Below are 57,671 nucleotides of genomic sequence, written 5' to 3'. Positions count from 1 at the left end.
CGTGGATGCTCAAGCTCTCGCTCGGCCTGCGGATCACCAACTCCCGCCGGGAGAACCTGCGCAAGGAACTGCACCGGGGCCTGGAGATGCACCGGCTGCTGGAGAGCGGACTGGCCGCCGAGTGGCGGGCCGCCCACCCCGGCTTCGACATCGTCCGCGACCCGGCCTGGATCGGCGTCGACCACCCCGACCTCGGCGACCCCGGCGGCCTGGACACCGTGCTGCGAGCCCAGCCCTTCGCCCCCGCCGAGCGCGCGCTGTGCGTCGCCGGACTGGTCGCCGAACAGCCGCTGGGCACCGGCGACACCGTGCCCTCCCGGCTCGGCGACCTGCTGCGGGCGCTGGCCGGACGCTGCGGCCGACCGGTGCGGACCGTCGCGGCCGAATGGTTCCTGCGCTACCTGGACGCGGTCGTGCTGCCCATCCTCTGGCTGGACGGCCGGGGCGGCATCGCCCTGGAGGCGCACCAGCAGAACAGCATCGTCCACCTGGACGCCGAGGGCTGGCCGTGCGGCGGCCGCTACCGCGACAACCAGGGCTACTACTACCGGGAGAGCGCCGCCGAGCGGCTCACCGCCCGGCTGCCCGGACTCGGCGCGGACAGCGACACCTTCCTTCCCGACGAGGTGATCGACCACCACTTCGCCTACTACCTCGGCATCAACCACGTGCTCGGCCTGATCGGCGCCTTCGGCTCCCAGCGGCTCGCCGACGAGACCGTGCTGCTGGCCGCGCTGCGCCGCTTCCTGGCCGGCCCGCGGGCCGCCGCCACCCGCTCGGCGCTGCCCGCGCTGCTGCTCGACGCGCCCGCACTGCCCTGCAAGGCCAACCTGCTGACCCGGATCAACGGGATGGACGAGCTGGTCGGCCCGGTCGCCAGCCAGTCCGTGTACGTGGACATCCCCAATCCGGTGGCGGGTGCCTGATGCCGCACGACCTGCCCGGGTGGGGCGCCGTCCCCACCCCGGCCGGCGAGTTCCGGCTCGGCCCGGTCCGGCTGCCCGCCGACCTGGAGCTGATCACCGGGTGGATGAACGACCCCGAGGTCGACGCCTTCTGGGAGCTCGCCGGCCCGCCGGAGGTCACCGAACGGCACGTCCGGACCCAACTGGACGGCGACGGCCGCAGCACCCCGTGCCTCGGCCTGCTCGACGGCGAGCCGATGAGCTACTGGGAGGTCTACCGCGCCGACCTCGACCCGCTCGCCGCGCACTACCCGGCCCGGCCGTACGACACCGGCGTGCACCTGCTGCTCGGCCCCGCCACCAGCCGCGGCCGGGGCCTCGGCGCCCTGCTCCTGGCCGCGCTCGCAGAATTGATTCTCCGCCACGTTCCGCGCTGCGAAAGGGTGGTGGCCGAGCCCGACGTCCGCAACCGGCGGTCCGTCCGGGCCTTCGAACGGGCCGGGTTCCGGGCCGCCACCGAACTCGACCTGCCCGGCAAGCGCGCCGCCCTCATGGTCCGCGACCGAGCCCCGGGGCCCGTCGTGCGACAGGCCCAACTCCCCGCCTAGGACACCCCTGTGGACACCTCGACAACCACCGCGTACGACCTGCTCGGCGTCGGCATCGGCCCGTTCAACCTCTCGCTCGCCGCCCTCGCCGAGCCGGTGCCCGGCCTGCGCACGCTCTTCTGCGACCAGCGCCCGGAGTTCCGCTGGCACCCCGGCATGCTGGTGGAGGGCGCCCGGATGCAGGTGCCCTTCCTCGCCGACCTGGTCTCCCTCGTCGACCCGACCAACCCGTGGTCCTTCCTCAACTACCTGCGCGAGCAGGACCGGCTGTTCCCCTTCTACTTCGCGGAGCGCTTCCAGCTGCCGCGCCGCGAGTACGACCACTACTGCCGCTGGGCCGCCGAACGGCTGGCCAACTGCCGCTTCGGCACCGAGGTCACCTCCCTGCACTGGGACGCGCCCTGGTACCGGGTCGAGCTGACCGACACCGCGACCGGACGGCGCTCCTCCGTACGGGCCCGCAACCTCGCCCTCGGCGTCGGAACCAGGCCGGTGCTGCCCGAGGCCTTCGCCGCGCTGGCCGGCCACCCGCGGGCCTTCCACTCCGCCGAGTACCTGGACCGCCGCGCCGACCTGGCCGGCGCCCGGGACATCACCGTGGTCGGCAGCGGGCAGTCCGGCGCCGAGGTCTTCCTCGACCTGCTGCGACGCCACGAGGACGACCGGGTCCGGCTGCGCTGGCTCACCCGGACCAGGGCGCTCGCCCCCATGGAGTACTCCAAGCTCGGCCTGGAGCACTTCACCCCCGACTACACCCGCTACTTCCACGGCCTGCCCGCCCCCGTCCGGGACACGCTGGTCGCCGCCCAGTGGCAGCTGCACAAGGCCGCCAGCGCCGAGACCCTCGCCGAGATCCACGACCACCTCTACGAGCGCACCATCGGCCGCCCGATCGACACCGCCCCGGTCGAGATCAACCCCGGCACCACCGTCACCGACGCCCGGCCGGGCCCCCGCGGCGGCCTCGAACTGCACTGCCGGCACGACGACTCCGGCGCCGAGCACCTGCTGCGCACCGACGCCGTGGTGCTCGCCACCGGCTACCGGGCGGCCCGCCCGGCCGCGCTCGAACCGCTCGCCGGACTGATCGACTGGGACGAGTCCGGTCGCTACCGGGTCGACCTGGACCATCGGGTCGCCACCCGGCCCGAACTCGCCGGCGGGCTGTACGTCCAGAACGCCGAACTGCACACCCACGGCGTCGGCACCCCCGACCTCGGGCTCGGCGCCCACCGGGCCGCCGTGATCCTCAACGCCGTCACCGGGCGCACCGTCCACCGGCTGCCCGACCGCACCGCCTGGACCGGCTTCGCACCACCCGTCCCCGCGAGCCCGCCACAGACCCCCGCCGTCCCCCGCCCCCAGGAGTTGACCCGTGCCGCAACCGTCGGCCGCTGAACCGCCGCTCCACCTGCCCCCGCACCTCACCGCCGGGCACTGGCAGCGGGCCGGCCGCGCCCTGCTGGCCAAGATGCTCGGCGAGTTCGCCTACGAGGAACTGCTGCGGCCCGCCCCCGGCGACGAGCCCGGCGAGTACCGGCTGGAGCTGCCCGAGACGGAGTACCGTTTCACCGCCCGGCGCGGCGCCTACGACAGCTGGCAGGTCGACCCGGAGTCCGTCCGCTGCACCCGCCCGGACGGGCTGGACCCGCTGCGCTTCCTCCCGTACGCCCGGCAGACCCTCGGCATGAGCGGCGAGACCACCGGCCACCTGATCCGCGAGCTCTCCGCCACCCTGACCGCCGACGCCCGCCAGCTCGCCACCGCGCTCACCGCCGCCGAACTCGCCGAGCTCGACCACGCCGCGCTCGAAGGCCGGCAGACCGGCCACCCCTGGATCGTCCCCAACAAGGGCCGGATCGGCTTCTCCGGCATCGACGCCGCCCGCTGGGCCCCGGAGGCCCGCAGCCCGCGCCCGCTGCCCTGGATCGCGGTGCACCGCCGCCTCGCCGAGTACCACGGCGTGCCCGGCCTGGAGCGGCCCGAGCAGCTGTACGCCCACGAACTGGACGACGTGGACGCGATGCGCGCCGCGCTCGGCCCGGACGCCAAGGACTACCTGCTGCTGCCCGTCCACCCCTGGCAGTGGGAGCAGACCATCCTGCCGCTGTTCGCCCCCTGGATCGCCTCCGGGGAGATCGTCCCGCTGCCCTCGGACGGCGACCCACGGCTGCCCCAGCAGTCCATCCGCTCCTTCTTCAACACCGCCCACCCCGAGCGCTGCACCGTCAAGCTGCCGCTGTCCATCCTCAACACCCTGGTCTGGCGCGGCCTGCCGGTCGAGCGCACCCGGGCCGCGCCCGCCGTCACCGCCTGGCTGCTCGGGCTGCGCGACGCGGACCCGTACCTGCGCGACGAGTGCCGGGTGATCCTGCTCGGCGAGATCGCCTCCGTCACCGTCGACCACCCGCTCTACCGCGAGCTGCCCGAGGCGCCGTACCAGTACAAGGAACTGCTCGGCGCGATCTGGCGCCAGCCGCTCGGCCCCTTCCTGGACGGCGACGAGCGCGCCCGCACCCTGGCCGCGCTGCTGCAGACCGGCTCCGACGGGCGGGCGCTCGCCGCCGAGCTGATCGCCCGCTCCGGCCTCGCCCCCGCGGACTGGACCGCCCGGCTGTTCGCCGCCATGATGCCGCCGCTGCTGCACTTCCTCTACCGCTACGGGCTGGTCTTCTCCCCGCACGGGGAGAACGCGATCGTGGTCTTCGACGCCCGCGACGTGCCGGTCCGGCTCGCGGTCAAGGACTTCGTGGACGACGTCAACCTCAGCGCGCAGAGCCTGCCCGAACTGGACGGCCTGCCCGGGGACGTGGCCGAGGTGCTGCTGCGGGAGGGCCCGCAGGGCCTCTGCCAGTTCATCCACTCCGGGCTGTTCATCGGCGTCTTCCGCTACCTCGCCCCGCTGCTGGAGGAGCAGACCGCACTGCCCGAGACCGAGTTCTGGGCCCTGCTGCGCGCCGAGGTGCTCCGCTACCAGGACCGCTTCCCCGAGCTGGGCGAGCGCTTCGCGCTGTTCGACCTGTTCCGCCCCCGGATCGACCGGCTCTGCCTCAACCGCAACCGGCTCCTGCTGGACGGCTACCAGGACCGCCCGCACCGCCCGCACGCCGCCCGGTACGGGACGGTGCCGAACGCGCTGGTCGCCGTGGACGTGCGAATGCCCGCGCAGCGGGACCGGATTGTCACCCCCGCCCCGTAGGCTGGGAGGGTCATGACGAACGACTCCGAATCCCAGCCCGCGGCGGACCTCGGCGACGAGGCCGAGGAAGCCGTCGCCGTCCCGCGCTCGCGGATCCCCGAACTGCTGCACGCCGCGGTCGCGGCCGTCGGCGGCGCGGAACGCCCCGGTCAGGTCCGGATGGCCGAGGCCGTCGCCGACGCCGTCGACCACGGCGAGCACCTGCTCGTCCAGGCCGGCACCGGCACCGGGAAGTCCCTGGCCTACCTGGTGCCCGCGCTCGCCCACGGGGACCGCGTGGTGATCGCCACCGCCACCCTGGCACTCCAGCGCCAGCTGGTGGAACGGGACTTGCCGCGCACCGTCGACGCGCTGCACCCGGTGCTGCGCCGCCGCCCGCTGTTCGCGATGCTCAAGGGCCGCTCCAACTACCTGTGCCTGCACCGCGCCAACGAGGGCACCCCGAGCGAGGAGGGGGAGGGCCTGTTCGACCCGGTGGACGCGCTCGGCGGGCCCACCGGGAAGCTCGGCCAGGACGTGCTGCGGCTGCGCGACTGGGCCGACGAGACCGACACCGGGGACCGCGACGACCTCAGCCCGGGCGTCTCCGACAAGGCCTGGGCCCAGCTGTCGGTCACCTCCAAGGAGTGCCTGGGCGCCACCCGCTGCGCGTACGGGCAGGAGTGCTTCGCCGAGAAGGCCCGGGAGCGGGCCAAACTGGCGGACGTCGTGGTCACCAACCACGCGATGCTCGCGATCGACGCGATCGAGGGCGCGCCGGTGCTGCCCGAGCACGGGCTGCTGATCGTGGACGAGGCGCACGAGCTGGTCAACCGGGTCACCGGCGCGGCCACCGCCGAGCTGACCGTCGGCGCGGTCAACCGGGCGGTCAAGCGGGCCGCGCGGCTGGCCAACGAGAAGGCGGTGGACGCGCTCCAGGCCGCGGCCGAGAACTACCACGGCCTGATGGAGACCGCCCAGCCCGGCCGGGTCGAGGAGCTGCCCGAGTACCTGGCGTACGCGGTCACCGCGATCCGGGACGCCTCCCGCCAGGTGATCACCTCGCTCGGCGAGACCAGGGACAAGGGGCTCAGCGACGAGGACGCCGTCCGCAAGCAGGCGATGGCCTCGGCCGAGACGCTGCACGAGACCGCCGACCGGCTGCTGCAGGACTCCGAGTACGACGTGGTCTGGATCGAGCGCAGTGACCGCTACGGGCTGGGCACCGCCTCGCTGCGGGTCGCCCCGCTGAGCGTCTCCGGGCTGCTGCGCGAGGGGCTGTACAAGGAGCGCTCGGTCGTCCTCACCTCGGCCACGCTCAAGCTCGGCGGGGACTTCAACGGCGTCGCCGCCTCGGTCGGCCTGCCCTCCGAGACCAGGCTGCCGGACGTCCGGACCGCCGGGGACAACCCCGAGTCGGGCTTCGGCGAGGACGCCGTGCCGCACTGGCGCGGGATCGACGTCGGCTCGCCGTTCAAGTACCCCAAGCAGGGCATCCTGTACGTCGCCAAGCACCTGGCCGACCCCGGGCGCGATCCCGAACGGCCGGACATGCTGGACGAGTTGGCCGAGCTGATCGGCGCGGCCGGCGGGCGGACGCTGGGCCTGTTCTCCTCGATGCGCGGCGCCCAGACGGCCGCCGAGGCGATGCGCGAGCGGCTGGACAACCGGATCCTGCTCCAGGGCGAGGACACCCTGGGCGAGTTGATCCGGGAGTTCGCCTCGGACGCGACGACCTGCCTGTTCGGCACGCTCTCGCTCTGGCAGGGCGTGGACGTGCCCGGCTCGGCCTGCCAGCTGGTCGTGATGGACCGGATCCCGTTCCCCCGGCCGGACGACCCGCTGATGAGCGCCCGCCAGAAGGACGTCGAACAGCGCGGCGGGAACGGCTTCATGGCCGTCGCGGCGACGCACGCGGCGCTGCTGATGGCGCAGGGCGCGGGCCGGCTGGTGCGCGCGGCCGACGACCGGGGCGTGGTCGCGGTGCTGGACCCGCGGGTGGAGACCAAGCGGTACGGGAGCTTCTTCCGCTCCTCGATGCCGGAGTTCTGGTACACCACGGACCGCAACCAGGTGCGCCGCTCGCTGGCGGCGATCGACGCCTCGGCGGCGCCGGTGCGGCCGGTGGTCAAGCGGGGCTGAGGGTCCGGGCCGCTCGGGCGCCGGGCTCTCGGCTCAGGGCTTCTCGGCCCCGGGCTTCTCGGCTCCGGGCCCGGCCCGGAAGACGCCGGAGGGGCTCCCCGCGGTCGCGGTGGAGCCCCTCTCCGGTGTTGTCGGTCCGCCGAGTGCTCGGAGGCGGCATGAGGCCGTGACTGAGCGCTCAGCGGCGGCGCGAGGCCGTTTTCCGATCGGCCTCGGCGCGGGGACCCGCCTCGATCAGAGGCGGCGCAGGACCGCGACGACCTTGCCCAGGATGGTCGCGTTGTCGCCGTTGATCGGCTCGTACGCCGGGTTGTGCGGCATCAGCCAGATCCGCCCGTCCTCGCGCTTGAGCCGCTTCACGGTGGCCTCGCCGTCGATCATCGCGGCGACGATGTCACCGTTCTCGGCGACCGGCTGGCGGCGCACGGTGACCCAGTCGCCGTCGCAGATGGCCGCCTCGATCATCGAGTCGCCGCGCACCGTCAGTGCGAACAGCTCTCCCTCGCCGACCAGCTGGCGGGGCAGCGGGAAGACGTCCTCCACCGTCTGCTCGGCCAGGATCGGCCCGCCCGCGGCGATCCGGCCGACCAGCGGGACGTACGAGGTGGACGGCCGCCCCGCCGTCTCGGCGGTGTTCGGACGGGCCACCTCGACGCCACGGACCTCGTAGGCGCGCGGGCGGTGCGGATCCCGGCGCAGGAAGCCCTTGCGCTCCAGGGCCATCAGCTGGTGGGCGACCGAGGAGGTGCTGGACAGGCCGACGGCCTGGCCGATCTCGCGCATGGACGGCGGGTAGCCGCGGCGCTGGACGGAATCCCGGATGACCTCGATCACCCGGCGCTGGCGCTCGGTGAGACCGGCCTCGTCGGTGCGGATGCCGGGGGGGCGGCCGGGCATCGCGCGGGCCGGCGAGGGGTGGGTGTCGTCCATCGCGGGGGAGTGCTCGATCGGCTGGTCGGGAACCCGGGCCGCGCCGGAAAGGGCCGCGCCGGAGAGACGGTGGTCTTCGCTACGGTCCATGCTGATGTCCACACCCTGCTGATTCGTGGTGCGCTGCCCCACCTTGAACTGGGAGTGTTCCTGCACCGGGATGGTGTTGCTTTCGATCGTGTTCACGGCGGCCCCTCTCGACGGCTGTCCTCTCCCTTTTCCAGCCCAACGCGCCGCCTATCGAAAGGTTGCGCCAAACACACGTTCGAGTGAATTATTCGGGAGTTGACCGACTCGATCAAGGCTTTGTTGTACATCGAGTAAATGTTCGAGTGGAACCTGCTCCGGGCAGTCTAATCGGCGTCGACACGCCAGGGTGTTCACCTCCCTCAGGGGCCTAGATGTAGTGGCTACAGTCCTCTCCGTGCCCAGTACTAGTGGTTGCGCCCCATGATCGGCTTGCCCAGGGCGGGGGCGCATCGCATAGACTCGACAGGTCCGAACGTTCTGCCAGGGAGGGATCCCGAGGTGCACTGCCCCTTCTGCCGGCACTCCGACAGCCGTGTTGTCGACAGCCGGACCACCGAGGACGGCAGCTGCATCCGCCGTCGCCGGCAGTGCCCGGACTGCGGCCGCCGCTTCACCACGGTGGAGACGGCCGCGCTGATGGTCATCAAGCGCAGCGGCGTCACCGAGCCGTTCTCCCGGCAGAAGGTCATCACCGGCGTCCGCAAGGCCTGCCAGGGCCGCCCGGTCACCGAGGACGCGCTGGCCCAGCTCGGCCAGCGGGTCGAGGAGTGCGTGCGTGCCAGCGGCAACGCCGAGCTGACCACCCACGACGTGGGGCTGGCCATACTCGGCCCGCTCAAGGAGCTCGACGTGGTCGCGTACCTGCGCTTCGCCAGCGTGTACCAGGCCTACGACGGGCTGGAAGACTTCGAGGCCGCCATCGCGGAGCTCCGCGCCGAGCGGCCCCACACCCCGGAGACGGACGACACCTGCGTGTCCGTCTCCGCCGCCGCGCCCTAGGAGGCGCCGGGCCCCTGACGGGCCCTGTCCCGCACCACCACGGCCCCGCGGGGCCCACGCGTGCCCGAAAACGGGGCACAGAACACTACAAACCGTGCGTAACGGGCGAGGTCTTCGCCTGCCCGCACACCGGAAGAACGAACCAGCAGTGCCCGGATTTTTCAGGGCACTTCGGGCGTTTGCCCAGGAGGAGGAAAAGTGACAGACACCACGAGCGGTTCCGCACGCGGGTCGAAGTCCGAGAAGGCCGCGGCCAAGGGCGCCAAGGCCCCGAAGGGCGGTCTCGGGATGGAGCGCATCTACACCACTCCTGGCGTGCACCCGTACGACGAGGTCCGCTGGGAGCGGCGCGACGTCGTCATGACCAACTGGCGTGACGGCTCGATCAACTTCGAGCAGCGCGGCGTCGAGTTCCCCGACTCCTGGTCGGTCAACGCGGTCAACATCGTGACGTCCAAGTACTTCCGCGGCGCCGTCGGCACCCCGCAGCGCGAGTGGAGCCTCAAGCAGATCATCGACCGCGTGGTGCTCACCTACCGCGCCGCCGGCGAGAAGCACGGCTACTTCGCCACCAAGGACGACGCCGAGATCTTCGAGCACGAGCTGACCCACGCCCTCCTCCACCAGGTGTTCAGCTTCAACTCGCCGGTCTGGTTCAACGTCGGCACCAAGCAGCCCCAGCAGGTCAGCGCCTGCTTCATCCTGTCCGTCGACGACTCCATGGAGTCGATCCTCGACTGGTACAAGGAAGAGGGCATGATCTTCAAGGGCGGCTCCGGCGCCGGCCTCAACCTCTCCCGGATCCGCTCCTCCAAGGAACTGCTCTCCTCCGGCGGCAACGCCTCCGGCCCGGTCTCCTTCATGCGCGGCGCCGACGCCTCCGCCGGCACCATCAAGTCCGGTGGCGCCACCCGCCGCGCGGCCAAGATGGTCGTGCTCGACGTGGACCACCCGGACGTCGAGGCCTTCATCGAGACCAAGGTGAAGGAGGAGGAGAAGATCCGCGCCCTGCGCGACGCGGGCTTCGACATGGACCTCGGCGGGGACGACATCACCTCCGTCCAGTACCAGAACGCCAACAACTCGGTCCGCGTCAACGACGAATTCATGACCGCCGTCGAGAACGGCACCGAATTCGGCCTGCGCGCCCGGATGACCGGCGAGGTCATCGAGACCGTCGACGCCAAGAAGCTGTTCCGCAAGATGGCCGAGGCCGCCTGGGCCTGCGCCGACCCCGGAATCCAGTACGACACCACCATCAACCACTGGCACACCTGCCCGGAGTCCGGCCGCATCAACGCGTCCAACCCCTGCTCCGAGTACATGCACCTGGACAACTCCAGCTGCAACCTCGCCTCGCTGAACCTGATGAAGTTCCTGCGCGACGACGACTCGTTCGACGCCGGGACCTTCGCCAAGGTCGTCGAGCTGGTCATCACCGCGATGGACATCTCCATCTGCTTCGCCGACTTCCCGACCGAGAAGATCGGCGAGACCACCCGCGCGTACCGCCAGCTCGGCATCGGCTACGCCAACCTCGGCGCCCTGCTGATGGCCACCGGCCACGCCTACGACAGCGAGGGAGGCCGCGCCCTGGCCGGCGCCATCACCTCGCTGATGACCGGCACCGCCTACCGCCGCGGCGCCGAACTCGCCGGTGTGGTGGGCCCGTACGACGGCTACGCCCGCAACGCGACCGCGCACCGCCAGGTCATGAAGCAGCACGCGGACGCCTCGCTGGACGCCGTCTCGCTGGACGACCTGGACGCCCCGGTCTGGCTGGCCGCGAACAAGACCTGGCAGGACGTGCTGCGCATCGGCGCGCAGAACGGTTTCCGCAACGCCCAGGCCTCGGTGCTCGCCCCGACCGGCACCATCGGCCTGATGATGGACTGCGACACCACCGGCGTCGAGCCCGACCTGGCCCTGGTCAAGTTCAAGAAGCTCGTCGGCGGCGGCTCGATGCAGATCGTCAACGGCACCGTCCCGCGCGCCCTCAAGCGCCTGGGCTACCAGGACGAGCAGATCGAGGCGGTCGTCGCCCACATCGCCGAGCACGGCAACGTGGTGGACGCCCCGGGCCTGAAGTCCGAGCACTACGAGGTGTTCGACTGCGCGATGGGCGAGCGCGTCATCTCGGCCATGGGCCACGTGCGGATGATGGCCGCGATCCAGCCCTGGATCTCCGGTGCCATCTCCAAGACGGTGAACATGCCCGAGTCCGCCACGGTCGAGGAGATCGAGGAGATCTACTTCGAGGCGTGGAAGATGGGCGTCAAGGCGCTCGCCATCTACCGCGACAACTGCAAGGTCGGCCAGCCGCTGTCGGCCAAGAAGAAGGACACCGAGGAGAAGGCCGCGGAGGCCCCGGCCGCCGCGGTCGAGAAGGTGGTCGAGTACCGCCCGGTCCGCAAGCGCCTGCCCAAGGGCCGTCCGGGCATCACCACCTCCTTCACGGTCGGTGGCGCCGAGGGCTACATGACCGCCAACTCCTACCCGGACGACGGTCTGGGCGAGGTCTTCCTGAAGATGTCCAAGCAGGGCTCGACCCTCGCGGGCATGATGGACGCCTTCTCCATCGCCGTCTCGGTCGGCCTCCAGTACGGCGTGCCGCTGGAGACCTACGTCGCGAAGTTCACCAACATGCGCTTCGAGCCGGCCGGTCTGACCGACGACCCGGACGTGCGGATGGCGCAGTCGATCGTCGACTACATCTTCCGCCGCCTGGCGCTCGACTTCCTGCCGTTCGAGACCCGCTCGGCGCTCGGCATCCACTCCGTCGAGGAGCGCCAGCGCCACCTGGAGACGGGCTCGTACGAGCCGCTGGAGGCCGAGGAGCTCGACACCGAGTCGCTCGCCCAGTCCGCCCCGGTGGCCCCCGCCAGGCCGGCCGTGATCCCGGCCCCGGCCGCCGAGGCGCCCAAGGCGGCCCCGAAGCAGGCCCACAACTCCACGGAGCTGATGGAGATCCAGCTCGGCCTCAACGCCGACGCCCCGCTCTGCTTCTCCTGCGGCACCAAGATGCGCCGCGCCGGCAGCTGCTACCTCTGCGAGGGCTGCGGCTCCACCAGCGGCTGCAGCTGACCGCGCCCGACCCCGGTGGTCACCTCCTGAGGTGACCACCTGAAGCGGGGCGAGGACCTGATGGTCCTCGCCCCGCTTCTTCGCGTCCCGGGGGATGCCGATGTCACGTACGGGGGTGGTGTCCGGTCCCTGGGGGTGACGGTTCCTGATGAGAGGAGTGGTGCGGTGACGGGCACGGTGCTGGTGACCGGGGCGACGGGGACGCTGGGGCGGGAGGTGGTGCGGCTGCTGGTGGAGCGCGGGGCGGCGGTGCGGGGGTTGAGCCGGCGGGTGCGGGGCGGCGGCGACGGGGTCGAGTGGGTGGTCGGGGACCTGGAGAGCGGGGCCGGGATCGCCGAGGCGATGGCCGGGGTCGAGGTGGTGGTGGACTGCGCGACCACGCAGAAGAAGGCGGACGTGGCCGCGGTCCGGACGCTGGTGGCGGAGGCGCGCGAGGCCGGGGTGCGGCACCTGGTGTACGTGTCGATCGTCGGGATCGACCGGGTGCCGCTCGCCTACTACCGGACGAAGCTCGCCTGCGAGCAGCTGGTGCGGGAGTCGGGGCTGGGCTGGACGGTGCTGCGGGCGACGCAGTTCCACGACCTGGTGCTGAGGATCTTCGACGCCTCCGTGAAGCTGCCGGTGTTCCCGGTGCTGAGCGGGACGGCGTGCCAGCCGGTGGACGTGCGGGAGGTGGCCGAGGCGGTCGCGGACCTGGTGTGGGAGGGGCCCGCCGGCTTCGCGCCGGAGGTCGGCGGCCCGCGGGTGCGCTCGTACCGGGAGCTGGCCGAGGCCTACCTGCGGGCGGCGGGCGAGCGCCGGCCGCTGTTGCCGCTGCGCCTGCCGGGGGCGACCGCCCGGGGTTTCCGGGAGGGCGGGAACCTGGCGCCGGAGCGGGCGGTGGGCCGGGGGACCTTCGAGGAGGCGTTGGCGCGGCGGTTCGGCGGGCGCTGAGGTCCGAGGCCTGCGGCACGAGTACACCGGGACGGAGCACCTCCTGCTCGCGGCCCGGGCGAAGAAGGTGCTGGAGCTGTCGCTGCGCGAGTCGCTGCGGCTGAAGTCGGGGGAGATCGCGGTGGGCCACCTGCTGCTCGGGGTGCTGCGCGAGGGGGAGGGGCTCGGGGCGTGGGTGATCGCCGACCACGGGCTGGACCCGGACGCTGTGCGGCGCGCGGTCGAGGAGGAGCTGGGGCGGACGCCCGGGGTGTGAACCGTGGCGTTCGCGGGTGCGACGGGCGGGTCGCCGAGTCGTGTGGGTGACGTGGAAGAAGGGGAGCGCCCGTCAACTGTCCGCTTGAGAGCAATGTCTGAATCGATATGATCGACCGATAGCGTGAACCGATGAACCGCCCGGAACGTTTCACGACGTCGCCGGGCGGTCTCGTATGCGCCCGACCGGCTGTCGGCGCCGACCGTCGTCGGCCGGCAGCCGCGCCGCCGCCCGCCGACGTTGCCGAGGACCGCCCCGATGAGAGAAGCCACCAGCCCCGACGGCCGATCGCGTCGACGGCCCGCGCCGCGCACCGTCGCCCTGACCGCGGCCGCCGTCCTGCTGGCCCTGGTCGCCGCTCCAGTCGGCATCGTCCGGGCACTCGGTGCGCACCAACCGCTCACCGCCCTCGCGGTCGGTGCCGTCACCGCGCTCTGGCTGATCGCCGTCGGCCTCGCGGCGAGCGGAGTCGAGCGCACCCGCCGCCTCACCGAGGAGCTGGCCGCGCAGCACGAGGAGACCCGGGCCGCACTGGTCGCCGCGGGTACCGCCCGGCAGGCCGAGACGGCCGCCGCCGACCGTGCCACCGCCGCGCTCGCCGACCGGGACTTCGCCCGCGCCGAGCAGGCCCGGGCCGAGACGGACGTCGCCGCCGCGCACGCCGAACTGTCCCGGCTGCGGGGCGAACTCGACGCCGAGCGGGCCGGTGCGCGGGAGGAGCGGGCCCGGGTCGCGGCGGAACGCGCCGAGCTGGACCGGATCACCGAGGGCCTGCTGCCCGAGGTGGTGAAGAAGCTGCGGGCCGGCGCGGCCGTGGACAGCGCGCTGGCCGCCCACCGCAAGCACCCCCAGTACGCGCTGCTGCGCGCCGTCGGCGAGGAGATCGGCCGCGGCGAGCGGCTGCGGGCCGCCGCGCTCGCGGTCTGCGCGACCGCCGCCGGGCGGGTGCAGGCACTGGCCACGAGCATGCACGCCGAGCTGCGCGAGATGCAGCACCGGCACGACGAGGAGGTCCTCGGCGACCTGCTGAGCCTGGACCACTCGACCGCCCAGGCGGGCCGGATGGCCGACAGCATCGCGGTGCTCACCGGCGCCCGCTCGGGCCGCCGCTGGGCCAAGCCGATCGCGGTGGAATCGGTGCTGCGCGGCGCGCTCGGCCGGATCGGCGCCTACCAGCGGGTGCGGCTGCACAACGCCAGCACCGCCGCGGTCGCCGGGTACGCCGCCGAGGGCGTGATGCACGCGCTGGCCGAACTGCTGGACAACGCCACCAACTTCTCCGCCCCGCCGGCCGAGGTGCACGTCTACGTCGAGGAGGTGCCCGCCGGGCTGGCGGTCACCGTCGAGGACAGCGGGCTGGGCCTGAGCGACAGCTGGCTGCGCCGGGCCGAGCGGGCCGTCTCCGCCGAACCGCTGGACCTCACCACGCTCTCCGCCGGCACCCGGCTGGGGCTCGCGGTGGTCGGCGTGCTGGCGCGCAAGCACGGTCTGCAGATCTCCTTCCGGCCGTCGGCGCGCGGTGGTACCGGGGTGGTGATGCTGATCCCGCAGCAGCTGGTCACGCATCCGGTTCCGGCCACGGCTCCGACCACCGGCCAGGCGCCCGGTCAGGCGCCCGGTCACGCGCCCGTCCCGGCGCAGGCGCCGCGTACGGAGGCCGCGCGCCCCGCGCTCACCCCGGCGGGTCCTGTCCCCGCGCTGCTGTCCCCGGCGCCCGCCGTACAGCGGGCGCCCTCCCGGACGCCGGGCGCTGCCGTACCCGCCCTGCCGGCCGCGCCCGCCCGGATGACCGACAGCGGCCTGCCGCAGCGGCGCCGGGGGCAGACCCTGGCGACCACCACCGCCCCCGCGACGGCCCAGGCCGAGAAGCCCGTACACGCCGACGCGGCGACCGCGGCCTCCCGGTTCGGCGCGTTCCGCCGGGCCGCCGCCCGTCCCGCGACGGCCGGGCAGCCCGCTGCCGGGCCGGCCCCGGCCGAGCTGCCCCCGGCGGAGCTGCCCCGGGTCGGGGTGCCGGCCGCGGACACCGACACCGACACCTTGCCCGACGCTTCCCCCGTCACCGAGAAGGACACCCCATGAGCAGTGCCACCGACCGTGACCTCGACTGGCTGTTGGAGAACCTGCTGGCGGCGACCCCCGGCACCCGGCACGCCCTGGTCCTCTCCGCCGACGGCCTCAAGCTCTGCCACACCGCCGGGCTGAGCACCGACCAGGCCGACCAACTGGCCGCCATCGCCTCCGGCCTGCAGAGCCTGGCGCACGGCGCCTCGATCGAGTTCGGCGACGGCAGCGGCGGCGTGCGGCAGTCGATGACCGAGTTCCACGGCGGCATCCTGTGCATCGTGGCGGCCGGCGAGGGCACCCACCTGGCGGTGGTGACGGACGACGAGGCGGACGTCGGCGTGGTCGGCCACAACATGCACGGCCTGATCGAGCAGATCGGGGTCCACCTCAGCGCGCCCGCCCGGGGTGCGGAAGGCGAGGCCGCTCAAGAGAGCGCGGGCATATGAACGCTGGGCCGGTGCTGCCGGGCCGTGACGACGACCCGGACCGCCTCTACACCATCACCCGGGGTCGCAGCCGGGCGCCGGAGAACGCCTTCGACCTGGTCACCCTGATCGTCGCCGAGCGGCAGCCGACGCCCGGGATGCAGTCGGAACACGCCCGGATCCTGCGGATGTGCGAGGCGCCGACCGCCGTGGTGGAGGTGGCGGCGGAGCTGTCGCTGCCCGTCTCGGTGGTGAAGATCCTGCTCGGCGACCTGCTGGAGTCCGGGGCGGTCACCGCCCGGCACCCCCGGTTCGCGCCGAACAAGGCCCGGCTGCCCGACCTCGACACGCTGAAGCAGGTGCTGCATGGCCTCCAACAGCTCTGACCTCCGGGCCGCCGGTGACGTCCGCGCCGGTGACGCCCGGCCCGTTGGCGACGCCCCGGTTGCCGCCGTCGCCCGGCCCGCCGGCGCGCGCACCCCGCTGCGGGCGACCGCCGACAACGCGCTGAAGATCGTCGTGGTCGGCGGCTTCGGGGTGGGCAAGACCACGCTGGTCGGCTCGGTCAGCGAGATCCGCCCGCTGAACACCGAAGAGGTGATGACCAAGGCGGGCGAGGGCATCGACCCGGCCGGCGCCTGGGGCAAGCGCTCCACCACGGTCGCCTTCGACTTCGGCCGGATCACCCTCTCCGAGCGCCAGGTGCTGTACCTGTTCGGCGCGCCCGGGCAGGAGCGCTTCTGGTTCCTGTGGGACCGGCTGTTCAGCGGCGCCCTGGGCGCGGTCGTCCTGGTGGACACCCGGCGGCTGGAGGACTCCTGGTACGCGATCGACCGGCTGGAGCACCACGGGACGCCGTTCATCGTGGCCCGCAACAACTTCGGCGAGCCGAGCCACACCCTGGAACAGGTCCGCGAGGCCCTGGACCTGCCGGCCGAGGTGCCGTTGGTGGACTGTGACGCGCGCGACCGCGAGTCCGGCAAGCGGGTGCTGATCGCCCTGGTCCACCATCTGGCCGCGCTGGCCGGTGCGAGCGGGGCCGACCTGGCCGGTGGGGGCGATCCGGCCGACGGGGTCGATCTGTCCGGCGAGGCCGTCCTGCCCGACGGGCCCGCTTCGGAAGGGTTCCGTACCGCGATCTACGAGGAGAGCACCCCGTGACCGAGCCCGCCGCCACCCCGCCCCCGGGCTGCCCGGCGCACGCCGGCGCCACGCCGCTGTACGGGCCGCGCTTCCAGACCGACCCGGCCCAGCTCTACCGCGAGCTGCGCGCCGCGCACGGCCCGGTCGCCCCGGTCGAGCTGGCCGGCGGTGTCCCGGCCTGGCTGGTCATCGGCTACCGCGAGCTCCAGCAGGTGACGAGGCAGTCGCAGCTGTTCGGCCGGGATTCCAGCCGCTGGCACGCCTGGGCGACGCTGCCCGCCGACTGGCCGCTCAAGCCGATGGTGGCGCCCGCCCCCTCGATCCTCTACGCCGAGGGCGAGGAGCACGTGCGGCGCTCGCGGGCGGTCACCGACGCGCTGGCCGGGATCGACCCGTACGAGCTGCGCAAGCACGCCGAGGAGATCGCCGACCGGCTGATCGACGGGTTCGCCGGGCGCGGCGAGGCCGACCTGGTCGTGGAGTACGCGTACCGGATGCCGCTGCTGGTGCTGTGCCGGGTGCTCGGCCTGGACGAGGAGCAGGCACCGCAGCTGATCGCCGCGCTGCTGGCCATGCTGGACGGCGGCCCGGACGCGCCGACCGGTGCCCAGCGGCTGCTGGAGCTGATGCTCGCGCTGGTCGAGGAGAAGGCCGAGCACCCGGGCGCCGACGTCGCCTCGCGGATGCTGGAGCACCCCGCCGGGCTGACCCATGACGAGGCGATGCGCGACCTGCGGGTGCTGCTGATCGCCGGGCACCAGCCGACCTCGTACTGGATCTCCAACGCGCTGCGGCTGATGCTCACCGACGAGCGGTTCGCGGCCTCGCTGGCCGGCGGCCGGCGCAGCATCAGCCAGGCGCTGAACGAGGCGCTCTGGGAGGACACCCCGACCCAGATCTTCGCGGGCCGCTGGGCGGTCCGCGACACCCGGCTCGGCGGCCAGCGGATCTCCGAGGGGGACATGCTCCTGCTCGGGTTCGCCGGGGCCAACGCCGATCCGTCGGTCCGGCAGGCCGACGGCCGTCCGGCCGAGGGGAACCGGGCGCACATGAGCTACTCGTACGGTGAGCACGGTTGCCCGTTCCCGGCCCAGGAGGCGGCCGAGGTGATCGCCACCACCGCGATCGAGGTGCTGCTGGACCGGTTGCCGGACCTGCGGTTGGCGGTGGCCGAGCACGCACTGGTGTGGCGGCCGTCGGCCTGGGTGCGGGGGCTGGTGGCGCTGCCGGTCTCGTTCACCCCGGGCCACCCGGCCTGATCCGCCGCACCGTCCGCCGCCACCCCCGCGCGACCATCCGCCACCCCCGGGACCGTCCGCCGCCCCGGGACCGTCCGCTGTGCTCCACCAAGATCCGCAGTACGAAGGAGAGTTGTCGATGACCGCTGCCCCGGCCCGTTTCGTCCTCGACCCGTTGGCCGCCGACAACGCGGCCGAGGGCGCGCTGCTGAGGGCCGCCGGCCCGGTGGTGCCGGTGGAGCTCCCCGGCGGGGTCGCCGCCTGGGCGGTGACCCGGCACACCGCCGCCCGCGACCTGCTGACGGACGCCCGGCTGGTGAAGGACGCCGCGCACTGGGCGGCCTACCAGCGCGGCGAGGTGCCGAAGACCTGGCCGCTGATCGGCCTGGCGGTGCCCGGCCCGAGCATGGTGACCACGGACGGCGCCGAGCACCGGCGGCTGCGCGCGCTGGTCGCGCAGGCCTTCACCCCGCGCCGGGTGGAGCTGATGCGTCCGCGCGTCGAGGAGGTCACCCACGCGCTGCTGGACTCCCTGGCGGCGGGCGAACCGGTGGTGGACCTCAAGACGGCCTTCGCCTTCCCGCTGCCGATGACGGTGATCTGCTCACTGCTGGGCGTGCCGGAGTCGGAGCACGACCTGCTGCGTGACCTGTACGAGCGGTTCTTCGGCACCAAGCCGGATCCGGAGGGCATCCAGGCGACCGTCGCCGGACTGAACGCCTTCGTCAACGGCCTGGTGGCGCAGCGCCGTTCGGCCCCCGGGGAGGATCTGGCGAGCGCGCTGCTGGCGGCCGACACCGAGGGCGGGGCGCTGACCGACGCGGAGGCGGCGGCCACCCTGCGGGTGATCATCGCGGCCGGCCACGAGACCACGGTGAACCTGATCGGCAACGCGGTGCGGGCGCTGCTGGCCCACCCCGACCAGCTGGAGCTGGTGCGCTCGGGGCAGGTGCCCTGGGACGCGGTGGTGGAGGAGTCGCTCCGCTGGACGCCGCCGACCAGCAACTTCCTGTTCCGCTTCGCCGCCGAGCCGATACCGGTCGGCGAGGTGGTGATCCCGGCCGGTGAGGCGGTGCTGGTCTCGTACAACGCGATCGGCCGGGACCCGCTCCGGCACGGGGTGACGGCCGAGGTCTTCGACATCACCCGGGACCCGGCCCGGCACCTGTCCTTCGGCCACGGCCCGCACGTCTGTCCGGGCTCTCCGCTGGCCCGACTGGAGGCGGGGATCGCGCTGCCCGCGCTGTTCGAGCGCTTCCCGGAGCTGTCGCTCGCGGTGCCGGACGCCGAGCTGCGGCCGAGTCCCTCGCTGGTGGTGAACAGCTTGCTGGAGCTGCCGGTCCGACTCCACTGACGTGACGTCAATCCATGGGCCCCGTCCGGGTTTCCGGTCGGGGCCCCCGGCTTCCGGTGGCGATGTTCCGGGTAACGCGTTCCGGGTAACACCTGGTCGTGGGTCACGGTCGGGACACCGGTCGGTGAAGGTCGAACGCGGACCTTGGCGCGGCGCGGCGGCTGCGTTAACGTCGTCGATCAGCCCGGCCCCCGTCCACTCGTGAGCCCGTTCCGCGATCTCCTGCGGGCCCGTCTCCGGTACAGCGCGATGTCGTTCAATCCACCTTCGGCAGTACGCCCTGGCGAGGAGAACCGCATTGACCCTCAACCCGTCCGCGCCGCGTCCGAGTTCCCGCCGCCGCCTGGCCGCCGTGCCCGCCCTGGTGGCGGTGTTGGCCCTGACCGCGGCCTGCTCCAACAGTTCCGGCGGTTCGGGCGGCAGCGGAGGCGGATCGGCCGAGTCGCTGCCCGGTGACTGCGCCAAGTACCAGCCGTACGCCGGGCATTCGGGCACCACCGTGACGATGTTCGCCTCGATCCTGAGCCCGGAGTCGGACAACCTGGAGAAGTCCTGGGCCGAGTTCGGCAAGTGCACCGGGATCAGGATCAGCTACGAGGGGTCGAACGACTTCGAGTCCCAGCTGCCGGTCCGGGTCTCCGGAGGCAACGCCCCGGACTTCGCGATCATCCCGCAGCCGGGCCTGCTGGCGCAGATGGTGAAGAGCGGCAAGGTGGTGAAGCCGCCCGCCCAGACCGTCGCCAACCAGGACAAGTGGAGCCCGATCTGGAAGACCTACGGCTCGGTCAACGGCACCTTCTACGCGGCCCCGATGAGCGCCAACATGAAGTCCCTGGTCTGGTACTCGCCGAAGGCCTTCACGGCGGCCGGCTACCAGGTGCCCAAGACCTGGGCCGACCTGATGGCGCTCAGCGACCGGATCGCCAAGGCGGGCGGTGCCAAGCCGTGGTGCGGCGGCATCGCCTCCGGGACGGCCACCGGCTGGCCGGCCACCGACTGGCTGGAGGAGGTGGTGCTGGGCTCGTACGGCGGCGAGGTGTACGACCAGTGGGTCGGCCACCAGGCGAAGTTCTCCGATCAGAAGATCACCGCCGCGATGAAGACGGTCGCCGACTGGATGCAGAACCCGGCCTGGGTCAACGCGGGCTTCGGTGACGTGAAGTCGATCGCCACCACCACCTTCCAGGACGCCGGCACGCCGATCCTGAGCGGCAAGTGCCTGATGCTCCAGCAGGCGTCGTTCTACGAGGCGCAGTGGCCCAAGGGCACCAAGGTCGGCCCGGACGGGGACGTCTTCGCCTTCCACCTGCCCGCGGTGAACCCGTCCGTCGCCAACCCGGTCGAGGGGGGCGGCGAGTTCCTGGCGGCCTTCTCCGGGCGGCCCGAGGTGCAGGCGGTGCAGAACTACCTGTCCAGCTCGGACTGGGCGAGCAGCCGGGTGAGGACCGCGACCGGCTGGGTCTCGGCCAACCAGGGAGTGGACAAGAGCCTCTACACCGACCCGATCGACAAGCTCTCGGCCGAGGCGCTGACCGACCCGGCGGCCACCTTCCGTTTCGACGGCTCCGACCTGATGCCGGCCGCCGTGGGCGCCGGGCAGGAGTGGAAGTCGCTGACGGCCTGGTTCGCCGAGGGGCAGTCGATCGACAAGACCGCCGCCGACATCGACGCCGCCTGGCCGCAGTAGCCGGGCCCCTTGCGGTGAGGTCGGGCCCGGGTCCGTGGCCGGATCCATCGAGGACCACCTGTCGAGGGCGGTGCGGGGCCCCCCCCCCCCCCCCCCCCCCCCCCCCCCCCCCCCCCCCCCCCCGGCCCCCCCCCCCCCCCCCCCGCCCCCCCCCCCCCCCCCCCCACCCCCCCCCCCCCCCCCCCCCCCTTCCCCTCCCCACCCGAAGGGACGCGCAGCCATGTCCGTACCCGGATTCCCGACACCCGCGGCCGACCTGGCCGCCGCCCGAGGACTGGCCGCCGAGAGACTGGCGGCCGGCGCCTGGAACGACGCGGCGGTCAAGTTCGGCAACACCTTCGGTGCCGTCGCGGGCTTCCTCGGCATCCTGCTGGTGGTCTTCCTGGTCGCCGGCCGAGCCCGGGGCCGCCTGGCCCGGCCGCTCGCGGTCGCGGTGTTCCTCGGCCCGGCGGCGCTGCTGCTGGCCGTCGGCCTGGTCGTGCCGCTGCTCCGCACGGTCTACCTCAGCCTCCGGAGCGACGACGGCAGCCGGTTCGTCGGCGGTGAGAACTTCGGCTGGGCCTTCACCTCCGACTCGGTGCGGGAGGTGCTGGTCACCACGCTGCTGTGGCTGCTGGCCGTGCCGCTGGCGGCGACCGGGCTGGGGCTGGTGCTGGCGCTCCTGGTGGACCGGATGCGCGGCCAGTCGGTGTACAAGTCGCTGATCTTCATGCCGATGGCGATCTCGCTGGTCGGCGCCTCGATCATCTTCAAGTTCGTCTACGAGTCGCGCGGGCCGGGCCAGCCGCAGATCGGGCTGCTCAGCCAGCTCGCCGTCGCGGTGGGCTGGGACGATCCGCCGAACTGGCTGCTCTCCCAACCGCTGAACACCTTCCTGCTGATGGCGGTGATGGTCTGGGTGCAGACCGGCTTCGCGATGGTGGTGCTGTCGGCGGCGATCAAGGCGATCCCGGACGAGGTCGTGGAGGCGGCCCGGCTGGACGGTGCGAGCGGGGTGCGGCTGTTCTGGTACGTCACCGTGCCGATGATCCGCACCACGGTGATGGTCGTGCTGACCACCGTCCTGCTCATCACCCTGAAGGCCTTCGACATCGTCCGCACCATGACCGGCGGCAACTTCGGCACCCAGGTGCTGGCCAACGAGATGTACTCGCAGTCCTTCGTGCAGTTCAACGACGGGCGGGGCAGCGCCCTCGCGGTGCTGCTCTTCCTCGCGGTGCTGCCGCTGGTGGCCTACAACATCGTCCAGTTGCGGAAGGAGCGTGAGGTCCGGTGACCGGGACGGGCGGTCGGGAGGGAGCGGTGCGGAGGGCTTTCAGCAGCCCGCTGGCCTCGGTGTTCGTGATCGCGATGACGGTGCTCTGGACGATCCCGACGCTGGGCCTGCTGGTGACCTCGCTGAGGCCCAAGCAGGACGTGACCGGCAGTGGCTGGTGGAACGCCTTCCTGCACCCGGACTTCGGCCTCGGCAACTACCACTCGGTGCTGTTCGAGGGCGGCCCCGGCGTCTCCACCGGCCTGATGCCGTTCCTGGTCAACTCGCTGGCCATCAGCATCCCGGCGACGGTCTTCCCGCTGGTCCTGGCGGCGATGGCGGCGTACGCGCTGGCCTGGGTGCGTTTCCGGGGGAGCAGCGCGGTGTTCTTCACGGTGTTCGCGCTCCAGGTGGTGCCGCTCCAGATGGCGCTGATCCCGTTGCTGCGGCTGTTCTCGGGCGGTGCGCACCTGGGCTCGCTGACGCTGGTCCCGGCACTGGACCTGAAGGGCAGCTACGCCACGGTCTGGCTGGCGCACACCATGTTCGCGCTGCCGCTGGCGGTGTTCCTGCTGCACAACTTCATCGCCCAGCTGCCGCGCGACCTGATGGAGGCCGCGGTGGTGGACGGCGCCTCGCACTTCAAGATCTTCCGCTCGATCGTGCTGCCGCTGTGCACCCCGGCACTGGCCTCGTTCGCGATCTTCCAGTTCCTGTGGGTCTGGAACGACCTGCTGGTGGCGCTGACCTTCGCGGGCGGCACGCCGGAGGTGGCCCCGATGACGGTACGGCTGGCGCAGCTGTCCGGCTCGCTCGGCGGGCGGTGGGAGCTGCTCACGGCCGGGGCGTTCCTGTCGATCATCGTGCCGCTGCTCGTCTTCTTCAGCCTCCAGCGGTACTTCGTCCGGGGGCTGCTGGCCGGGTCGGTGAAGGGGTAGTCCGGGGAGTCGGGAGGAGTCCTTGGTGGTCAGAGCATTCTGAGCGTGTTCAGTATCAGCTTTTGAACTTGTTCAGAATGGTCTACAGTCGGCAGCGGCCGGAGCGCCGAGCGCGCCCGTCGGCGGACCGTCCCGTGGGCGGCTCCCGCATGCCCGTCGACCACTGAGGGGGACTCATGTCAGGCCCGTCCATCCCTGCCGCGTCCGATTCGCCACGCTCACCGGATTCGCTCGCGGCGGCAGGCTCGCCCGCGGCGGCAGGTTCATCCGGGGTGCGCGGCTCGTCCGAGGCGGGTGGTTCGTCAGGGACGGGCGGCCCGGACGACGCCTATGACCCGTACGACCCGTACGCTCCGTACGCTCCGTACACGCGGCCCGGGGCGGACCCGCGCCAGGCGCCCGGCACGCCCGTGCCCTCGGCGACCGACTGGCTGCGCCGCAGCGACCCCGAGCGCCGGGCGGCGGCCAGCCCGCGGGTCCTCCTGGCGGCCCTGGCCGCCGGCCTGCTGACGGCCTGGCTGCTGTACGACGGCCTGGGCCCCAACCTGCTGCTGCTCGGCACCGTCACCGCGGTCGGCGCCGGGATCGCCGCCCGGTCGGCCGGTCGGCGGGTCCGGCCCTGGACGGCGGTGTGGAGCCTGCTCGCCCTCGCCCTGCTCGCCGTCCCGGCGGTGTGGGACGCCGGCCGTCCCGCCGCCCTGGCCGTCGTCGGTGCGCTGGCACTGGCCTCGCTGGCCCTGCACGGTGGCCGCCGCTGGCCGGGCGTGGTGCTCGCGCTGCCCGGCATCCTGTGGCAGCTGGTGCCCTCGGCGCTCTGGGTCTGGGAGACCATGGAGCGGCGGACGCTGCCCGGCCGGGACCGGATCGTTCCGGTGCTCAAGGCGCTCGCGGTCGCCGCCGCCCTGCTGACCGTCTTCGGCCTGCTGTTCGCCAGTGCTGACGCCGCCATGGCGAACTTGTTGGGGAACCTCAGCCCGAGCCTCGATCTCGACCGGCTCCCGGTACGCGTCCTGCTGTTCGCGCTCGGGGCGCTCACCACACTGGGCTTCGCGCACATCGCGGCCGGCCCGCGCCGCTGGGACCGTACGGTGGTCCGGCCGGGCCGGGAACGGCGCCGGCTGGAGTGGGCGCTGCCGCTGGTCGCGCTCGACCTGCTGTTCGGCGCCTTCGCGGTGGTCCAGGCCGTCGTGGTGCTCGGCGGAGCGGACGCGGTGCTGCGCAACACCGGGATGAGCCGCTCCGCGTACGCCCGGCAGGGCTTCTGGCAGCTGAGCGTGATCACCGTGCTGACCCTGGTCGTGGTGGCCGTCGCCAAGCGGTGGGCCCCGCGCACCACACCGGCCGACCGCCGGGTGGCACGGATCCTGCTCGGGCTGCTCTGCTTCCTGGCGCTGGCCGTGGTCGCCTCGGCGCTCGGCCGGATGTGGTTCTACGTGGACGCCTCCGGGCTCACCCGGCTGCGGCTGTGGGTGCTGGTGGTCGAGGTCTGGCTGGGCGTGGTCTTCCTGCTGCTGATCGCCGCCGGGCTGACCCGCGGTGCCGGCTGGCTGCCCCGCGCCGTCGTGTTCAGCGGCATGCTGACCGTCGCCGTCTACGGGCTGATGGGGCCGGACGCGATCGTCGCCGAGCAGAACGTCGCCCGCTACGAGCGGGCCCTGCGCGCCGACCCGCATGCCGCACTCATCGACCTGCGCAACGTCCGCGGGCTCTCGGCGGACGCGGTGCCCGCCCTGGACCGGCTTCCCGGACCGCAGCGGACCTGCGCGCTCCAGCTGATCCGGCAGGACCTGGAGCGAGGGGAGAAGCCCTGGTACGCGGCCGGGGCCTCGGTCGCCCGGGCGCGGCAGATCCTGGCCGAGCGGCCGCCGGCGGAGCGCGTGGTGGGCGGGCGCGGCGCGTGCGAGCAGGCGGGGCTGGCGTACGACCGCTGGTGACGGGTCCGGTGGGCCCGGGCAGTGGTTGGGCAGTGGTTGGGCAGCGGTTGGGTAGCGATCGGGCCGGGCGGGAGCTGCGCGCTCCCGCCCGGCCCGGCTGACGTCCTTGTGTGCTGGCGTCCTTGTGCGCTGGTGTCCGTGCACGCCGACGCTCGTGTTCGGCCGTGTTCGCGTTCATGTTCGCGTTCGTGTTCGGTGACGTTCGCGTTCGGTGGCGTCAGTGCATCGCGACGGCGGAGGAACCGCTCGGCAGGTCGCTGGCCTTGGCCTTGATCACGAAGACCGCGACCAGCAGGGCGACCGCCGCGAGCGCGGCGCCCACGACGAAGCCGTGCGAGATCCCCTGGGTGAGCACGGTGTTGGCGGCGTCCGTGCCCGTCGGGAACTCGTGGTGCTGCTGGAGGTAGGCGAGCTGCTCCGGCTTCGCGGTCTCCATGAACTTCGGCAACTGCGCGGCGGCCTCGGCCGTGGCGTAGTGCGCGAAGACCGTGGTCAGGATCGACAGCCCGAGTGAACCGCCGATCTGCTGCATCGAGTTGAGCAGGCCGGAGGCGGCACCGGTCTCCTCGGCCGGGACACCCGCGACGGCGATCAGCATCACCGGGACGAAGATCAGGCCCATGCCGAAGCCGAACACCACCGTGGGGCCGAGCACCCCGTCCAGGTAGCCGCTGTCCTTGCTCATCTGGGTCAGCCAGGTGAGGCCGACGGTGACCAGCAGCGCGCCGCCCGCCATGAACGGCTTCGGGCCGTACCTGGCCTGGAGGTTGGAGGCGATCTGTGCGGCGACGACGATCGAGACGCTGATCGGGAGGAAGGAGACGCCGGCCTTCAGCGGGCTGTAGCCGAGCGGGCCCTGCACGAACAGCACGACGTAGAAGAAGATGCCGAACATGGCCGCGGCCAGGCAGAGCATCATCACCAGTCCGCCGGTGCGGTTGCGGTCGGCGAACAGGTGCATCGGGGTGATCGGCTGGTCGGTGCGCCTCTCGACCACGAGGAAGGCGGCGAGCAGGATCGCGCCGGCCGCGAAGGAGCCGAGCGTGATGCTGTCCGACCAGCCGTCCGAGGCGGCCCGGATGAACCCGTAGACCACGCCGACCAGGCCGACGGTGGAGGTGAACGCGCCGGGCAGGTCGAAGCGGCCGGGGTGGCGCTCGGACTCGGCTATGTGGCGCGGCGCGGCGATGGCGATCAGGATCGCGATCGGCACGTTGACGAAGAACACCCAGCGCCAGTTCAGGTACTCGGTGAGCAGGCCGCCGGCCAGCAGGCCGATCGCGGCGCCCGAGCCGGCCACCGCCGAGAACACTCCGAAGGCCCGGTTGCGTTCCGGACCTTCGGTGAAGTTGGTGGCGATCAGGGCGAACGCCGTCGGGGAACAGATCGCGCCACCGATGCCCTGGAGCGCGCGGGCGGCCAGCAGCAGGCCGCCGTCCTGCGCGAAACCACCGAGCAGCGAGGCCAGGCCGAACAGCAGGGTGCCGAAGATGAACACCCGTCGGCGGCCCAGGATGTCACCCGCGCGCCCGCCGAGCAGCAGCAGTCCGCCGAAAGTCAGTGTGTAGGCGTTGATCACCCATGACAGGTCGGTCGTCGAGAAGTTCAGGGCGTCCCTGATGTGCGGCAGCGCGATGTTCACGATGGTCGCGTCGAGGACCACCATCAGCTGGGTGGCCGCGATGACGGTCAGGGTGATGCCCTTGCCCCGGCTCTGGCTTGCCTGCGGTGGTGAGTTCTTGCTGAGCGTGTCGGAGATAGCCATGAATGTGCCCCCTGCTGGCTATGTGCTCGGTGGTGCGGGGCCGACGGATTCGTCGGCCCGGGCATGGCGCCGCGCCCTTGCGCAGGCCTGGAAGGAACGGGATCGTTCACTAGTTGGGACGATATCTCGGCCGTGATTGTGAACGCAAGCGTTCCTTAAGGGTGGTGGCGATGGGGCGGTTGGTGCGGCGCCTGGTGGCAGACCGGTCCGGTCGGTCGTCGGCCGGTTCGGTGGTGGGGCAGGGGCAGGGGCAGGGGCAGGGGCAGGGGCAGAGGCAGGTGGCGGGTTCGGCGCCGGACCCGGCGGGGAGTCCCGTGTCGGACCCGGCGGGGCGGACGTCGGGAGAGGCGGCCGCGCGGCCTGCGGGGGCGGGTGCCGGGGCGGCCGACGTGGAGCCTGCGGAGGCGGAGGCGGAGGTGGGGATGCGGGCGGACGCGGGTGCCGAGTCCGCCCTGTGCCCGGTGCGGGCCGCCCGCCAGGCCCTGGCACGGCCGGCGCGGCGCCGGGGGAAGGATCTGGAGAACGCGATCTTCGAAGCCGCGCTCGACCAGCTCACCTCCGGCGGATACGCGCGGCTGACCATGGAGGGGGTCGCCGGTGCGGCGCGAACCGGGAAGGCCGCGCTCTACCGGCGCTGGGCCTCCAAGGACGAGCTCGTCCTCGACGCTCTGGACGCCACGCTCCCACACCCTCAGGACACCCCCGACCTCGGGTCCGCGCGCGATGAACTCCTCCAGCTCATCGAGGGGTTCACCGGGGCGATGGCCTCCCGGGCGGGCTCCGCGCTCAACGCGATCATGGGAGAGATCGACCACGAGCGGGCCGAGGTCTTCAAGGGATTCATCGCCGACCGGGTCATCGAGCCGACCGCGCGGACCATCCTGGAGATCCTGCGGCGCGGTGCCGAGCGCGGAGACGTTCGGCCCGGCGCGGCCACCCCGCTGGTGGCGGACGTCATCCCGGCGATGATGCTCTACCAGGTCAAGATCCGCGGGCTGGAGAACCTGGGGCCGGGCTTCGCCGACAGACTGGTGGCGGAGGTGCTGGAACCGATGATCCGGGCGCGTGGGGACGGCTGAGGCGGTCCTGGGGGCGTCCGTTCGGGCTGCCGGTTCGGGGCGCGGGTTTGCGGCGCTGGTTCGGGATGCGGGTTCGGGCTGCTGGTCCGGGGTGTGGGTTCGCGGTGGGGGAGCAGGCTCCGCGCCCGAGTGTTCCGCCCGCCCGGCCCGGGCGGGAGTGTTCGTGGCGCCGGATCGGCCGGGCGGCGGGCCGGCTGCCACCTGTCCGGGACACGGGCTCGGCGGTCGTGGGGCGGGCTTAGGCTGGAGGCTGTCCAGCTGAACGGAATCCGCCATGCCCATCGTCCCGCCGACGCACTCCGTCGAACGCTCGCTCCGCCGGGCCGGCGCCAAGATCGTCGTCGGCCTCGACGAGGTGGGGCGCGGCGCCTGGGCCGGACCGGTCACCGTCGGCGCGGCCGTCACCGGCCTGCGCAGGGCGCCGGAGGGGCTGACCGACTCCAAGCTGCTCACCGAACTGCGCCGCCGCGCGCTGGCCCCGGTCCTCGCCGACTGGGTCACCGCCTACGCGCTCGGGCAGGCCTCGGCGCAGGAGTGCGACGAACTCGGCATGACGGCGGCGCTGCGGCTGGCGGCGGTCCGCGCACTGGAGTCGCTGCCGGTCGAACCCGACGCGGTCATCCTGGACGGCAAGCACGACTACCTCGGCGGCCCGTGGCGGGTGCGCACGGTGATCAAGGGCGACCAGTCCTGCATCTGTGTCTCCGCGGCCTCGGTGCTCGCCAAGGTCCACCGTGACGGCCTGATGGCCGAACTCGGCGAGGGGTGCCCGGAGTACGGCTTCGCCGACAATGCCGGCTATCCGTCCCCGGTGCACCGCGCCGCGCTGGAGGAGTACGGCCCCACCGAGCACCACCGGCTCTCCTGGGCGTACATGGACGGACTGCCGAAGTGGCGCCACCTCAAGCGCGTTCGGGAGGGCGCGGGCGGCACCCTGGGATCCGCCGACGAACAGTTGACGCTCGGTTTTTGACGATCCGTCTGGAATTGCCCCGGGAAGGGGCGGGAGTGGACCGGTGCCCAATGGGTGGGGTACCCGTGCGCACCCCCACCGGCATTTGATAGATATCCGGGTATGCCTGTCTTTCCCGAGGAGCCGGAGATTCACGAGAGCCTCCCGGGCCCCGGCGTTCCCTTCCCCCGCGAGTCGGACGCACAAGCCCCTGCCACCGCACCCACCACCGTCGCTGCCCCGGCTCCGGTGCCCGGCCCCCGCTCGGCGTCCCCGCGCCAGGCCCCGCCGCGCGCCGCCCGCCCGGGGCCGCCGCGACTGATTCCCAAGCCCGGGCCGGCACCGCGCCACCCGGCCCCCGCCGCACCGCGGGTGGAGGTCCAGCGGATCGCCGCCACCCCGGCGCAGGCGGTGGAGCGCGCCGATGACGCGGTCGACCTGCTGTTGGAGTCCGGCCGTGACCCGGGCGACATCCTGGTGCTGACGGTCGGCGAGGCGCATCCCTGGCAGCAGCACGAACTCTCCTTCGGTGAGGAGCGCTACTGGGCGCAGCTCGCCGAGGGCGGGGACGTGTTCTACGCGGACGCCGCACTGACCCGTCCGGCCGCCCGCCCGGTGGTCGTCCTGGTGGTCAACGGCGGACCGTCCGCCCGGGCCGCCGAGGCTTACACCAGGGCGCTCGGCCACGCGACCGCGCTGCTGGTGGTCTGCGGCGACGTCGGCCCGGCCGCCGTGGGCTCCGCCGGAGCCGCGGCGGGCGGCCCGGTCAAGGCCTGATCACAGCCGTCCAGTTCGGGCCCGGTGCCGCTGTACGGTGCCGGGCCCGAGGTCCGTCCCGCGGTGGCCGACGTTCGGCGGGCGGTCGACAGCGGCCGGTGGCGTCGCGGTCCGGCTGGGCGGGTACGTTCGGCGGCCGGGCGCTTCGGGCAGTCCGGGCAGTCCGGCGGGGCCGATGCCGCCGCGGACTCAGCGTGTGCCGGTGCGGCGGGTCGGTTCGGCCGCTGCGACCCGTGCCGGGCCCCACGGGGGCTCGGACTGCGGGGAACTCGCCGAGTCCTCGCCCGGATTGGTCTGCTCGGCCGCCGGCTGGCGGGTGCGCTGGCCGCGCGGGGTGTCGAGCGCGGAGCGCGGCGGCAGCTCCGTCACGGTGTGCACCGGCCCGTCGGCCCATGAGCCCGCGTGCGGCTTGCGTCCGCCCCGGCCGTCCCCGAGGACCTGCCAGCCCGCCGGGGTGAGTCCGATGTACGCGCCGCAGCGCAGTCCGTGCAGCACGGACGCGTCCCGTAGGGCCCACATCCAGGCGCCGTCCTGCTCCGTCCAGCCGGGTGCGCCGTCGCGGCAGCGCAGCAGCACGGTCGTCCGGGTCGGCTCGGGGAGCCGCAGGTCGTGCGGGATGATCCGGCGCAGGTGCGCCAGCAGGGCGTTGCGGTGCTGCCAGCCGTCGGTGTCGTGCGGCCAGGGGGTGAACGAGGCCGAGGCGGCGAGGTGGTGGAGCGCGTCCAGGACGGCGACCACGACGGTGCCGGGCTGGGGCAGGTGGCGCTGGTGGAGCTCCAGGACGAACTCGCGGGGTTCGCGCAGCAACGGGATCCCCGAGGCGGCCCAGGCCTCCAGGTCCAGCACCCGTCTGGGTGTGGGACTCCCGGAGAAGGGATTCTGACCTCGGTCGATGCCGTTGATCACGATCCTCCTTCCTGGCCCGTGGGCAGGCGGGTGCCTGGGTACGCCGAACGGCGGGTCCAGCGGACCGGGTTTCGGGTACTCCCCAATTCTCGGTGCATCGGGGGCGGGGCGGCAACGATGAAATTATGAACGCCACCCGATAGCCCATGGTCTGTCGGATATGTTCCACAGCGGTGCGAACGGCGGCGAGGCACCTCCGGGCCTTGATCCACAACGTCCGGAGGGCGGGGCGAACCGTCATCGACATGAGGGGCGCTCCTTTCTCGGGCCGTTCGACCGATGTGATGGAAATCGCTTCGCCTGATCCTTTCCGTTAGGCCGTTCGGGTGAAGCGAACGGCTCCTGGGGCGGCTTTTCGCCGTCCCGTCACCCCTGTACGGCCAGTACCAGCGGCAGCACCGCGCTCGCCCCCGCCCGGCGCAGCAGCCGGGCGGCCACGGTGACCGTCCACCCCGAGTCGACGAGGTCGTCCACCAGCAGCACCGGCCCGCCGGCGGCCGCGACCGCCTGCTCCACCTCAGGGGGCAGGACCAGTGCGCCGGCCAGGGAGTGCAGGCGCTGGGCACTGTTGCTGCGGGCGCCGTGCGGCGGCAGCCCGCCGGCGTACTCGATCCGGCCGAGCAGCGGCAGCCGGCCGATCTCGGCGATCCGCGCGCCGAGGCTGCCGACCAGCCGGGGCCTGGTCGAGGAGGCCATGGTCACCACGCCGGCGGGCCGCTCCAGCCGGGTGCCCTCCGTCGTCGCGGGACCGGCCCAACCGCCCGGACCGCGGGCCCAGTCGGCGAGTACCGCCACCAGCGCGTCCACCGCCTCGTCGGGTACCGGCACGTCCGGCGCCTGGTCGGCGAGCAGGGTGCGCAACCGGTTGCCCCAGCCGATGTCCGACAGCCGGCCCAGCGCCCGGCCCGTCTCCGCCTGCTCGCCCGCCGGGATCCGCCCCTTGAGCGGCACGCCGAGCGCGTCCATCCCGGTCGGCCAGAGCCGACGCGGCTCGAAGCTGAGGCCCGGGCGGCCGAGTGCGGCGCGGGCGGCGGCCAGCGTCTCGGCGGAGACGTCCGGGGTGTGCAGCGGCCCCGCGCAGTTGTCGCACCGCCCGCACGGCGCGGCCTGCTCGTCGTCCAGCTGTCGGCGCAGGAACTCCATCCGGCAGCCGGTGCCCGACGCATACTCGCGCATCGCCCGCTGCTCCGCCTCCCGGGAGGCGGCGACCTTGGCGTAGCGGGCGGTGTCGTACTCCCAGCTCTGCCCGGTGGCCGTCCAGCCGCCCTTGACCCGGCGGACGGCGCCGTCCACGTCGAGGACCTTGAGCATGGTCTCCAGCCGGGCCCGGCGCAGGTCCACCCGGGGCTCCAGCGCGGCGGTGGAGAGCGTCCGTCCGGCCTCGGCCAGCGCGTCGATGGTGCGGCGCACCTGCTCCTCCGGCGGGAAGGCCAGCGAGGCGAAGTAGCGCCAGATCGCCTCGTCCTCGCGCCCGGGCAGCAGCAGCACCTCGGCGCGGTCCACACCGCGCCCGGCCCGGCCGACCTGCTGGTAGTAGGCGATCGGCGAGCTGGGCGAGCCGAGGTGCACCACGAAGCCGAGGTCGGGCTTGTCGAAGCCCATGCCGAGGGCGGAGGTGGCGACCAGCGCCTTGACCCGGTTGGCCAGCAGGTCGGCCTCGGCGGTGCGGCGCTCGGCGTCCTCGGTGCGGCCGGAGTAGGAGGCCACCGGGAAGCCGCGCTCGCGCAGGAAGGCCGTCACCTCCTCGGCCGCGGCCACCGTCAGGGTGTAGACGATGCCCGAGCCGGGGAGCCGGTCGAGGTGGTCGGCCAGCCAGGCGAGGCGGTGCGCCGGGTCGGGCAGGGAGAGCACGCCCAGGGTGAGGCTCTCCCGGTCGAGCGGCCCGCGCAGCACCAGGGCGTGCTCGTCGGTGGCGCCGGTGCCGAGCTGCTCGGCGACGTCCGCGGTGACCCGGGCGTTGGCGGTCGCGGTGGTGGCCAGCACGGGGACGCCGGGCGGCAGGTCCGCGAGCATGGTGCGCAGCCGGCGGTAGTCGGGGCGGAAGTCGTGTCCCCAGTCCGAGATGCAGTGGGCCTCGTCGACCACCAGCAGGCCGGTGGAGGCGGCGAGCTCAGGCAGCACCTGGTCGCGGAAGTCCGGGTTGTTCAGCCGCTCGGGGCTGACCAGCAGGATGTCGACCTTCCCGGCGGCGACCTCCTCCTGGACCCCGGCCCACTCGTCGGTGTTGGCCGAGTTGATGGTGCGCGCGTGGATGCCGGCCCGTCCGGCCGACTCGACCTGGTTGCGCATCAGGGCGAGCAGCGGCGACACGATCACCGTCGGCCCGGCGCCGCGGGCCCGGAGCAGGGCGGTGGCGATGAAGTAGACCGCGGACTTGCCCCAGCCGGTGCGCTGGACGACGAGGGCGCGGCGGCGGTCGACCACGAGGGCCTCGATCGCCGTCCACTGGTCCTCGCGCAGGGTGGCTCCGGGGCCGGCGAGCTCGCGCAGGACGGCCTCGGCCCGCGCTCGGACCTCGGCGCGGTCGGCGGTGGCGGTGGTGTGGATGTCGGGCTGCTGCATGGCGTCCATGTAACCCCGTCCCTCCGACAAGCGGCGAATGCGGGGGAGCGGAGGCGGGAGAAGACGGGGTGCATTTCATCCGCTGGTCCGCTGAACGGCAGTCAAATTCCACTCACGAGAGCGAGTTTCGCCTGCTCCGAACGAGTGAAGAGAAATTCGAGGGCTGGGTTATCCACAGGAAAAAAGAAGTTTCCGCGCTGCTCGCGGATTGGGCCCACTCTTGCGGCCATGAACGCGATGAACAACGAACACGTCATTCTGTCCCTCGGCCCGGCCTCCGACCACCGGCCGGTCGTCATGCGCGGACCGGCCGACATGGCCGAGCTGCTTCCCTATTTCCTCGGCTTCTACCCCGACGACAGCATCGTCGCGGTGGGGCTGCACGGTCCCGGCCTGCACCAGGGCGGGGTGATCCGGGCGGACCTGCCGCAGTCGCCCGAGCAGTGGCCGGCCGCGGCGGAGGAGACGGCGGCCCTGCTGCTGGCCCTCTCCGAGCGGCACGGCGCCAGGCCGCTCCAGGTGCTCCTCTACCTCTGCCGGGATTCCGGCGCGCCCCACGCCCCGCCGGTGGTGGACGGGCTGCAGCCGCTGGCGGAGGCCCTCCGGGCGGCCTTCGGGCGCCGGGGCGTGGCCGTCAAGGAGTCGCTGTGCGTCTCGGACGGCCGCTGGTGGTCCTTTCTCTGCCGCGGTGACGGGTGCTGCGACCCGGCGGGCAATCCGGTGCGGCACGGTCCCGATCCCGGCCCGGCGGGCGCCGCCGCGACGGTGGCCGGCCTGGTGCCGCGCGGCAGCCGGAAGGCGATCATCGGCGGGCTGGATCCGGTCGGCCCGCCCCAGGACGCGGCCCAGCGCGAGGCGTTCGCCCGGGCCGAGTCCGTGGACGCCCTCGCCCGGGAGCAGCGCATCGGCCTGCTCGACCAGGCCGTCGCCGAGTTCCGGGCCGGAGCCCGGGAGCTCGACGCGGACCGGACGGCCCAACTGCTGCTCGCCCTGCGCGACCGCCTGGTGAGGGACCGTGGCGTCGAGTACGCCCGGCCCGCCGAGCTGGCCCCGGCCGAGCGGCTCTGGCGCTTCCTCGCCCGGCGGGCGGTGCCGCCGTACGAGGGCTGCGCGGTGGCCCCGCTCACCCTGCTGGCCTGGACGTCCTGGGTCGCCGGGGACACGGCGACGGCCCGGGTCGTGCTCGGCCACGTCCTGCGGCTCGCCCCGGGGTACCTGCTGGCCGAACTGCTCTACGAGTCGCTCAACGACGGCATGACGCCGCAGGGCCTGCTGGCGGCGGTCGAGGCCCAGCGGCGTCGGCGCGAGGGGCCCGGGATCACGCCGGGCCCGGCGGGTGGGCCGCCGCCTCCCACAGGCGGCGTGCCCGACGCCGAGGAGCCGCCGCCCACCGAAGGGGCGCCGTCCCCTGGGGAGGCCCCCGGGCCGGTGACCCCGGGGGCCGGCGGGGCCGCCGGAGAGCGTCCGGGACGGTCCTCCGGCGGACGGCGGCACCGGCGGGGCGGCCGGCGGAAGGGTTCGTCCACCACGACGGCGCCGGCCGAGCACGGTCCGGGCGTCCCTGGCGGCTCCGAAGGCCCGGAGCCGGGCGGCGGGACCGGGTCCGTCGCCCGGCTGCGGGCACCCGGACGGGATGCGACGCCCGGGCACACCTCGACGGCCGGGGACCGGTCCGCCCTGGGCCTGCGGCTCGGCCGGGCGGCGGGCGCGCACGCCGCCGCCCGTACCGGGCTCCATCGCTGCCGGGGCGTCCGGCGGGCGACGAGAGGAGGCCGCTGTGCGCACTGAGCCGCTCCGTGCCGCAGGACCGGCCCGTGGGCCGCTACGCCTCGCCGTGCGCCATCTTGATCAGGCGGTCCAGCACCTTGCCGCCGCTCACCCGAAGGCCGTCGTGCTCCCACTCGTTGGTGATCCAGGTGCGCAGGCCGCGCACCGCGCGTGCGGTCTCCAGCGAGTCCGCGGTGTCCACGTACATGTCGTCGTGGTACACCGCCGCGACGACCGGCACGGTGTTGGCGGCCAGCCGCGCCCGGTCGTAGAGGTCGGGCCAGTCGGTGCGGGCGGCGAGCAGCTCCGCGGTCTCCTTCAGCGGGCGCAGCGCCGGGTCGGTGTCGAACATCCAGGGGTAGATCATCTCCCCGGTGAACAGCACCGGAGCGTCGGACTCCAGCGCGGTCCGGGCGTCGAACTGCGGGAACTCCTTGCGGACCCGCTCGGCCGCCCAGGCGGTGCCGCCCTGGTCCACCGACCGCTGGCCGTAGATCGACTCGTGCAGCACCGCGTAGAGCGGGCCGCCCGCGAAGGAGAGCTGGGCCTGGGCGCCGGCCAGGAAGGTGTCGGAGAGTTCGGGTCCGGCCGCGCCCTCCACCCAGGCCTCCTCCAGGAGGTAGTGCAGCGTGCCGGAGCCGCTGCCGCCGCCGAGCAGCAGGCCGAGGGCCTGGAACGCCTCGACGGTGAGCCGGCCGCCGTCCGGCAGGGTCGCGGGGGAGGCGGCGAGATGGGCGGCGATCCGGCGCACCGCCTCGACGTCCTGCGGGAACCGGGCGTAGTGGCCCTCGTTCTTGCCGACCACGCGCGGGTAGGCGGCGCGGTAGACGTCGTCGGCCGAGCTGCCGAGCCCGGCGAGGCCACCGGTGACGAAGGCCTCGGTCAGGCCCTCGGGCGCGATGGAGAGGTAGGTGAGGGTGCAGAAGCCGCCGAAGCTCTGGCCGAGCACGCTCCAGCGGCGGTCGGTGCCGAGCAGCCGCTCACGGATCAGCTCGGCGTCGCGGACGATCGAGTCCGCGCGGAAGTGGGCCAGGTAGTCCGCCTGCGCCTGCGGGCCGCCGCGCCGGGCGAGGGTCTGCCGGGTCGCGGGGGTGGACCGTCCGGTGCCGCGCTGGTCGAGCAGCAGCACCCGGTAGTCGTCCAGGGCGCGATCCAGCCACGCGTCCCGGCCGAGCGGGCGGACGGCCTTGCCGCCCGGCCCGCCCTGGAGGAAGACCATCCAGGGCAGGTCGTCCCGCTCACGGTCGGCGGCCACCACCTCGCGGGCGTACACCTCGATCTGCTCGCCCTGCGGGGCGGAGTGGTCGAGCGGCAGCTGGAAGACGTGGTCGGTCGTGACAATCCCGGGCAGCCGGCTGATGGTGGACATGCAACTCCTCGGTCTCTGCTGGTCACAGCGGTGGTGTCGCGGTTCACGGGGTCACCGGGTGCGGGGGCCGCGACCCCCGCACCGTATCCTGGCGGCGGTCGAGCACCGGTTCGACCGCACAGTCCGTCCGATCGGACGGCCGACACCGGCCGGCGCTGGGCCCGAGCAGGCCCCGCGACAGCCGGGACGGCAGGTCCTCGGCCCCGGACGGCGGACGGTGACGCGCCCGTGGTGAGGCCCCGGTGACGTTCCGGCGGAAGCGGCACGACCGCCCGGTGGAGCCGTCCGACCAGCGGCGCAGTGGCGGTGCGTGACCTGGCGAGGGTGCGCGGCGTTGACTTCGGGGGCCATCGCCCGGCTTGCCCGGGCCGAACTCCGGGCGGTGCGGCCAGGCCGCCAGGGTGCCGGCAGCGGTCGGCGGCCGTCTGCGGCACCACGTACGGTCGCCCTTGCGGGGCCGGACGGTCCAGCGGGTGTGGTCAGGGGGAAGGACGTCACCGGTAGGCCGGGACGCCGGACCTGACGGCATGCCGGGCGCGGTGGCGGGCCCCGGAGCGAAGGCGCGGCGCGTCGGTACCGGCCCGGTACCGGGTACCGCATGGCACGACCCGCCACCGGGTACGGCCAGGCACGGCACACCCGCCGGCGGGACACCCCGTCGGCCCGGCACCATCAGCACGCGATCGAGCATGCTCGCGGCCCACCGGCCTGACCCGGCCACCGGACCGCCGAGGGGAGGAGAGTCCGGTGACCGCCATGAGGCCACCACAGGCCATGCCGGCCGAGAGCGTGGTCGGCGCGCCGCCCAGACTGACGGGCCGTCCCGACCAGGGCCCGGCCGCCGGACCGGCGGGCGCACCTGTCGGCCAGGGCCGGCCCGCGGCTCCGCCGCGCCCGCAGCCGCCCGCCGTTCACCACGCGGTCATCTGCGTCAACGCCCCGGCGATGGCCGCCTCCGGCCCCGACGGCCAGCTGCGCGGCCACGGCCTGCACGGCTTCTACCGCAACGGCGTCCGGGTGCTCGCCCGGATGGAGCTACGACTGGGCGGCATGGAGCCGCTGCCGCTCCAGGGGGCGCTGACCAGCACCGCCCAGGCCCGCTTCCTCGGCACCGTCCGCCTCCCCGGGGACCTCGACCCGGACCCGGCGCTCACCGTCGAGCGGCTTCGCCACGCGGACGGCGTGGAGACGGTGGTCGTGCGCAACACCGGTCCGCGGCCCGCCCGGTTGCCGCTGGAGATAGCCCTCGGCACCGACCTCGGCCCGGTCGCCGAGATCGCCGCCGGATACCGCCAGCCCGACCTGCCGGGCCAGGTGCAGTCCGCCGGGCTGCGCTGGACGGGGCCGGCGCACAGCGCGGTGGTCAGCGCTCAGCCCTCCCCGCACGCCGTCCTGGCCGGTGCCGGAGTGCTCCGCTGGGACCTGGAGGTCCAGCCCGGCGCCCGCTGGTCGGTCGAGTTGCACACCGAGCTGGAGAGCGCCGCCACCGGTCCGCGTCCGCCGGGCGGGCGTGGCACCGGCGTCCCGCTGCCCTGGTCCGAGCCGGAGGTCCGCAGCGACGACGCCCGGGCCGCCGTGCTGGTCTCCCGCTCGCTGGACGCCCTCGGCGGGCTGCTGTTCGCCGACCCGGACCGCCCGACCGACCTCTACCCGGCCTCCGGTGCGCCCTGGCGGTTCGGCCTGGCCCCGGCCGACGCGCTCTGGGCCGCCCGGCTGACCCTGCCGCTCGGCACCCGGCTGGCGGCCGGCACCCTCCGGGCACTGGCCCGCCGTCAGCAGCCCGCAGCCCCGGGCCGTACCGAGGGCCTGCTGCCCGGGGCCCTGCGCCACGGCGGTCCCGAGCTGCCACCCACCTGCACCGCCACCGAGGCGACCCTGCTGTTCGTCACGGTGCTGGCCGAAGCCTGGCGCTGGGGCCTGCCCCGGGCGGAGGTCACCGATCTGCTCCCGGCCGCGGAGCGGGCGCTGGCCGCCCTGCGGGAGGGGCTGGTGGACGGCTTCGTCACCGACCTCAGCCGTCCGGCCGAGGAGCGCTCCGCCCACCCGGTCGCCGCCCGTGCCGAGGTCCAGGCACAGGCCCACCGCGCCGCCCTGCACGGGGCCGAGCTGCTGGAGGCCTTCGGCCGGCCGGGCGCCGAGGAGTGGCGTGGCTGGGCCGCCGCGCTGCGCGGGCGCTTCCGTGAGCGGTTCTGGATCGACGATCTGTCCGGCGGCCGCCCCGCGGCAGGGCTGGCGCCTGGCGGACAGCCGCTGGCCGCCGTCGCCTCCTCCCTGGCGCACCTGCTGGACACCGGGCTCGCCGTCGACGGCGGCCGGCACGAGAGCCTGCTGGACCGCGAGCAGACCCGGCTGCTCGCCCAGCGCCTGGTCGCGCCGGAGCTGGACAGCGGCTGGGGCCTGCGCACCCTGAGCACCAAGTCCCCCCGCTTCAACCCGCTCGGCCACCGCGGCGGCGCGGTGCGGGTCCACGAGACGGCGCTGGCGATCGCCGGACTGGCCGAGGCCGGTCACGAGAACGAGGCCGGCACCCTGCTGGAGGGCCTGCTCGCCGCTGGTGCCCACTTCGAGGGACGGCTGCCGGAGATGTACGCGGGGGAGCAGCGCACCCCCGGCTTCCCGCCGGTACCGCACCCGGCCGCCTGCCGCCCGGCGGCGGTCTCCGCGGCTGGTGCCGTGCACGCGGTGTTCTCCCTCGCCGGGGTCCGGCCCGACGCCCCGGGGGGCCGGGTGCTGGTTCGCCCGGCCAGCACCGCACCGCTCGGCGAGCTGGAGCTGACCGGCCTGCGGGTGGCGGGCGAGCCTTTCTCCGTCCGGGTGAGCCGGATCGGCGTGGCGATGGTCGAGGAGGCGTCCGCAGACCTGCAACTCGTCGCCCGCTGAGCCCGTCGCCGCGCAGCCGGGTCCGGACGTCGGTGACACCCGGTTACCGACGCCCGGTCACCAGCGCCGTGCCCGCCCGTGCGCGAACCGTGTCCGAACCGGGTCCGGTGAGGCACCGACCTTGTACGGTCCATGCACGGGCCTGTGCTTATCGTCAGAGAGACGACTATGATCGTGACCATGTCGCGTTACGATCCGTCGGCCTTCCCGCCGTTCGCTGTCACGGTTGACCTGGTGGTGCTGACGGTGCGCGACCACTCGCTCTGCGCCCTGCTGGTCAGACGCGGAGAGCCGCCGTTCCAGGGGTACTGGGCACTGCCCGGCGGCTTCGTCCGCCCGGACGAGGGCCTGGCCGAGGCCGCCTCCCGCGAGCTGGCCGAGGAAACCGGCCTGCGCGCCCACACCACCCCCGGCCACGAGGCGGTCGGTCCTGGCGCGGCCGGCGCACACCTGGAGCAGCTCGCCACCTACGGCCACCCGCAGCGGGACCCGCGGATGAGGGTGGTCAGCGTCGCTTACCTGGTGCTCGCCCCCGACCTGCCGACGCCCCGGGCCGGCGGCGACGCCAGCGGAGCGCGCTGGGCACCGGTCGGTGAACTCCTCGGCGAGAACCCGGCCGACGGCGTCCCGCTCGCTTTCGACCACGGTCTGATCCTGGCCGACGGCGTGGAGCGCGCCCGATCCAAGATCGAGTACTCCTCCCTCGCCACCGCCTTCTGCCCGACCGAGTTCACCGTCGGTGAGCTGCGCCGGGTCTACGAGGCGGTCTGGGGAGTGGTGCTGGACCCGCGGAACTTCCACCGCAAGGTCACCGGCACTCCCGGTTTCCTGCTGCCCTCCGGTGGTACGACGACTCGCCAGGGGGGCCGCCCGGCTCAGCTGTTCACCGCCGGCGGCGCGACCGTCCTCAACCCGCCCATGCTCCGCCCGGAGTCCTGAGCCACCGCGGGCCCTTCCGGTTCCCCTGAGCCTTTGCCGTCGCGCCGTCGCGCCGTCGCGCCGTCGCGCCGTCGAGCGCCGGGCCTGTGCTCGACCCGGTTGCGGCCCGCCCGCCCGACTGCCTGCCTGTGCGCCCGCCGGCTCCGGCCCCGGCTCGGCCCGCCCCGGCGACCGGACAGCCGAATGGCCTGGCCTGGCTGCGGACAAGGGGGCCGCGGCGCAGAGTGTCGGTGGACGCTCCGGCCGCAGGGCCGGAGGCTCCGGACCGGACCCAGGGAGCCCGCGATGGCCATTCAGGACTGCTCCACCCGGCGAACCCTCGTCGAGAGGCTGGCCGTGGACTACCGGAGTCTCGACGAGACCACCACCGGTACGGAGGAGGAACTGGCCGCCCTGCAAGCCGGATCCGCGGCGCCCGAGGCGATCGCCGCCGTGCAGGAGCGGTTGGCCGAGGAACGGGAGCGACTGGGCGAGATCGTCCTCCAGGGCCAGGCCGCCGTCGAGGAGTTCCGTACGGCGTGCGGGGGCGAGCAGCTTCCGACGTTGCCCTGGCCCCCTCGGTAGCGACTGCGCCCCTCCACCGGATCCTGTCCGGCGTCCTTCCGCCGGACCCCGCCCGGAACCCTTCCGTCCGATGACACCGGGCACCCGCGCAGCTCGGCCGAGGCCCCGGAAGAGACCGGCCGCCCGTGAATCGCAGGATCGGATTTTCCCCTGATCGGGTGAGGTGGGCAGGCGGCGAGCCCGTGCCGTTCCCGTAATGCCCGGAATAGCCGCCGCCGCCCCCTAATGTGCTGGCGCGGAGCCGCGCGGGTGCGCGCCTGCCCGTCAGGGGGCGCTCCGCGTCGGGCAGGTCGGCCGAGGGTATGGGAGCAGCCAGCGATGATCCAGATCACCGGACTGACCAAGGTCTATCGCAAGGGCGCGCCGCCCGCCGTGCTCGATCTGACCTTCGACGCCCGGCCCGGAACGGTGACCGCGCTGCTCGGCGCCGAGGGAGCGGGAAAGTCCACCGCGCTGCGATTGATGCTCGAACTCGAACACGGCCAGGGCATCACGCTCTTCGACGGCCGCCCCTACCGCAGGATCCGCCACCCCGAGCGTGAGGTGGGCGTGCTGCTGCCCCGCCCCGTGCAGGGCGCTGCCGCGGTGGCCGGACACCCGGGCCGCAAGGCGCGAAGCCATCTGCGGATGCTCGCCGCGGCCGTCGGAGTCCCGGTCCGGCGGGCCGACGAACTGCTGGAACAGATCCGGCTGGCCGGTGTCTCCGGGCAACGGCTGCGGACCTTCTCGCCGGGCATGCACCGCCGCCTGGCCCTGGCCGCCGCCTTGCTCGGCGACCCCGGCACGCTGCTGCTGGACGGCCCCGCCGAGGGCCTGTCGCCACGCAACGTCGAGTGGTTCCACGCCTTCCTGCGCTCCTTCGGCGCTGCCGGCGGGACGGTCCTGGTGACCACCCGCACCCCGCAGGAGGCCTCCCGGCTTGCCGACCGGGTGGTCACCCTGGACTGCGGCCGCATGGTGGCCGACCAGTCGGTCGAGGAGTTCCGGCGGACCAGGCTCAGCCCCGAAGTGGCCGTCCGGGGACCGCAGATGGCACGGCTGGCGGACCTGCTGGCCAGTCAGGGTGCCGAGGTTCGCCGGGACGGCAGCGTGGGGCTCTCGGTGGCCGGCATCGACCGCACCGAGATCGGTGAACTCGCCTACCGCCACGGGATCCTGCTGCACGAGCTGGCCGACCGGGTGGTTGAGCAGCCGGTGCCGCGAGTGGTCCTCCCGGTCGGCTCGGGCCGCTCCGGCCGCCTCCTCCACCCGGCGTCCGAGGCCGACCGGAGTCCGGAACCGGCTCGGGAGCCGAACCCGCCGATGGCCATCGAGCGGGTCTCCGAACCGGCCGCCGAGCCCGTCCACGCCCAGCCCGTCCACGCCGGGGCCGTGACGACCTCGGCCGAGTCGCCGACGGTCCCCGCCCCGGCCGAACCGGTCGCCCCGCCCTCGCCCCCGTACCCGCCGACGCCCGCCTCCGCGCCCGCCTCCACCACAACAGCCACCGAGGGCGCCGCCACCCCGAACCGCCCGGCGCCCCGCCGGCCCCAGGACGGCGGCTCCCTGCCCGTGCGTGCCCTGCCCGTCGCGCCCTTCGCCGACTCCCTCGACACCGCCTCGCTCCACGCTGCCGGCCTCCCCGTGCTCGGCGCGCCCGCCCGCCGCCCCGCACCCGCCGCCCGTCGGCCCGAGCCGAGCCCGCAGAGCGGCCCGGGTACCGCCGAACCCGCCCCCACCGTGGCCGTCGACCGTCTCTTCCGGGACGATCCGCTTCCGGCCGAGGCACCCGTCCGAGGCCGTGCTCCGGGCCGTGCTCTGGGCCGCACTCCGGGCCGCCGGGCCGGCACCGACGGCCTGCTCACCGACGACACCCTCCGCCTCCGCCCCGCCCTGGGCGCGACCGCCGCCCAGCCCCCCGCGCCCCCCGCCGCCCCTGCCATCACTGACGACCACCGGAGCGAGTGAAACCGTGCGTGTTCTGGCCTACGAGCTGCGCCGCCTGTGCGGCCTGCCTTCCACCTGGCTGATGCTCGCCGCCGTGCTGCTCGGCGACGCCGTCGTGGCCGCAGTCCTGGCGAGCCGGATCTCCCCGGACGGCCCGCTGGCCGGCGCGGCCGGGGTGCGGTTGCTGACCGCCGCCGTCCCGCTGGCCCCCCTGCCCTTCGCCGCGCTCGGCGCCGGGGTGCTGGGCGCGCTCGCGTACGGGCACGAGGTGCGCCACCCGGGACTGCCGGCCTCGCAGGTGTCGTACCCGCGCCGGGTGCGGCTGCTGCTGGCGAAGCTACTGGTGACCGGTCCGGCGGCGGCGCTGCTGGCGCTGGCCACCCTGCTGCTCGACGCGGTGGCCGTGTACCTCGCGCTGCCGGACGGCGTCACCGTGGCGGCCTGGGCGGACCCGGACGCGCTGTCGGACCGGGTGGCCGGGGCGCTGAGCGGCGCGGGGCTGTCCGGGCTGTCCGACCTGCCGGGCGGGTTTGCCCCGCTGGGGCTGGTGGCCGGTCACGGAGTGCCCGCGGCGCTGCTGGCCTTCGTCCTGCTGACCGTGGCGGCGGGCTGGACCGGGGTGCTCACCGCCGCGCTGACCCGAAGCGCCGCGGCCGGGGTGCTGCTGCTGTGCGCGATGCCGCCGCTGCTGGAGTCCGGCGTTGCCCTGCTGCTGCGCCACACCGGCAGGCCGTGGCCGAGCCGGGCGGCCGACCTGCTGCCGTTCCAGCCCGGGATCGAGTGGTCCTACGGCTGGGTCTACGGCGGAGCGCGCGAGGAGGTGGCCGAGACCGCGGCGCTGGGCGATCCGGTACTGCTCGCCGCGATCGCGACGCCCGCGGTGGGTTTGCTGCTCGCGGCCCTGCTGGTCCAGGCCCGCCGCCGGGCTCTGTGAGCGCCCCCGTGTGGGCCGCACCCGTACGGCCCACACCCGGGCCCCGCGCGGGCGGGACCCCGCGTATGGCCCACCCCCCGGCACCCCCCCCGCAGAGCCGCGGCCCGAAGGCCCGCCGCCCCCTCGGCAACGCTCCCGGCCGCGGCCCCGCCCCGACTCACCAAGATCGACCAGCAGTGACCGCAATGCGCGTTTCTTCCTGATAAGAAGTCAATTATCCAGTCACGGCCGATCACCCTTTCGTGTGCTTTTCACGAGAATTCTCAAGCCACGCCTGCCGATCGCCGACAAAGGAGGCGTGAGTACCCTTGCGCACCCCACCGTGACCCCCGCCCGTTCCGCCGAAGGGCCCATCCACGGCCCCGGCGACCTGGACCGCTTCTCGTACGCCGACCGGCCGACCCCTCCGGCGCCCCGCTGGGAGGGTGTCGAGTCCGACATCGCCCGGGTCGGCCGCAAGACCACCAGCAGCCGCGGCCGCGGTCTGCACGGCCAGCTGGTCCAGCAGCTGGGCCAGATGATCGTCTCCGGCGACCTCGGCGCCGACCGCCCGCTGGTGCCCGAGGAGATCGGCCAGCGGTTCGAGGTCTCCCGGACCGTCGTCCGCGAGTCGCTGCGCGTGCTGGAGGCCAAGGGGCTGGTCAGTGCCCGGCCCAACGTCGGCACCCGGGTCCGCCCGGTCGGCGACTGGAACCTGCTGGATCCGGACATCATCGAGTGGCGCGCCTTCGGCCCGCAGCGGGACGAGCAGCGCCGGGAGCTGTTCGAGCTCCGCTGGGCGATCGACCCGCTGGCCGCCCGGCTCGCCGCCGGCCACGGCAGGGAGGACGTCCAGCAGCGCCTGGTCGAGCTGGTCGAGATCATGGGCCACGCCGCCTCCCAGGCCGACCTCTCCACCTACACCCGGGCCGACGCCGAGCTGCACGGTCTGGTCCTCCAGATGGCCGGCAACCGGATGCTGGAGCACCTGTCCGGGATCGTCGCCTGCGCCCTGCAGGTCTCGGGCGGTCCGGCGATCTCCTGCGAGCGGCCCTCGGAGTCCTCGGTCGGCCTGCACGCCCGGCTGGTGGACGCGCTGGGCGCCGGTGACGGCACCGCGGGAGAGGCCGCGATGCGGGCGCTGCTCACGGTCCATCCCGAGATCGAACCGTCCGTTCCCGCGCCCCGGGAGCACTGAACGGGCTGTTTCGACGAGCGGAGGCGCCTTACCGCGGCGGCCCGCTCCGCCAGGCCCTCCGGCCGCACCGCGCGGCGTAGCCGGAGGGCCTCCGCATGCCGCCGCGATGCCGCGCCGGGTGTCCGGACCGGCGAAGGCCCGGTCGGGGTGGTGGTGCTTCCGAGGTGTGGACCGGTCCGGAGCGGGCGTGGCCGGGTGGCTGCCGTGGCGCGCGCAGCCCGCAAACATTGCCTGATCATGACAAATGATTTTTCCGCGGGTGAGCGATGATGGAAGCGGCCCCGGGTTGCGGGCGCCGGGTGATGTGACCCGCGACACGAAGGCCATGCGTAACACTTGACGAGTAGCAGCGATGTGTCCTGAGCGGAAGCAGCTCCGGAATACTCCAACATGTCAGAATGCTGTGTTGGTCCGCGGCGCTGCTGCCGTCCTGCAAACCCAGTCCTCAAGCCCGAGTCGGTCGGAATCGACACCGCGCGCCCGACGCGCGATCTCCTTCCCCGCCCGCTCGGGCGGCCGGTACGGGTTCGAGTCCACTCATCGTCCGAGAGGTTGTTCGTGTCGGCCAGCACATCCCGTTCGCTTCCCCCCGAGATCGCCGAGTCCGCGGCTCTGCTGGCGCTCATCGAGCGGGGCAAGGCCCAGGGGCAGATCGCCGGTGACGACGTGCGCCAGGCGTTCGAGGCGGACCAGATCCCGGTCACCAAGTGGAAGAACGTCATGCGCAGCCTCAATCAGGTGCTGATTGAGGAGGGCGTGGACCTCATGGTCAGCGCGGCCGAACCGGCCGGCACCAAGCGCAAGAGCGTTGCTGCCAAGAGCCCCACCAAGCGCACCGCCACCAAGGCTGTCACCACCCGGACCCCGGCCGCCTCGTCGGCCCCGACCAAGCCGCCCGTACGGATCGCCCCCGGCGCTCCCGTCGCGGCTCCGGCCGTCGCGGCCGCCGCGGCCCCGGCCCCCACCGTCTCCGCCGAGATCACCGAGACGACCACTGGCGCCTCCGAGCTGAAGGCGGCTCCCGCGAAGAAGGCCGTGGCCAAGAAGGCCGCGGCGAAGAAGACCGCCGCTCCGGCCAAGAAGGCCGCCGCCAAGAAGACCACCGCCAAGTCCGCCAAGGGCGGCGACGAGGAGCTGCTCGGCGAGGAGGAGCTCGAGGACGTCGCGCTGCCCGGCGACAAGACCGAGTCCGAGGCCACGGGCCCGGAGGAGGAGTCGGAGGGCTTCGTCCTCTCCGACGACGACGAGGACGACGCGCCGGCCCAGCAGGTCGCCGTCGCCGGTGCCACCGCCGACCCGGTCAAGGACTACCTGAAGCAGATCGGCAAGGTCCCGCTGCTCAACGCCGAGCAGGAGGTCGAGCTCGCCAAGCGCATCGAGGCCGGCCTGTTCGCCGAGGACAAGCTCTCGGCCGCCGACAAGCTCGCCCCGAAGCTCAAGCGCGAGCTGGAGATCATCGCCGAGGACGGCCGTCGGGCCAAGAACCACCTGCTGGAGGCCAACCTCCGTCTGGTGGTCTCGCTGGCCAAGCGCTACACCGGTCGCGGCATGCTCTTCCTGGACCTGATCCAGGAGGGCAACCTCGGTCTGATCCGTGCGGTCGAGAAGTTCGACTACACCAAGGGCTACAAGTTCTCGACCTACGCCACCTGGTGGATCCGCCAGGCGATCACCCGCGCCATGGCCGACCAGGCCCGCACCATCCGCATCCCGGTGCACATGGTCGAGGTCATCAACAAGCTGGCCCGTGTCCAGCGCCAGATGCTCCAGGACCTGGGCCGCGAGCCCACCCCGGAGGAGCTGGCCAAGGAACTCGACATGACCCCCGAGAAGGTCATCGAGGTCCAGAAGTACGGCCGCGAGCCGATCTCGCTGCACACCCCGCTGGGCGAGGACGGCGACAGCGAGTTCGGTGACCTGATCGAGGACTCCGAGGCGGTCGTCCCGGCCGACGCGGTCTCCTTCACCCTGCTCCAGGAGCAGCTGCACTCGGTGCTGGACACCCTGTCCGAGCGCGAGGCGGGCGTGGTCTCGATGCGCTTCGGGCTGACCGACGGGCAGCCGAAGACGCTCGACGAGATCGGCAAGGTGTACGGGGTCACCCGTGAGCGCATCCGCCAGATCGAGTCGAAGACCATGTCGAAGCTGCGCCACCCGTCGCGCTCCCAGGTGCTGCGCGACTACCTGGACTGATCGACGGCAGTCGTTCCACGCGAGGGCCCGGAGCCGCACGGCTTCGGGCCCTCGCGGCTGTCCGGGCCCGGGCGTGTCAGCGTCCGGGTGGCGGTTGTCCCTCGTCCGGGTGGCGGTGTGGAAGGAAGTGGTCGCACCGTGTAGCCGGTCACCTACGCTGTGCCGGTTGCCTGCTTCCGAGCCCCCTGGAGTCACGGTGCCGACCGAGCCGGACCGCACTGACCTGCCGACGTCCATCCCGTTTTCAGCGGCCCTCGCCGATCCGGCCGATCCGGCCGATCCGGCCGACCCGACGGCCCCGGCCGGTGCCCGGACGGGCCGCCGCCGGAGGGCCGCCGTACTGGCGCTGCTCGCCGCCGTGCCCGTCCCGCTGGCCGCGCTCGGCGGCGCGGCGCCGGCCGAGGCGCAGCGCCGGGTGGTCGGCGGCACCGCGGCGAGCACCGCGGACCACCCGTGGATCGTGGCGCTGTCCAGCCGCCAGCAGTTCGGCAGCGGCCGGTCCGGCCAGTTCTGCGGGGGCGCGCTGGTCACCCCGACCAAGGTGGTGACGGCCGCGCACTGCTTCTACGACGAGACCAGGGGCCGGGTCGACCGGCCGGGACTCAGGGTGATCGTCGGCCGGGACGACATGCGCGGCTCGGCCGGCCGCGAGGTGGCGGTGCGGTCGGTCTGGATCCACCCCGACTACTCCTTCGCCGCCAACATGAACGACGTGGCGGTCCTCACCCTCGCCGAGTCGCAGGGCGCCAGGCCGGTGGTCGGGTTGGTGGGCCAGGGCGAGACCGCGCCGTACGCGGCCGGGACCACGGCGCACGTCTTCGGCTGGGGCGACACCTCCGGGCGGGGCGACTACTCGCCGACGCTGCGCGGGGTGGACGTGCCGATCGTGCCGGACCGGACCTGCGCCCAGGCCTACCCGGGCGGGCCGGACGGCAGGTTCGACGCCCGGGGCATGGTCTGCGCGGGCGAGGAGAGGGGCGGCAAGGACGCCTGCCAGGGCGACAGCGGCGGCCCGATGATCGTGGAGGGCAGGCTGGTCGGCCTGGTGTCCTGGGGGACGGGCTGCGCGGAGGCGGCCCACCCAGGGGTCTACACCAGGGTGTCCTCGGTCGCGGACGCGGTGCGCTCGGTGCTGTGAGCGTCGCGGTGGGTGAGCTCCCGGCGCCTGCCGGCGTCCGGTCCTGACACCGCGTCGGACCGGGACGGTCGCTCCGCGCCGGGCCCGGGAGGGAGTCCCGGAGTGCAGCAGAGCCGGGCGACCGGCCCCGAAGGGTCAGCCGCCCGGCTCACCGGTCGCGCGTGGTGCGCGGCCGGACACGGCTCGACGCCGACTGCTGGTGGTGGCGCGGCGCTGGGGATCAGCGCTCGTCGTCGACGGCCGTGGCGCTGGTCGTGGTGGTGAGACGGCCGCTCTCGTCCTGTATCTCCACGGCGATCTTCTTGAGCTCGGGCTCGAACTTCCGGCCGTGGTGGGCGCAGAAGAGCAGCTCTCCGCCGCTCGCGAGTACGACGCGCAGGTAGGCCTGGGCGCCGCAGCGGTCGCAGCGGTCAGCCGCGGTGAGCGGGCTCGCAGGGGTCAGAACAGTAGTCACGTCGCCTCTTCTCTAGCTCGACGAGCTGTCGTACCAGGGTCAACATCCAACCAGGCCGAAAACGTTCCCGCTCGTGGCTTTTCTTCTCTGAGGATTCTGCTGTGTTGATGAGGACGTGCCCCGGGCGCCGGCGGTTCATGCGTGCCGGATTCCGGGATCCGCCCTCGGCTCGAACGCCCGATCGGGATCGGGTGCGAGGTCCGCGTAGCATAATCCTCTGCCGGGTTGGAGCATAAGCCCCGCCCCGGGCCCCGGTAGCCTGCATAACGGCAGTTCCGGAGCCTGTGCCGGGTCCCACGATCCGCCAGGACCGGTGGTACCGGGAGGAGATGGCGCCCCCGGGGCCCGCGCCCGGGTGCGGTGCTTGTTCGCGCAGCGCGTACAAGCTGCGCGGAGCCCGCCTGTCGTGCTGTGCACCCGGCGCAGGGGTCCGGGCACGCAGGGCGACGGATGTCGGTGCGGCGTGCTGCACTGGCGCTTGGTCCGGATGCGTACGGATGTGACCGATGAGACAGAACTTCACCGAGGAGAGTGCCGCGTGAGTGCCGAAACGACCGTGCCGTCCGCGCTGCTGGCCGGCGACGACGGTTCCAACTACACCGCGCGGCACCTGCTCGTCCTGGAGGGCCTGGAGGCGGTCCGCAAGCGCCCCGGCATGTACATCGGCTCGACCGACAGCCGCGGTCTGATGCACTGCCTCTGGGAGATCATCGACAACTCCGTCGACGAGGCGCTGGGCGGCTACTGCGACCGCATCGACGTCGTGCTGCACCCCGACTCCTCGGTCGAGGTCCGGGACAACGGACGCGGCATCCCGGTGGACGTCGAGCCGAAGACCGGGCTGTCCGGTGTCGAGGTCGTGATGACCAAGCTGCACGCCGGCGGCAAGTTCGGCGGCGGTTCCTACGCGGCCTCCGGCGGCCTGCACGGTGTCGGCGCCTCGGTCGTCAACGCGCTCTCCGCCCGCCTCGACGTCGAGGTCGACCGCGGCGGCCACACCCACGCGATCAGCTTCCGCCGCGGCACCCCCGGCATCTTCACCGAGACCAGCCCGGACGCCCCCTTCGAGCCCGGCAACGGCCTGACCAGGAGCCGCAAGGTGCCGAAGGCCCGCACCGGCACCCGGATCCGCTACTGGGCCGACCGGCAGATCTTCCTCAAGGACGCCAAGCTCTCCCTGGAGACGCTGCACAGCCGCGCCCGGCAGACGGCCTTCCTCGTCCCCGGCCTGACCATCGTGGTCCGTGACGAGCGCCTCACCGAGAGCGAGCAGATCGAGGAGTCGGTCTTCCGCTACGACGGCGGAGTCGCCGAGTTCTGCGAGTTCCTCGCCCCCGACAAGCCGGTCTGCGACGTGCTGCGGCTGCGCGGCGAGGGCACCTTCAAGGAGACGGTGCCGGTCCTGGACGACCTCGGCCACATGACGCCCACCGAGGTCACCCGCCACCTCGGCGTGGACATCGCGCTGCGCTGGGGCACCGGCTACGACACGACCCTGCGCTCCTTCGTCAACATCATCGCCACCCCCAAGGGCGGCACCCACGTCACCGGCTTCGAGCGCTCGCTGGCCAAGACGGTCAACGAGGCGCTGCGGGCGGGCAAGCTGCTGCGCGTCGCCGAGGACGACATCACCAAGGACGACGCGACCGAGGGTCTCACCGCGGTGGTCACCGTCCGGCTCGCCGAGCCGCAGTTCGAGGGCCAGACCAAGGAGGTGCTCGGCACCTCGGCGGCCAACCGGATCGTCGCCGCCGTCGTCGCCAAGGAGCTCAAGGCCTTCCTCACCTCGGCCAAGAAGGACCAGAAGCTCCAGGCCCGGGCCGTGCTGGAGAAGGTCGTCGCGGCCGCCCGCACCCGGGTCGCCGCCCGCCAGCACAAGGAGGCCCAGCGGCGGAAGACCGCGCTGGAGACCAGTTCGCTGCCCGCCAAGCTGGCCGACTGCCGCAGCGACGACGTCGAGCGCAGCGAGCTGTTCATCGTCGAGGGCGACTCGGCGCTCGGCACCGCCAAGCTCGCCCGCAACTCCGAGTTCCAGGCACTGCTGCCGATCCGGGGCAAGATCCTCAACGTGCAGAAGGCCTCGGTGAGCGACATGCTCAAGAACGCCGAGTGCGCCGCGATCATCCAGGTGATAGGGGCCGGCTCCGGCCGCACCTTCGACATCGACCAGGCCCGCTACGGCCGGGTCATCTTCATGGCCGACGCCGACGTCGACGGCTCGCACATCCGCACCCTCCTGCTGACCCTCTTCCACCGCTACATGCGGCCGATGGTCGAGCAGGGCCGGGTCTTCGCCGCCGTGCCGCCGCTGCACCGGATCGAGCTCACCAACCCCAAGCGCGGCCAGGAGAAGTACCACTACACCTACTCCGACGCCGAACTGCGCTCGACGCTGCTGGAGTTCCAGCGCAAGGGGCTGCGCTGGAAGGACCCGGTGCAGCGCTACAAGGGCCTGGGCGAGATGGATGCCGACCAGCTGGCCGAGACCACCATGGACCCGCGCCACCGCACGCTGCGCCGGATCAACCTGGGCGACCTGGAGCAGGCCGAGCGGATCTTCGACCTGCTGATGGGCAACGACGTCGCCCCGCGCAAGGAGTTCATCGTGGACTCGGCGGCCACCCTGGACCGCTCGCGCATCGACGCCTGACGCACGCCGTCCGGCCGGGCCCTCCACCCCTGGGTGGAGGGCCCGGCGCGTTCGGGATCCACCCGCGGTCCACCCCGGCTCCGATCAGCGGGAACCGCCCCGTCCGTAGCGTCGGAGAGGTCAGCGAAAGCCTCCCTTCGGGACGGAGAAGTCCGATGATCGCCCTCACCAACGTCCTCGTGATCGCCGCGGTGATGGTCGTGGTGGTCCAGCGCCAGATGCGGGCCCAGCGGCTGGACACCGAGCGCCGCTTCTGGCTGCTGCCGCTGATCCTGGGCGCGCTCGCGCTGCGGGACCCGCAGCTCGTCGACCACCAGCACCCCGCCCTCTCGGTGGTCCTGCTGGTCGCCGGACTGGTCGCGGTGCTCGGGATGGGCTCGGTCTGGGGCTGGACCGTACGGCTCTGGCGGACGGCGGACGGCTCCGTCATGGCCAAGGGCACCAAGGCCACCGTGGCCGCCTGGATCGGGATGATCGCCATCCGGCTCGGCCTCTACGGGATCGGCACGGCCCTGCACGTCCACCAGGCCGGCAGCTCCCTGATGCTCGGCATGGCGGTCCTGCTGCTGGTCCGCTCGCTCGTGGTGAACTGGAGGGCCCGGACGCTGGAGCCCGCGCCGCCGACCGCCGTGCTGCACTGACCCGGTGCGCGCCGCCACACCTAACCGACCCGGTGCGCGCCGCACCGATCCACCGCGGCGCGTGCCGCACCGATCCGCCGCCGTGAGCACCCGAGGAGGAACCCGTGGCCGGGTGGTACTGGACCCGCTGGCCGTCCCGCGAGGGGCTGGAGCGCGAGGCCGAGAGCCGGCCGCGGCGGATCCTCGCGGTGCTCGGCCGCACCGTGCTGGTGGCCACCGTCACCTGGGGGACCCTTGCCGGCGGCAGGTTCTCCGGCTGGGCGGCGGTGGCCGCGACGGCCGGACTGGTCGCCGCGTTCGGGCTCTGCGCGGCCTTCCTGCGGACCACCCGGGAGCAGCGCCCGCTGCCCGCCTACCTGCTGACCGGCGCGGTGCTCGGCGCCGCCTGGCTGGCCGACGCCGGCCGGGCCACCATGCTCTCCGACGTGCTCTGGTACGGCCTGGCGGTGATGGCGCTGGTCCGGCTGCCGGCCGCGCCCGGGCTGGTCACGGCGGCGGCCGCGCTGGGCTCGTACGCGGCGGTCACCACGTCGGGCCGGCTCAGCATCGCCGCCACCGTCGGCGGGATCACGCTGCTCGGCTGGCTGCTGCGGATGGACGTCGAGGCGCGCGGCACCTCCCGTCGGCTGCTCGCCCAGGAGCGGGCCGCCCGGGCCGCCGAGGCGGAGAGCGCGGCGCTCGCCGAACGGGCCAGGATCGCCCGGGAGATCCACGACGTGCTGGCCCACAGCCTCTCCGCGCAGCTCGTCCACCTGGAGGCGGCCCGGCTGATGCTGGACGCCGGGACCGACCGCGAACAGGTCCGCGAACGGGTCGTCGCCGCCCGGCGGATGGCGCAGGACGGGCTGGCCGAGACCCGGCAGGCGCTCTCCGCGCTGCGCGGGGAGCTCACCCCGGTGGGGGAGTTCCTGGTCGAGCTGGCCGGGCGCGAGCGCGCCGGCCTCACCGTCACCGGGTCGCCCCGGCCGATCGCCGCCGAGGCCGCCCTCGCGGTGCGGCGCACCGCGCAGGAGGCGGTGACCAACGTGCGCAAGCACGCGCCCGGCGCCCGTTGCGCCGTCGAACTGCGCTACCTGGAGGGAACGGTGGAGCTGGAGGTGCGCAACACCCGCCCGGCGCGGCAGGAGTTGTCGGAGGAGCTGACCGCCAGCGGCAGCGGGTACGGTCTGCTGGGAATGCGCGAACGCGCGGAACTGCTCGGCGGCACACTGCTGGCGGGCCCGGAGGACGGAGGGTGGCGCGTGCTGCTGCGGGTGCCGGCATGACGGTTCCAGGGGTGACCAGGGTCCTGGTGGCGGACGATCAGACGGTGGTGCGCGAGGGCATCGTGATGCTGCTGGGGCTGCTGCCCGGCATCGAGGTGGTCGGTGCGGCGGGGGACGGGGAGGAGGCCGTCAGCCTGACGGAGCGCCATCACCCGGACGTGGTGCTGATGGATCTGCGGATGCCGCGGTGCGACGGCGTCGAGGCGACCCGGCGGATCCGCGCGGCGCACCCGGAGACCGAGGTCGTGGTGCTCACCACCTACGCCGACGACGACTCGCTGTTCCCGGCGCTCCGGGCCGGGGCGCGCGGCTACCTCACCAAGGACGCCGGCGCCGAGGAGATCGCCAGGGCCATCGCGAACGTCCGGTCGGGCGCCGCCGGACTCTCGCCGCAGGTCCAACTGCGGCTCCTGGAAAGGCTTTCGGAACAGGGCGCCCACTCCGGTCCGGCCCCCGGGCAGCCCGCCACCCGGCCGGGGGCACTGCCCGACGGGCTGACCGTCCGGGAGGCCGAGGTGCTGGCGCTGATCGCGGAGGGGCTGTCCAACGCCGAGATCGCCCAACGGCTGTTCGTCAGCCAGGCCACCGTGAAGACCCACATCAACAACCTGTTCGCCAAGACCGCGGTGCGGGACCGGGCGCAGGCGGTCGCGTACGCGTTCCGCCACGGAATCACCGGTACGCAGCAGTAGTCCGATGAGTGTCTGTCGGATGATCGATCACCTCATCGAGTGAACGTATCTGCGATGGTCAGGGGCGGTTCGCGGGGGCCGCCATCATGGTTCGGGTCAGAACATCCGGCCGTCCAGGAGCAGCAGTGCCACAGCAGCAGACGAGCAGTCCCGGATCGGGACAGCAATTCGACTGGTGGGCCGCTCCGGCCGCCGGCAGCCCCGTTGAGTCCGCCGAGCCATCGGCTGCGCCCCGCCGCACGGCGGTACCGGCGCAGTCGGGGCCCGCCCGTACGGACCACGTCCGTACGGCACAGTCGGCAGAGGCGGTCGTCGAGCCCGTTGCCGTCGGCGCGCCGGTCCACGGGCCCGCCGACGAGCCGTTCGCCCAGAGCACCCCAGCCGACCCCGCGGCCCAGGCCGCACCGCACGCCGCCCTCGTGCCGCTCGACGACGAGCCGTTCGCCGACAGCACCGAGGTGTACCGGGCCGTCCAGGCCAGCGCGACGTTCCGGCAGATCCGCCGCAGTTACCGGACGTTCGTCTTCCCGATCACCGGAGGCTTCCTCGCCTGGTACCTGCTGTACGTCGCCGCCCAGGCCGGAGCCCCCGACCTGATGCGCCGCGAGGTGGCCGGTCCGCTCAACGTGGCCTGGCTGCTCGGGTTGTCGCAGTTCGCCTCGACCTTCCTGCTCGCCTGGCTCTACGCCCGCAACGCCCGGACCAAGCGCGACCGCGCCGCCCTGGGCCTGCGCTGGGACACCCAGGACCAGCTGCGATGACGACCCTGATGCCCACCGTGCCCACCGACGTGGCGAAGGCCGCGGTGCGGACCGTGGCGGCGAACGCCACCCCCGCCGTCGCCCCCACCGGCGACCACCACTCGCTCGCCATCGCGCTGTTCGCCGTCGTCGTCCTGGTCACCCTGGGGGTCACCCTCTGGGTCGGCCGCCAGGGCAACGCCGCCGAGGACTTCTTCGCCGGCGGCCGCGACTTCACCCCGCTGCAGAACGGCTTCGCGCTCTCCGGGGACTACCTCTCCGCCGCCTCCTTCCTGGGCGTCGCCGGCCTGATCGCGCTGTACGGCTACGACGGCGTGCTGTACAGCGTCGGCTTCCTGGTCGCCTGGCTCGTGGTGCTGATGCTGGTCGCCGAACTCGTCCGCAACGCCGGCCGGTACACCCTCGCCGACGTGCTGGCGCTGCGGCTGCGCCGCCGCAAGGTGCGCGCCGCGGCCGGTGGCGCCAGCGTCGTGGTCACCCTGCTCTACCTGGTCGCCCAGATGGTCGGCGCCGGCTCGCTGGTCGCCCTGCTGCTCGGCACCGGCAGCCCGCACGCCCGCACCTGGACCATCATCGCGGTCGGCGCCCTGATGATCGTCTACGTCACCATCGGCGGGATGCGGGCCACCACCTGGATCCAGATCATCAAGGCCTTCCTGCTGACCTGCGGTTCGGTGCTGCTCACCGTGCTGCTGGTGGTCCGCTTCCACGGCGACCTCGGCGAGCTGATGCGCCAGGCCGCCGCGCACAGCGGCGCCGGGCACCGCTACCTGGAACCCGGGCTCAAGTACGGCGGCAGCCTCACCAGCCGGCTGGACTTCGTCAGCCTCGGCCTCGGCCTGGTGCTCGGTACCGCCGGCCTGCCGCACATCCTGTCCCGCTTCTACACCGTGCCCACCGCGCGGGCCGCCCGCCGCTCCACGATGTGGGCGATCGGGCTGGTCGGCAGCTTCTACCTGATGGCGATCGTGCTCGGCCTCGGCGCCACCGCGCTGATCGGCTCGGCCGAGGTGCACCGCGCCAACTCGGCCGGGAACACCGCCGTTCCGCTGCTCGCCCTGGTGCTCGGCGGCGGCAACGGCAGCACCGGCGGCGTGGTGCTGTTCGCGCTGATCTCGGCGATCGCCTTCGCCACCATCCTCGCCGTGGTCGCCGGGCTGACCCTGGCCTCCTCGGCGGCCTTCGCCCACGACATCTGGGCCGGTGCCTGGCGGGCCCGGCCGTCGCGCGAAACGGAGAAGAGCCGCGGGCGGCGCCGTCGGGGCGAGACCGTTCCGGCCGCCCGGTCCTCGAAGGAGTCGGTGTCCGAGGTCAGCGAGCAGCAGGAGGTGATGGTCGCCCGGATCGCCGCCGCCGGGATCGGCGCCGCGGCGATCGTGATCAGCCTCTTCGCCCAGCAGCTGAACGTGGCCTTCCTGGTCGGTCTGGCCTTCGCCGTCGCCGCCTCCTCCAACCTGCCGGTGCTGCTGTACAGCCTGTTCTGGTCGCGCTTCACCGCCCGCGGCGCGGTCTGGGCGGTGTACGGCGGGCTGATCCCGGCGATCGCGCTGGTGATCTTCTCCCCGGTGGTCTCCGGTTCCCACGAGGCGCTCTTCCCGGGCCTCGACTTCCACTGGTTCCCGCTGGAGAACCCGGGCATCGTCTCCATCCCGCTGGGCTTCCTGGCCGGGTGGATCGGGACGGTCACCTCGTCCGAGCCCACCGACCCGGACCGGTTCGCCGAGCTGGAGGTGCGCGCCCTCACCGGTGCGGGCGCGGCCTGAGCCGTCGTACCCGGGGAACCCCGGCGGGCCTGAGGCCCGCCGGGGTTCCCCTGTGCCGTCGTCCGTGCGCCGCTCACAGACCTCGGACCGACAGGACGTCCATCCGCGACGGCGTCCCCGCCGCCTTGCCGCAGCTCTCCGGACGCGGCGGCTCGCTCACCGTCTCGATCACGTCCACCTCCCAGGACCGGCCGTCCCGGTGCAGCACCCCCACCAGCCAGCGGCCCTCACCGTCCGGTCGCTGGGTGAGCGTCAGCACGTCCACCGCGGTCTCGCCGGTGGCCAGCCGCACCGCGTGCTCGGCCGCCTGGCCCGGACGGTCCCAGCCCGAGCAGCCCCGCGACCACTCCGGCACCGTGTGCCCGGCAGCCGTCGCCGCCAGCACCTCCTTGGCGGTCTCCGGCGTCAGCCGCCCGTACGCGTAGCCGTACGGCAGCACCAGCATCGTGGGGGAGAAACGGTGCCCGCCCAGGTGGGTGACCTCCCACACCTCGCTGTGCCCGGCCGCGGCCAGCTCCGCGGCGAGCGGACGGCCCAGCAGTGCGCAGCAGCGGTCCCGCCGCCCGTTGGTGCACACCAGGGCCACCGGGCCGCCGACGTGCTCCCGCCCGAATCCGGTGTGGTCGCCGGCGCCCAGCGCGGCGAGGTCCAGCTCGAGCAGCTCCGCCGGATCCGCCACCTCCGCCCGGCGCACCCAGCCGCGGCCCGGCACCGTGTGCGCCACCAGCACCTCGTGGCGCGCGGTCGGCAGGCAGTCCGCGTGCCGCCCGGGCCGTCGGATCAGTGCCACCCGTACGCCGGTCCCGGCCGCGGCGGCCTCCAGCGCCCGCCCGACCGTCGCGTCCAGATGGCTCTCACCCAGCGCCTTCGCGCCCCACGGCCCGTTCTGCTCCAGCAGCAGCCAGGTGCTCGCCGTCGCCGCCGTGGCGGCCAGCGGCTCCGAAAGTTCACGCGACACGGTCGCACAGGTGCTCACCCGGGCAAGGCTACCCTCACCTGATCGCCCGAACGCGGCCCTCACCCGAACGCGGGGCCGGGGTGGCGGGGCGGCCGCGGCGCCTTCCTCCCAGGAGGCCCGATCGGCGTCGGCCACCACTCGGTGGGGATCCGGACCGGCAGCCCGGCGCGCCTGGCCTGGTTCAGCAGGCCGATGTACGCGGTGAAGTGCGCGGAAGCGGTCTGCCTGCTGGAGCTGCGGCCCACACCTTCGGCCAACTCCCGTTCCCCCCAATGATGGTGACATTCAGTTGGAGCGCGTGTTCGGTGAACCCAACCCATGGGTGGGCGAAGTTCGGGCCAGGGCCGGGAATCGAAGACCGCGGTTCCGCATCCCCGGTCGGACGGGCACGAAAGAGCGGAGGGGCGCCCGGATTTAACCGGGGCCCCACCCCGCGAGCGAGGGGGGGAGGCG

44 protein-coding genes (1 of these 44 running past the window's edge) are annotated in these 57,671 nt (G+C 73.5%); 37 read left to right on the top strand and 7 right to left on the bottom strand.

From position 1 onward, the window contains the following. The 5 genes in view from ACFRAR_RS07370 to ACFRAR_RS07350 are tightly spaced (at most 12 nt apart) and all read left to right on the top strand, a layout consistent with a single transcriptional unit that may run on beyond the window. Positions 1-926 carry the 3' portion of an IucA/IucC family protein gene (locus tag ACFRAR_RS07370; RefSeq protein ID WP_380695754.1) on the top strand. Its footprint begins 877 nt before the window's first position, so the window shows 926 of its 1,803 coding nt (coding positions 878-1,803); its start codon lies off the left edge, out of view; it ends in the stop codon at positions 924-926. After that, entirely contained in the window at positions 818-1,513 is a 696-nt protein-coding gene (locus ACFRAR_RS07365; protein WP_380695832.1) for a GNAT family N-acetyltransferase, read from the top strand. Before ACFRAR_RS07370 ends, ACFRAR_RS07365 begins: the two co-directional genes overlap by 109 nt. Positions 1,514-1,522: 9 nt before the next feature. After that, positions 1,523-2,911, top strand: coding sequence for a lysine N(6)-hydroxylase/L-ornithine N(5)-oxygenase family protein (locus ACFRAR_RS07360; protein ID WP_380695752.1), 1,389 nt, complete (start codon positions 1,523-1,525; stop codon positions 2,909-2,911). After that, on the top strand, positions 2,889-4,712 hold the full coding sequence (locus tag ACFRAR_RS07355; protein WP_380695750.1) for an IucA/IucC family protein: 1,824 nt from the start codon (positions 2,889-2,891) through the stop codon (positions 4,710-4,712). Before ACFRAR_RS07360 ends, ACFRAR_RS07355 begins: the two co-directional genes overlap by 23 nt. Positions 4,713-4,724: 12 nt before the next feature. Next, positions 4,725-6,833: an ATP-dependent DNA helicase gene (locus tag ACFRAR_RS07350; RefSeq protein ID WP_380695748.1), complete on the top strand. Its 2,109-nt coding sequence runs from the start codon at positions 4,725-4,727 to the stop codon at positions 6,831-6,833. A 234-nt stretch (positions 6,834-7,067) separates the two neighbouring features. Here the strand turns inward: ACFRAR_RS07350 and lexA are convergent, their stop codons facing one another. After that, the gene (gene lexA, locus ACFRAR_RS07345; protein ID WP_380695746.1) at positions 7,068-7,949 is read right to left on the bottom strand and encodes a transcriptional repressor LexA; all 882 of its coding nucleotides are present in this window, start codon (positions 7,947-7,949) and stop codon (positions 7,068-7,070) included. A gap of 342 nt (positions 7,950-8,291) precedes the next feature. On the opposite strand from lexA, the gene nrdR reads away from it, so the two are divergent. The 14 genes from nrdR to ACFRAR_RS07275 all read left to right on the top strand — a co-directional run bounded on the left by nrdR (position 8,292) and on the right by ACFRAR_RS07275 (position 25,106). Then, a complete protein-coding gene (nrdR, locus tag ACFRAR_RS07340) occupies positions 8,292-8,792 on the top strand; it encodes a transcriptional regulator NrdR (RefSeq protein WP_380695744.1) in 501 nt (166 codons plus the stop codon). A 198-nt stretch (positions 8,793-8,990) separates the two neighbouring features. Further along, the gene (locus tag ACFRAR_RS07335; protein ID WP_380695742.1) at positions 8,991-11,876 is read left to right on the top strand and encodes a vitamin B12-dependent ribonucleotide reductase; all 2,886 of its coding nucleotides are present in this window, start codon (positions 8,991-8,993) and stop codon (positions 11,874-11,876) included. Between the two features lie 165 nt (positions 11,877-12,041). Next, positions 12,042-12,809 carry an SDR family oxidoreductase gene (locus tag ACFRAR_RS07330; protein ID WP_380695740.1) on the top strand — a complete coding sequence of 256 codons (768 nt, stop codon included), beginning with the start codon at positions 12,042-12,044 and terminating at the stop codon, positions 12,807-12,809. A gap of 10 nt (positions 12,810-12,819) precedes the next feature. Continuing rightward, positions 12,820-13,065, top strand: a complete 246-nt coding sequence (locus ACFRAR_RS07325) for a Clp protease N-terminal domain-containing protein (RefSeq protein ID WP_380695830.1) — start codon at positions 12,820-12,822, stop codon at positions 13,063-13,065. A 258-nt stretch (positions 13,066-13,323) separates the two neighbouring features. Then, a complete protein-coding gene (locus ACFRAR_RS07320; protein ID WP_380695738.1) occupies positions 13,324-15,147 on the top strand; it encodes an ATP-binding protein in 1,824 nt (607 codons plus the stop codon). Next, complete coding sequence (locus ACFRAR_RS07315; RefSeq protein WP_380695736.1) at positions 15,144-15,578, top strand: roadblock/LC7 domain-containing protein; 435 nt, start codon at positions 15,144-15,146, stop codon at positions 15,576-15,578. The genes ACFRAR_RS07320 and ACFRAR_RS07315 overlap by 4 nt, the downstream gene beginning before the upstream one ends. Beyond that, positions 15,575-15,943 (top strand): DUF742 domain-containing protein, encoded by a 369-nt coding sequence (locus ACFRAR_RS07310; RefSeq protein WP_380695734.1) that lies wholly within the window; start codon positions 15,575-15,577, stop codon positions 15,941-15,943. Before ACFRAR_RS07315 ends, ACFRAR_RS07310 begins: the two co-directional genes overlap by 4 nt. Beyond that, positions 15,924-16,718: an ATP/GTP-binding protein gene (locus ACFRAR_RS07305; protein WP_380695732.1), complete on the top strand. Its 795-nt coding sequence runs from the start codon at positions 15,924-15,926 to the stop codon at positions 16,716-16,718. The genes ACFRAR_RS07310 and ACFRAR_RS07305 overlap by 20 nt, the downstream gene beginning before the upstream one ends. Next, the gene (locus tag ACFRAR_RS07300) at positions 16,715-17,959 is read left to right on the top strand and encodes a cytochrome P450 (protein ID WP_380695730.1); all 1,245 of its coding nucleotides are present in this window, start codon (positions 16,715-16,717) and stop codon (positions 17,957-17,959) included. Before ACFRAR_RS07305 ends, ACFRAR_RS07300 begins: the two co-directional genes overlap by 4 nt. 118 nt (positions 17,960-18,077) lie before the next feature. Further along, complete coding sequence (locus ACFRAR_RS07295; RefSeq protein ID WP_380695728.1) at positions 18,078-19,292, top strand: cytochrome P450; 1,215 nt, start codon at positions 18,078-18,080, stop codon at positions 19,290-19,292. A 298-nt stretch (positions 19,293-19,590) separates the two neighbouring features. Further along, entirely contained in the window at positions 19,591-20,979 is a 1,389-nt protein-coding gene (locus ACFRAR_RS07290; RefSeq protein ID WP_380695726.1) for an ABC transporter substrate-binding protein, read from the top strand. Positions 20,980-21,199: 220 nt separating this feature from the next. Further along, on the top strand, positions 21,200-22,255 hold the full coding sequence (locus ACFRAR_RS07285; protein ID WP_380695724.1) for a carbohydrate ABC transporter permease: 1,056 nt from the start codon (positions 21,200-21,202) through the stop codon (positions 22,253-22,255). A 26-nt stretch (positions 22,256-22,281) separates the two neighbouring features. Continuing rightward, on the top strand, positions 22,282-23,172 hold the full coding sequence (locus tag ACFRAR_RS07280) for a carbohydrate ABC transporter permease (protein WP_380695722.1): 891 nt from the start codon (positions 22,282-22,284) through the stop codon (positions 23,170-23,172). 272 nt (positions 23,173-23,444) lie between these two features. Next, positions 23,445-25,106: a DUF4153 domain-containing protein gene (locus ACFRAR_RS07275; RefSeq protein ID WP_380695720.1), complete on the top strand. Its 1,662-nt coding sequence runs from the start codon at positions 23,445-23,447 to the stop codon at positions 25,104-25,106. A gap of 217 nt (positions 25,107-25,323) precedes the next feature. Here the strand turns inward: ACFRAR_RS07275 and ACFRAR_RS07270 are convergent, their stop codons facing one another. Next, positions 25,324-26,871, bottom strand: a complete 1,548-nt coding sequence (locus ACFRAR_RS07270) for an MFS transporter (RefSeq protein ID WP_380695718.1) — start codon at positions 26,869-26,871, stop codon at positions 25,324-25,326. Between the two features lie 389 nt (positions 26,872-27,260). On the opposite strand from ACFRAR_RS07270, the gene ACFRAR_RS07265 reads away from it, so the two are divergent. The 3 genes from ACFRAR_RS07265 to ACFRAR_RS07255 all read left to right on the top strand — a co-directional run bounded on the left by ACFRAR_RS07265 (position 27,261) and on the right by ACFRAR_RS07255 (position 29,679). Further along, positions 27,261-27,950: a TetR/AcrR family transcriptional regulator gene (locus ACFRAR_RS07265; protein ID WP_380695716.1), complete on the top strand. Its 690-nt coding sequence runs from the start codon at positions 27,261-27,263 to the stop codon at positions 27,948-27,950. 274 nt (positions 27,951-28,224) lie between these two features. Next, positions 28,225-28,923: a ribonuclease HII gene (locus ACFRAR_RS07260; protein WP_380695714.1), complete on the top strand. Its 699-nt coding sequence runs from the start codon at positions 28,225-28,227 to the stop codon at positions 28,921-28,923. A gap of 102 nt (positions 28,924-29,025) precedes the next feature. Continuing rightward, positions 29,026-29,679 (top strand): hypothetical protein, encoded by a 654-nt coding sequence (locus ACFRAR_RS07255; protein WP_380695712.1) that lies wholly within the window; start codon positions 29,026-29,028, stop codon positions 29,677-29,679. A gap of 189 nt (positions 29,680-29,868) precedes the next feature. Here ACFRAR_RS07255 and ACFRAR_RS07250 read toward each other — a convergent pair whose 3' ends face one another. Both ACFRAR_RS07250 and ACFRAR_RS07245 read right to left on the bottom strand, forming a co-directional pair. Further along, positions 29,869-30,573 carry a hypothetical protein gene (locus ACFRAR_RS07250; protein WP_380695828.1) on the bottom strand — a complete coding sequence of 235 codons (705 nt, stop codon included), beginning with the start codon at positions 30,571-30,573 and terminating at the stop codon, positions 29,869-29,871. Positions 30,574-30,951: 378 nt separating this feature from the next. Continuing rightward, positions 30,952-33,147: a RecQ family ATP-dependent DNA helicase gene (locus ACFRAR_RS07245; protein ID WP_380695826.1), complete on the bottom strand. Its 2,196-nt coding sequence runs from the start codon at positions 33,145-33,147 to the stop codon at positions 30,952-30,954. A gap of 228 nt (positions 33,148-33,375) precedes the next feature. Between ACFRAR_RS07245 and ACFRAR_RS07240 the strand changes: the two genes are divergently transcribed. Then, complete coding sequence (locus tag ACFRAR_RS07240) at positions 33,376-34,935, top strand: DUF4192 domain-containing protein (protein ID WP_380695710.1); 1,560 nt, start codon at positions 33,376-33,378, stop codon at positions 34,933-34,935. 34 nt (positions 34,936-34,969) lie between these two features. On the opposite strand, the gene ACFRAR_RS07235 is transcribed toward ACFRAR_RS07240, so the two are convergent. Further along, positions 34,970-36,283, bottom strand: a complete 1,314-nt coding sequence (locus ACFRAR_RS07235) for an alpha/beta fold hydrolase (protein ID WP_380695708.1) — start codon at positions 36,281-36,283, stop codon at positions 34,970-34,972. Between the two features lie 756 nt (positions 36,284-37,039). Between ACFRAR_RS07235 and ACFRAR_RS07230 the strand changes: the two genes are divergently transcribed. The 8 genes from ACFRAR_RS07230 to ACFRAR_RS07195 all read left to right on the top strand — a co-directional run bounded on the left by ACFRAR_RS07230 (position 37,040) and on the right by ACFRAR_RS07195 (position 48,034). Further along, positions 37,040-39,163 (top strand): glycogen debranching N-terminal domain-containing protein, encoded by a 2,124-nt coding sequence (locus tag ACFRAR_RS07230; RefSeq protein WP_380695824.1) that lies wholly within the window; start codon positions 37,040-37,042, stop codon positions 39,161-39,163. 180 nt (positions 39,164-39,343) lie between these two features. Next, on the top strand, positions 39,344-40,102 hold the full coding sequence (locus ACFRAR_RS07225; protein WP_380695706.1) for an NUDIX domain-containing protein: 759 nt from the start codon (positions 39,344-39,346) through the stop codon (positions 40,100-40,102). A gap of 285 nt (positions 40,103-40,387) precedes the next feature. Further along, positions 40,388-40,666 carry a hypothetical protein gene (locus ACFRAR_RS07220; RefSeq protein WP_380695704.1) on the top strand — a complete coding sequence of 93 codons (279 nt, stop codon included), beginning with the start codon at positions 40,388-40,390 and terminating at the stop codon, positions 40,664-40,666. A 318-nt stretch (positions 40,667-40,984) separates the two neighbouring features. Beyond that, a complete protein-coding gene (locus tag ACFRAR_RS07215) occupies positions 40,985-42,613 on the top strand; it encodes an ATP-binding cassette domain-containing protein (RefSeq protein ID WP_380695702.1) in 1,629 nt (542 codons plus the stop codon). Positions 42,614-42,617: 4 nt separating this feature from the next. Further along, positions 42,618-43,526, top strand: coding sequence for a hypothetical protein (locus ACFRAR_RS07210; RefSeq protein WP_380695700.1), 909 nt, complete (start codon positions 42,618-42,620; stop codon positions 43,524-43,526). Positions 43,527-43,770: 244 nt separating this feature from the next. Next, complete coding sequence (locus ACFRAR_RS07205; protein ID WP_380695698.1) at positions 43,771-44,703, top strand: FadR/GntR family transcriptional regulator; 933 nt, start codon at positions 43,771-43,773, stop codon at positions 44,701-44,703. Between the two features lie 552 nt (positions 44,704-45,255). Beyond that, positions 45,256-46,896, top strand: coding sequence for an RNA polymerase sigma factor (locus ACFRAR_RS07200; RefSeq protein ID WP_380695696.1), 1,641 nt, complete (start codon positions 45,256-45,258; stop codon positions 46,894-46,896). A 340-nt stretch (positions 46,897-47,236) separates the two neighbouring features. Further along, on the top strand, positions 47,237-48,034 hold the full coding sequence (locus ACFRAR_RS07195; RefSeq protein WP_380695822.1) for a S1 family peptidase: 798 nt from the start codon (positions 47,237-47,239) through the stop codon (positions 48,032-48,034). A 220-nt stretch (positions 48,035-48,254) separates the two neighbouring features. On the opposite strand, the gene ACFRAR_RS07190 is transcribed toward ACFRAR_RS07195, so the two are convergent. Further along, positions 48,255-48,488 (bottom strand): hypothetical protein, encoded by a 234-nt coding sequence (locus ACFRAR_RS07190; protein WP_380695694.1) that lies wholly within the window; start codon positions 48,486-48,488, stop codon positions 48,255-48,257. A 538-nt stretch (positions 48,489-49,026) separates the two neighbouring features. On the opposite strand from ACFRAR_RS07190, the gene ACFRAR_RS07185 reads away from it, so the two are divergent. The 6 genes from ACFRAR_RS07185 (at position 49,027) to ACFRAR_RS07160 (ending at position 56,260) form a co-directional block, all read left to right on the top strand. After that, a complete protein-coding gene (locus ACFRAR_RS07185; protein ID WP_380695692.1) occupies positions 49,027-51,138 on the top strand; it encodes a type IIA DNA topoisomerase subunit B in 2,112 nt (703 codons plus the stop codon). 155 nt (positions 51,139-51,293) lie between these two features. Next, positions 51,294-51,779 carry a DUF1453 domain-containing protein gene (locus ACFRAR_RS07180; protein ID WP_380695690.1) on the top strand — a complete coding sequence of 162 codons (486 nt, stop codon included), beginning with the start codon at positions 51,294-51,296 and terminating at the stop codon, positions 51,777-51,779. Positions 51,780-51,883: 104 nt separating this feature from the next. Continuing rightward, positions 51,884-53,044, top strand: coding sequence for a sensor histidine kinase (locus ACFRAR_RS07175; RefSeq protein ID WP_380695688.1), 1,161 nt, complete (start codon positions 51,884-51,886; stop codon positions 53,042-53,044). Beyond that, positions 53,041-53,736: a response regulator gene (locus ACFRAR_RS07170; RefSeq protein ID WP_380695686.1), complete on the top strand. Its 696-nt coding sequence runs from the start codon at positions 53,041-53,043 to the stop codon at positions 53,734-53,736. The genes ACFRAR_RS07175 and ACFRAR_RS07170 overlap by 4 nt, the downstream gene beginning before the upstream one ends. A 125-nt stretch (positions 53,737-53,861) precedes the next feature. Then, positions 53,862-54,497 carry a DUF485 domain-containing protein gene (locus ACFRAR_RS07165; RefSeq protein WP_380695684.1) on the top strand — a complete coding sequence of 212 codons (636 nt, stop codon included), beginning with the start codon at positions 53,862-53,864 and terminating at the stop codon, positions 54,495-54,497. Beyond that, positions 54,494-56,260: a cation acetate symporter gene (locus ACFRAR_RS07160; protein WP_380695682.1), complete on the top strand. Its 1,767-nt coding sequence runs from the start codon at positions 54,494-54,496 to the stop codon at positions 56,258-56,260. Before ACFRAR_RS07165 ends, ACFRAR_RS07160 begins: the two co-directional genes overlap by 4 nt. 73 nt (positions 56,261-56,333) lie before the next feature. Here the strand turns inward: ACFRAR_RS07160 and ACFRAR_RS07155 are convergent, their stop codons facing one another. Continuing rightward, positions 56,334-57,236, bottom strand: a complete 903-nt coding sequence (locus ACFRAR_RS07155) for a sucrase ferredoxin (protein ID WP_380695680.1) — start codon at positions 57,234-57,236, stop codon at positions 56,334-56,336. Positions 57,237-57,671 lie beyond the last annotated feature (435 nt).

It is taken from the genome of Kitasatospora sp. NPDC056651, from assembly GCF_042792155.1.
Taxonomy (GTDB): Bacteria; Actinomycetota; Actinomycetes; order Streptomycetales; family Streptomycetaceae; genus Kitasatospora.
This window is presented reverse-complemented; position numbering and strand designations above follow the sequence as displayed.

Excerpts from the sequence above, each read along its gene's own strand:
- ACFRAR_RS07255 (WP_380695712.1), top strand. The coding sequence starts at position 29,026 with ATGCCTGTCTTTCCCGAGGAGCCGGAGATTCACGAGAGCCTCCCGGGC.
- ACFRAR_RS07240 (WP_380695710.1), top strand. The coding sequence starts at position 33,376 with ATGAACGCGATGAACAACGAACACGTCATTCTGTCCCTCGGCCCGGCC.
- ACFRAR_RS07305 (WP_380695732.1), top strand. The coding sequence starts at position 15,924 with ATGGCCTCCAACAGCTCTGACCTCCGGGCCGCCGGTGACGTCCGCGCC.
- ACFRAR_RS07160 (WP_380695682.1), top strand. The coding sequence starts at position 54,494 with ATGACGACCCTGATGCCCACCGTGCCCACCGACGTGGCGAAGGCCGCG.
- ACFRAR_RS07270 (WP_380695718.1), bottom strand. The coding sequence starts at position 26,871 with ATGGCTATCTCCGACACGCTCAGCAAGAACTCACCACCGCAGGCAAGC.
- ACFRAR_RS07350 (WP_380695748.1), top strand. The coding sequence starts at position 4,725 with ATGACGAACGACTCCGAATCCCAGCCCGCGGCGGACCTCGGCGACGAG.
- ACFRAR_RS07225 (WP_380695706.1), top strand. The coding sequence starts at position 39,344 with ATGTCGCGTTACGATCCGTCGGCCTTCCCGCCGTTCGCTGTCACGGTT.
- ACFRAR_RS07260 (WP_380695714.1), top strand. The coding sequence starts at position 28,225 with ATGCCCATCGTCCCGCCGACGCACTCCGTCGAACGCTCGCTCCGCCGG.
- ACFRAR_RS07170 (WP_380695686.1), top strand. The coding sequence starts at position 53,041 with ATGACGGTTCCAGGGGTGACCAGGGTCCTGGTGGCGGACGATCAGACG.
- ACFRAR_RS07295 (WP_380695728.1), top strand. The coding sequence starts at position 18,078 with ATGACCGCTGCCCCGGCCCGTTTCGTCCTCGACCCGTTGGCCGCCGAC.
- ACFRAR_RS07310 (WP_380695734.1), top strand. The coding sequence starts at position 15,575 with ATGAACGCTGGGCCGGTGCTGCCGGGCCGTGACGACGACCCGGACCGC.
- ACFRAR_RS07215 (WP_380695702.1), top strand. The coding sequence starts at position 40,985 with ATGATCCAGATCACCGGACTGACCAAGGTCTATCGCAAGGGCGCGCCG.
- ACFRAR_RS07245 (WP_380695826.1), bottom strand. The coding sequence starts at position 33,147 with ATGCAGCAGCCCGACATCCACACCACCGCCACCGCCGACCGCGCCGAG.
- ACFRAR_RS07235 (WP_380695708.1), bottom strand. The coding sequence starts at position 36,283 with ATGTCCACCATCAGCCGGCTGCCCGGGATTGTCACGACCGACCACGTC.
- ACFRAR_RS07180 (WP_380695690.1), top strand. The coding sequence starts at position 51,294 with ATGATCGCCCTCACCAACGTCCTCGTGATCGCCGCGGTGATGGTCGTG.
- ACFRAR_RS07285 (WP_380695724.1), top strand. The coding sequence starts at position 21,200 with ATGTCCGTACCCGGATTCCCGACACCCGCGGCCGACCTGGCCGCCGCC.
- ACFRAR_RS07315 (WP_380695736.1), top strand. The coding sequence starts at position 15,144 with ATGAGCAGTGCCACCGACCGTGACCTCGACTGGCTGTTGGAGAACCTG.
- ACFRAR_RS07230 (WP_380695824.1), top strand. The coding sequence starts at position 37,040 with ATGAGGCCACCACAGGCCATGCCGGCCGAGAGCGTGGTCGGCGCGCCG.
- ACFRAR_RS07220 (WP_380695704.1), top strand. The coding sequence starts at position 40,388 with ATGGCCATTCAGGACTGCTCCACCCGGCGAACCCTCGTCGAGAGGCTG.
- ACFRAR_RS07320 (WP_380695738.1), top strand. The coding sequence starts at position 13,324 with ATGAGAGAAGCCACCAGCCCCGACGGCCGATCGCGTCGACGGCCCGCG.